General features: G+C 46.3%; 46 protein-coding genes (2 of these 46 running past the window's edge). 29 read left to right on the top strand and 17 right to left on the bottom strand.

Annotation, left to right across the window (positions count from 1 at the left end; all coding sequences use genetic code 11):
• Positions 1–2,938: the 3' portion of a multidrug efflux RND transporter permease subunit gene (locus RHEIN_RS00940; RefSeq protein ID WP_008897089.1), read on the top strand. Its footprint begins 167 nt before the window's first position; 2,938 of the gene's 3,105 nt are visible here — the last part of the coding sequence; its start codon lies off the left edge, out of view; it ends in the stop codon at positions 2,936–2,938.
• Positions 2,935–6,021, top strand: coding sequence for an efflux RND transporter permease subunit (locus tag RHEIN_RS00935; RefSeq protein ID WP_008897088.1), 3,087 nt, complete (start codon positions 2,935–2,937; stop codon positions 6,019–6,021). Before RHEIN_RS00940 ends, RHEIN_RS00935 begins: the two co-directional genes overlap by 4 nt.
• A 67-nt stretch (positions 6,022–6,088) precedes the next feature.
• Here RHEIN_RS00935 and RHEIN_RS00930 read toward each other — a convergent pair whose 3' ends face one another.
• Complete coding sequence (locus RHEIN_RS00930) at positions 6,089–7,312, bottom strand: sugar MFS transporter (RefSeq protein ID WP_008897087.1); 1,224 nt, start codon at positions 7,310–7,312, stop codon at positions 6,089–6,091.
• A 23-nt stretch (positions 7,313–7,335) separates the two neighbouring features.
• Complete coding sequence (locus RHEIN_RS00925; RefSeq protein WP_008897086.1) at positions 7,336–9,882, bottom strand: glycoside hydrolase family 3 protein; 2,547 nt, start codon at positions 9,880–9,882, stop codon at positions 7,336–7,338.
• A 520-nt stretch (positions 9,883–10,402) separates the two neighbouring features.
• Here RHEIN_RS00925 and RHEIN_RS00920 point away from each other — a divergent pair.
• The 8 genes from RHEIN_RS00920 to RHEIN_RS00885 all read left to right on the top strand — a co-directional run bounded on the left by RHEIN_RS00920 (position 10,403) and on the right by RHEIN_RS00885 (position 21,511).
• The gene (locus tag RHEIN_RS00920; protein ID WP_008897084.1) at positions 10,403–13,369 is read left to right on the top strand and encodes a TonB-dependent receptor; all 2,967 of its coding nucleotides are present in this window, start codon (positions 10,403–10,405) and stop codon (positions 13,367–13,369) included.
• Between the two features lie 180 nt (positions 13,370–13,549).
• Complete coding sequence (locus tag RHEIN_RS00915; RefSeq protein WP_008897083.1) at positions 13,550–14,275, top strand: SapC family protein; 726 nt, start codon at positions 13,550–13,552, stop codon at positions 14,273–14,275.
• Between the two features lie 6 nt (positions 14,276–14,281).
• Positions 14,282–15,310 (top strand): cupin-like domain-containing protein, encoded by a 1,029-nt coding sequence (locus RHEIN_RS00910; protein WP_008897082.1) that lies wholly within the window; start codon positions 14,282–14,284, stop codon positions 15,308–15,310.
• 39 nt (positions 15,311–15,349) lie between these two features.
• Positions 15,350–16,843: a tryptophan halogenase family protein gene (locus RHEIN_RS00905; RefSeq protein ID WP_008897081.1), complete on the top strand. Its 1,494-nt coding sequence runs from the start codon at positions 15,350–15,352 to the stop codon at positions 16,841–16,843.
• Positions 16,803–17,564, top strand: coding sequence for a DUF6445 family protein (locus RHEIN_RS00900; protein WP_202797754.1), 762 nt, complete (start codon positions 16,803–16,805; stop codon positions 17,562–17,564). Before RHEIN_RS00905 ends, RHEIN_RS00900 begins: the two co-directional genes overlap by 41 nt.
• Before the next feature lie 139 nt (positions 17,565–17,703).
• Entirely contained in the window at positions 17,704–19,032 is a 1,329-nt protein-coding gene (locus tag RHEIN_RS00895; RefSeq protein ID WP_008897079.1) for a GH1 family beta-glucosidase, read from the top strand.
• Positions 19,033–19,083: 51 nt separating this feature from the next.
• Positions 19,084–20,415: a glycoside-pentoside-hexuronide (GPH):cation symporter gene (locus RHEIN_RS00890; protein WP_008897078.1), complete on the top strand. Its 1,332-nt coding sequence runs from the start codon at positions 19,084–19,086 to the stop codon at positions 20,413–20,415.
• Between the two features lie 100 nt (positions 20,416–20,515).
• Positions 20,516–21,511, top strand: a complete 996-nt coding sequence (locus RHEIN_RS00885) for a LacI family DNA-binding transcriptional regulator (protein ID WP_008897077.1) — start codon at positions 20,516–20,518, stop codon at positions 21,509–21,511.
• Between the two features lie 51 nt (positions 21,512–21,562).
• On the opposite strand, the gene RHEIN_RS00880 is transcribed toward RHEIN_RS00885, so the two are convergent.
• Genes RHEIN_RS00880 through RHEIN_RS00870 form a run of 3 tightly spaced genes read right to left on the bottom strand, consistent with a single transcriptional unit; the run spans position 21,563 to position 23,485 of the window.
• Complete coding sequence (locus RHEIN_RS00880) at positions 21,563–22,366, bottom strand: DUF4198 domain-containing protein (RefSeq protein ID WP_008897076.1); 804 nt, start codon at positions 22,364–22,366, stop codon at positions 21,563–21,565.
• A 4-nt stretch (positions 22,367–22,370) separates the two neighbouring features.
• Positions 22,371–22,865 carry a DUF2271 domain-containing protein gene (locus RHEIN_RS00875; protein WP_008897075.1) on the bottom strand — a complete coding sequence of 165 codons (495 nt, stop codon included), beginning with the start codon at positions 22,863–22,865 and terminating at the stop codon, positions 22,371–22,373.
• An 11-nt stretch (positions 22,866–22,876) separates the two neighbouring features.
• A complete protein-coding gene (locus RHEIN_RS00870; protein ID WP_202797753.1) occupies positions 22,877–23,485 on the bottom strand; it encodes a PepSY-associated TM helix domain-containing protein in 609 nt (202 codons plus the stop codon).
• A gap of 274 nt (positions 23,486–23,759) precedes the next feature.
• Between RHEIN_RS00870 and RHEIN_RS00865 the strand changes: the two genes are divergently transcribed.
• Positions 23,760–26,186, top strand: coding sequence for a TonB-dependent receptor domain-containing protein (locus RHEIN_RS00865; RefSeq protein WP_008897073.1), 2,427 nt, complete (start codon positions 23,760–23,762; stop codon positions 26,184–26,186).
• Positions 26,187–26,421: 235 nt separating this feature from the next.
• On the top strand, positions 26,422–27,420 hold the full coding sequence (locus RHEIN_RS00860) for an SMP-30/gluconolactonase/LRE family protein (protein ID WP_008897072.1): 999 nt from the start codon (positions 26,422–26,424) through the stop codon (positions 27,418–27,420).
• Between the two features lie 231 nt (positions 27,421–27,651).
• Here RHEIN_RS00860 and RHEIN_RS00855 read toward each other — a convergent pair whose 3' ends face one another.
• Entirely contained in the window at positions 27,652–29,529 is a 1,878-nt protein-coding gene (locus RHEIN_RS00855; protein ID WP_008897071.1) for a hypothetical protein, read from the bottom strand.
• Between the two features lie 185 nt (positions 29,530–29,714).
• Here RHEIN_RS00855 and RHEIN_RS00850 point away from each other — a divergent pair, with 185 nt between their 5' ends.
• Positions 29,715–30,026 carry a DUF1840 domain-containing protein gene (locus RHEIN_RS00850; RefSeq protein WP_008897070.1) on the top strand — a complete coding sequence of 104 codons (312 nt, stop codon included), beginning with the start codon at positions 29,715–29,717 and terminating at the stop codon, positions 30,024–30,026.
• A gap of 134 nt (positions 30,027–30,160) precedes the next feature.
• Here RHEIN_RS00850 and RHEIN_RS20200 read toward each other — a convergent pair whose 3' ends face one another.
• The 4 genes from RHEIN_RS20200 to RHEIN_RS20195 all read right to left on the bottom strand — a co-directional run bounded on the left by RHEIN_RS20200 (position 30,161) and on the right by RHEIN_RS20195 (position 36,976).
• On the bottom strand, positions 30,161–31,702 hold the full coding sequence (locus RHEIN_RS20200; protein ID WP_008897069.1) for a KAP family P-loop NTPase fold protein: 1,542 nt from the start codon (positions 31,700–31,702) through the stop codon (positions 30,161–30,163).
• Between the two features lie 147 nt (positions 31,703–31,849).
• On the bottom strand, positions 31,850–32,254 hold the full coding sequence (locus RHEIN_RS00840; protein ID WP_008897068.1) for a VOC family protein: 405 nt from the start codon (positions 32,252–32,254) through the stop codon (positions 31,850–31,852).
• Between the two features lie 161 nt (positions 32,255–32,415).
• Complete coding sequence (locus tag RHEIN_RS00835) at positions 32,416–34,257, bottom strand: M2 family metallopeptidase (protein WP_008897067.1); 1,842 nt, start codon at positions 34,255–34,257, stop codon at positions 32,416–32,418.
• 61 nt (positions 34,258–34,318) lie between these two features.
• The gene (locus RHEIN_RS20195) at positions 34,319–36,976 is read right to left on the bottom strand and encodes a CHASE domain-containing protein (RefSeq protein WP_139056375.1); all 2,658 of its coding nucleotides are present in this window, start codon (positions 36,974–36,976) and stop codon (positions 34,319–34,321) included.
• 156 nt (positions 36,977–37,132) lie between these two features.
• Here RHEIN_RS20195 and RHEIN_RS00825 point away from each other — a divergent pair, with 156 nt between their 5' ends.
• Together RHEIN_RS00825 and RHEIN_RS00820 are read left to right on the top strand one after the other, a co-directional pair.
• Entirely contained in the window at positions 37,133–39,091 is a 1,959-nt protein-coding gene (locus RHEIN_RS00825) for a DNA topoisomerase III (protein ID WP_008897065.1), read from the top strand.
• A gap of 78 nt (positions 39,092–39,169) precedes the next feature.
• Positions 39,170–39,937 carry a peptidylprolyl isomerase gene (locus tag RHEIN_RS00820; protein WP_008897064.1) on the top strand — a complete coding sequence of 256 codons (768 nt, stop codon included), beginning with the start codon at positions 39,170–39,172 and terminating at the stop codon, positions 39,935–39,937.
• Between the two features lie 72 nt (positions 39,938–40,009).
• Here the strand turns inward: RHEIN_RS00820 and RHEIN_RS00815 are convergent, their stop codons facing one another.
• The 3 genes from RHEIN_RS00815 to RHEIN_RS21425 form a co-directional block, all read right to left on the bottom strand.
• A complete protein-coding gene (locus RHEIN_RS00815) occupies positions 40,010–40,645 on the bottom strand; it encodes a GntR family transcriptional regulator (RefSeq protein WP_008897063.1) in 636 nt (211 codons plus the stop codon).
• A 2-nt stretch (positions 40,646–40,647) separates the two neighbouring features.
• Positions 40,648–41,817, bottom strand: a complete 1,170-nt coding sequence (locus RHEIN_RS00810; protein WP_008897062.1) for a benzoate/H(+) symporter BenE family transporter — start codon at positions 41,815–41,817, stop codon at positions 40,648–40,650.
• Positions 41,818–41,996: 179 nt separating this feature from the next.
• Positions 41,997–42,194, bottom strand: coding sequence for a cysteine-rich CWC family protein (locus RHEIN_RS21425; RefSeq protein ID WP_040554224.1), 198 nt, complete (start codon positions 42,192–42,194; stop codon positions 41,997–41,999).
• Between the two features lie 120 nt (positions 42,195–42,314).
• On the opposite strand from RHEIN_RS21425, the gene purT reads away from it, so the two are divergent.
• The 8 genes from purT (at position 42,315) to RHEIN_RS00770 (ending at position 49,130) form a co-directional block, all read left to right on the top strand.
• Positions 42,315–43,499, top strand: a complete 1,185-nt coding sequence (gene purT / locus RHEIN_RS00800) for a formate-dependent phosphoribosylglycinamide formyltransferase (protein ID WP_008897061.1) — start codon at positions 42,315–42,317, stop codon at positions 43,497–43,499.
• 332 nt (positions 43,500–43,831) lie between these two features.
• Positions 43,832–45,079, top strand: coding sequence for an HlyD family secretion protein (locus tag RHEIN_RS00795; protein ID WP_008897060.1), 1,248 nt, complete (start codon positions 43,832–43,834; stop codon positions 45,077–45,079).
• A 27-nt stretch (positions 45,080–45,106) separates the two neighbouring features.
• Positions 45,107–45,343 carry a hypothetical protein gene (locus tag RHEIN_RS00790; protein ID WP_008897059.1) on the top strand — a complete coding sequence of 79 codons (237 nt, stop codon included), beginning with the start codon at positions 45,107–45,109 and terminating at the stop codon, positions 45,341–45,343.
• A 55-nt stretch (positions 45,344–45,398) separates the two neighbouring features.
• On the top strand, positions 45,399–45,587 hold the full coding sequence (locus RHEIN_RS00785) for a hypothetical protein (protein WP_008897058.1): 189 nt from the start codon (positions 45,399–45,401) through the stop codon (positions 45,585–45,587).
• A 169-nt stretch (positions 45,588–45,756) separates the two neighbouring features.
• Positions 45,757–46,059 (top strand): hypothetical protein, encoded by a 303-nt coding sequence (locus RHEIN_RS20860; protein ID WP_008897057.1) that lies wholly within the window; start codon positions 45,757–45,759, stop codon positions 46,057–46,059.
• 236 nt (positions 46,060–46,295) lie between these two features.
• Positions 46,296–48,386, top strand: coding sequence for a peptidase domain-containing ABC transporter (locus RHEIN_RS00780; RefSeq protein ID WP_008897055.1), 2,091 nt, complete (start codon positions 46,296–46,298; stop codon positions 48,384–48,386).
• Positions 48,387–48,459: 73 nt separating this feature from the next.
• Positions 48,460–48,843, top strand: a complete 384-nt coding sequence (locus RHEIN_RS00775; RefSeq protein ID WP_008897054.1) for a hypothetical protein — start codon at positions 48,460–48,462, stop codon at positions 48,841–48,843.
• A 62-nt stretch (positions 48,844–48,905) separates the two neighbouring features.
• Complete coding sequence (locus RHEIN_RS00770) at positions 48,906–49,130, top strand: hypothetical protein (protein ID WP_008897053.1); 225 nt, start codon at positions 48,906–48,908, stop codon at positions 49,128–49,130.
• 44 nt (positions 49,131–49,174) lie between these two features.
• Here RHEIN_RS00770 and RHEIN_RS00765 read toward each other — a convergent pair whose 3' ends face one another.
• Positions 49,175–49,546, bottom strand: coding sequence for a hypothetical protein (locus RHEIN_RS00765; protein WP_008897052.1), 372 nt, complete (start codon positions 49,544–49,546; stop codon positions 49,175–49,177).
• Between the two features lie 384 nt (positions 49,547–49,930).
• On the opposite strand from RHEIN_RS00765, the gene ccoG reads away from it, so the two are divergent.
• The 4 genes from ccoG (at position 49,931) to RHEIN_RS00745 (ending at position 53,750) form a co-directional block, all read left to right on the top strand.
• A complete protein-coding gene (gene ccoG, locus RHEIN_RS00760) occupies positions 49,931–51,349 on the top strand; it encodes a cytochrome c oxidase accessory protein CcoG (protein ID WP_008897051.1) in 1,419 nt (472 codons plus the stop codon).
• A gap of 74 nt (positions 51,350–51,423) precedes the next feature.
• A complete protein-coding gene (locus RHEIN_RS00755; RefSeq protein WP_008897050.1) occupies positions 51,424–52,404 on the top strand; it encodes a serine/threonine protein kinase in 981 nt (326 codons plus the stop codon).
• A 47-nt stretch (positions 52,405–52,451) separates the two neighbouring features.
• Positions 52,452–53,087 carry a thiol:disulfide interchange protein DsbA/DsbL gene (locus RHEIN_RS00750; protein ID WP_008897049.1) on the top strand — a complete coding sequence of 212 codons (636 nt, stop codon included), beginning with the start codon at positions 52,452–52,454 and terminating at the stop codon, positions 53,085–53,087.
• Positions 53,088–53,102: 15 nt separating this feature from the next.
• Positions 53,103–53,750 (top strand): thiol:disulfide interchange protein DsbA/DsbL, encoded by a 648-nt coding sequence (locus RHEIN_RS00745; RefSeq protein WP_008897048.1) that lies wholly within the window; start codon positions 53,103–53,105, stop codon positions 53,748–53,750.
• Between the two features lie 69 nt (positions 53,751–53,819).
• Here RHEIN_RS00745 and RHEIN_RS00740 read toward each other — a convergent pair whose 3' ends face one another.
• Positions 53,820–55,286 carry a pectate lyase family protein gene (locus RHEIN_RS00740; protein WP_008897047.1) on the bottom strand — a complete coding sequence of 489 codons (1,467 nt, stop codon included), beginning with the start codon at positions 55,284–55,286 and terminating at the stop codon, positions 53,820–53,822.
• 219 nt (positions 55,287–55,505) lie between these two features.
• On the opposite strand from RHEIN_RS00740, the gene RHEIN_RS00735 reads away from it, so the two are divergent.
• The gene (locus RHEIN_RS00735) at positions 55,506–55,940 is read left to right on the top strand and encodes a hypothetical protein (RefSeq protein ID WP_008897046.1); all 435 of its coding nucleotides are present in this window, start codon (positions 55,506–55,508) and stop codon (positions 55,938–55,940) included.
• 34 nt (positions 55,941–55,974) lie between these two features.
• On the opposite strand, the gene RHEIN_RS00730 is transcribed toward RHEIN_RS00735, so the two are convergent.
• Positions 55,975–56,640 (bottom strand): hypothetical protein, encoded by a 666-nt coding sequence (locus RHEIN_RS00730; protein ID WP_008897045.1) that lies wholly within the window; start codon positions 56,638–56,640, stop codon positions 55,975–55,977.
• 145 nt (positions 56,641–56,785) lie between these two features.
• Here RHEIN_RS00730 and RHEIN_RS00725 point away from each other — a divergent pair, with 145 nt between their 5' ends.
• Positions 56,786–57,475 carry an SDR family NAD(P)-dependent oxidoreductase gene (locus RHEIN_RS00725; protein ID WP_008897044.1) on the top strand — a complete coding sequence of 230 codons (690 nt, stop codon included), beginning with the start codon at positions 56,786–56,788 and terminating at the stop codon, positions 57,473–57,475.
• 12 nt (positions 57,476–57,487) lie between these two features.
• Here RHEIN_RS00725 and RHEIN_RS00720 read toward each other — a convergent pair whose 3' ends face one another.
• A protein-coding gene (locus RHEIN_RS00720) for a DUF817 domain-containing protein (protein ID WP_008897043.1) crosses the window boundary here: on the bottom strand, positions 57,488–57,671 show its final stretch. It continues 668 nt past the right edge of the window; only the last 184 of its 852 coding nucleotides appear in the window; its start codon lies off the right edge, out of view; its stop codon occupies positions 57,488–57,490.

Here is a 57,671-nt window from a genome sequence, read left to right as displayed (position 1 = left end):
CCCTGACATTATGGCGCGCACTGTCACTGCGCCTTTGGAGCGGCGTTTAGGCCAAATTCCCGGCTTAAAACAAATGTCGTCCAATAGCTCTGCAGGTGCTTCTGTGATTACCTTGCAGTTTGCCTTAGTGGTGGATATGGGTGTGGCTGAGCAGGAAGTGCAGGCTGCTATTAATACGGCTTCTTCGTTATTACCCAATGACTTACCTACGCCTCCTGTCTACCGCAAAGTGAATCCGGCCGATGCGCCAATTCTGACTTTAGCTGTCAGCTCCGATACTTTGCCTTTGCCTGCAGTGTACGATTTAGTCGACACCCGTATGGCACAAAAGTTAGCTCAGTTGACTGGGGTGGGTATGGTGAGTCTGGCTGGTGGTCAGCGCCCTGCTATTCGGGTTAAAGCCAATCCTGCTGCTTTAGCCAGTCTGGATTTAAGTGTGGAAAGTTTGCGTACTGCTATAGCTGCGGCTAATACCAATCAGCCAAAAGGCAGTTTTGATGGTGCTTTTCGCTCCACTATGCTCGAAGCCAATGATCAAATCCGCAGCACAGAGGAATACAAAGAGCTGATAGTTGCTTACCGTGAAGGATCACCTATCCGCTTAAAAGATGTGGCCAAAATTGAAGATGGCGCTGAAGACAGATTTCTTGCCGCCTGGGCCAATCAGCAAGCCGCTGTATTAGTTAATATTCAGCGCCAGCCCGGAGCCAATGTGATTGATGTAGCGGACAGGGTTCGGGAATTATTGCCTGCGCTTACCGCCACTATGCCTGCCGCAGTTAAAGTAGAAATATTAACAGACCGTACTCACAGTATTCGTGCTTCAGTGCGTGATGTGCAAAAAGAATTAGTTTTTGCCATAGTGCTGGTGGTACTGGTGACTTTTGCTTTTTTACGCAGCATTCCTGCCACTATTATTCCCAGTCTGGCTGTGCCTTTATCACTGATTGGTACTTTTGCTGTGATGGTGTTATTAGATTTTTCAGTCAATAACCTGACCTTAATGGCGCTGACCATAGCCACAGGTTTTGTGGTGGATGACGCCATAGTGATGCTGGAAAACGTAGCGCGGCACCGTGAACAGGGTGCATCGCCAATGGAAGCTGCACTCAAAGGCGCCAAAGAAATTGGTTTTACACTGATTTCACTGACCTTTTCGCTGATCGCAGTGCTGATCCCTCTGCTCTTTATGGCGGATGTAGTCGGCCGGTTGTTTTTTGAATTTGCCGTCACTTTGGCTGTGGCTATTTTAATTTCGCTGGTGGTGTCTTTAACGCTGACCCCTATGCTTTGTGCCCGCCTATTAAAAACCCTGCCAGAACATAAAAATAAAGATGGCCTGATGGACCGAATTATTGCTTCTTATGGCCGTGGTTTGCAGTGGGTGTTACGTCATCAAACCTTAGCTATGTTCAGCATGCTGGCGACTGTGGCCTTAACAGCATTGTTGTATCTGGCTGTGCCTAAAGGCTTTTTCCCTGTGCAGGACAGTGGTGTTATCCAGGTCGTGACTGAAGCGCCGCAGGATATTTCCTTCCAGGCAATGGCGTCACGCCAGCAGGAGTTGGCAGAAAATATTCTGCAGCATCCTGATGTCAGCAGTTTGTCGTCTTTTATTGGGGTGGATGGCAGCAATACCAGCATTAATAACGGCCGCATTCAGATCAACCTGAAACAACATGGCGAACGTGAGTTGTCGGCCATGGACGTGATCCGTCAACTGGAGCAACAAGTGCTGGCTGTGCCTGGCATTAAAGGCTGGTTCCAGCCTGTGCAGGAGTTGAGTATTGAAGACCGTGTCAGCCGTACTCAATATCAGTTCAGCTTAACCACACCGGATCAGGAGGTACTGAATCAGTGGTTACCGGATTTAGTGGAAGCTTTGCAACAACGACCAGAGTTGTCTGAAGTAGCACATGATTTACAACAACAGGGTTTGCAGGCTTATATCGACATAGACCGCACAGCAGCTGCCCGTTTGGGTATTAATGTGTCGCAAATCAGTACTGTGCTGCAAAGTGCTTACAGCCAGCGTCAGGTGACGACTTTATTTACTCAGTCCAATCAGTACCGGGTCATTCTTGAGGTTGACCCGGATCAGATTAACGGTGTTGATGCGCTGAATAAGCTCTATATCAGCTCTGGATCTGGTACTCCAGTGCCTTTATCCGCTGTGGCCAAAGTGACACAAAGACCAGCTAAGTTATTGATTAACCATCAGGGCCAGTTCCCATCCGTGACTTTGTCTTTTAATCTGGCAGAGGGTTATTCGCTGGGTGAAGCAGTGGCTGCTATTGAAGAAGTGCAGCAGCAATTACAACTGCCTGCTGAAGTGGAACTGACTTTCCAGGGTGCTGCTGAAGCCTTTAGGGCGTCCTTGAGTAATACACTTTGGCTGGTGCTGGCTGCTGTGGTCACTATGTATATAGTGCTGGGTATTTTATACGAAAGCTTAATTCACCCGGTCACCATATTGTCGACTTTACCTTCAGCCACAGTCGGCGCTTTATTGGCGCTGCTGATTGCCGATCAGCCGCTGGATTTAATAGCTGTCATTGGCATAGTGCTATTGATAGGTTTAGTGAAGAAAAACGGCATTATGATGGTCGACTTTGCCCTGGATGCGCAGCGCAATCAGGGCTTGTCGCCAACTGATGCTATTTATCAGGCGGCCTTAATGCGCTTCCGGCCTATTTTAATGACCACGCTGGCCGCGTTATTTGGCGCTGTGCCATTGCTGTTAGCCAGTGGCTCAGGTGCTGAACTGCGCCAGCCTTTAGGCTTGGTCATGGTAGGTGGTTTATTGGTGAGTCAGGTGCTGACACTTTTTACCACTCCTGTGGTGTATTTATGGTTTGATCGCCAATTTAGTCACAAGGAAAGTTCTAAAGAAGGGAGCGAAGAGGCGTTATCTGAAGCTGAGGCTAAAACGCTATGAACTTAGCTCAGCCTTTTATTCAGCGTCCTGTAGCCAGTGGCTTAATTGCCACTGCTATTTTGTTGCTTGGTTTCTTGTGCTGGCGTTTATTGCCGGTATCCCCTTTGCCTGCAGTCGATTTCCCTATGATAGTGGTCACGGCAAGTTTGCCAGGTGCCAGCCCCGAGAGTATGGCGGCTACCGTAGCTACACCTCTGGAACGGGCTTTAGGCAGCATTGCCGGTATCAACCGTATCAGTTCCAGCAGTAATCAGGGCTCAGCTCAGATCAGGCTGGAGTTTGATTTGGACCGTAATGTGGATGAAGCGGCTCGTGAAGTGCAGGCTGCTATTAATGCGGCCCGCAGCCAGCTGCCCTCCGGTATGCCACGTAATCCCAGTTATCGTAAATTTAACCCGTCACAAGCTCCTGTAATGGCATTAGCGTTAAGTTCTGAGCACCTCGCATCCAGCGCTTTATACGATGCAGCTTCTACTGTATTGGCGCAAAAACTGGCCGCTATTAATGGCGTAGGTGAAGTGGAAGTAACTGGCGCTTCGTTGCCAGCAGTGCGGGTGCAGCTCAATCCCGGCATGTTGACTCAATATGGTGTGGCCTTAGATGAAGTGCGTGCAGCCATCAGTGGTGCCAATGCTGCTGTACCTTTGGGTGTATTGGAAAGCAGCGATCAGCGCTGGCAACTGGCCACCAGTCAAACCTTGCGTCAGGCTTCGGATTATCAGTCTTTAGTAGTGAAGTATGTGAACGGTGCTCCTATTCGTTTATCGGATGTGGCTTTGGTGACAGACTCTACTGAAAACCGCTACAGCGCAGGTTTTCATAACGATAAAAACGCCGTGATTTTGTTAGTCAGCCGCCGTACCGGTGCCAATATTGTGGAAACCATAGATGCAATTTATCAGCAAATGCCGCTGTTGCAGGCGCTGATACCAGCAGACGCTGATTTAGCTGTGGTGATGGACCGCAGTCCGGTGATCCGCGCCACCTTAACTGAAGCTCAAATCAGTTTATTGATCGCAGTGGTGCTGGTGGTGCTGGTGGTTTGGGCTTTCTTAGGCAGCCTGCGCAGTGCTTTGATCCCCAGTCTGGCTATTCCTGTGTCTTTAGTTGGCTCATTTACCGTGATGTATCTTTGTGATTTTTCACTGAATAATTTGTCGGTAATGGCACTGATTGTAGCCACAGGTTTAGTGGTGGACGACGCCATAGTGGTGGTCGAAAATATTAAACGCCATATAGAACGTGGTTTAACGCCTTTGGCTGCTGCGCGGCAAGGGGCATCAGAGGTAGGTTTTACCTTGCTGGCAATGAACCTGGCTTTAGTGGTTATATTCCTGTCGATTTTATTTATGGGTGGTTTGGTTGAGCGCTTATTCCGCGAGTTTTCCATCACCCTGGCTGCTGCTATGACTATTAGTTTGGTGGTGTCTTTAACTCTGACTCCAAGTCTGTCGGCGCTGCTGCTCAAAGCTAAAAAGCCGGGGGAAGGGGAAGCCGGAGCTTTTCATAGATTTCAGCATAAGTACCACAACAGTGTGAATTGGAGTTTAAGTCATTACCGCTGGGTTCTGGCTGCTTTAGTGCTGCTGTTTGCGGCCAATGCCTGGTTGTACAAACAGGTTCCTACAGGCTTGCTACCGAATCAGGATACGGGGCAACTGAATGGTTTTGTCCGTGGTGATGATGGGTTTTCGTTTCAGATTATGCAGCCCAAAATTGAGGCCTTTCGTCAGCATATTTTAAAAGACCCGGCCATAGCAGACGTCACAGGCTCCAGCGGCGGTGATACAGGTATCAGCAACAGTTGGATGCGGGTACGATTAAAACCTTTAGCTGAACGTAAAGTTTCGGCGCAACAGGTAGTGGACAGGATCAGAGCCACAGCACCAAAAGTACCGGGTGGCATGCTGTTTTTAAATGTGGATCAGGATATTCGTTTGTCTTCACCTTTTGGCCGCAGTGATTACGAGCTGATGATGTTGTCTGGTGATCTGCAATTGCTGCGTAAATGGAGCAAACAGGTTGCGGAAAAAATGCAGGAACTGCCGGAGCTGGTGGATGTAGACACACCCAGTGGTGAAGATGCGCAGCAAATTTCGCTAACTATAGACAGGGAAGCGGCACAGCGTTTAGGCGTGGATATGCGTACTATTGCCACCTTGCTGAATAACTCTTTTTCACAGCGTCAGGTCGCTACTTTGTATGATGAAATGAATCAATACAGAGTGGTGATGGAATTGACGCCCGGATACACAGCTCAGCCGGAAGTTCTGAAGCAACTACAACTGGTGACGGCTGATGGTAACAGAGTGCCCTTGTCCAGTATCGCCAGTTATCAGTACAGTCTGGCTAATGATCGTATCCGCCACGATGATCAGTTTGCGTCCGTCGGTATAGGTTATAGTTTGGCGCCAGGCGTGACTTTGCAGCAAGCTTCTGCGGCTATCGATCAGGTGTTGGCTCGTTTGATGGTGCCTACTGGCATTCATACCATCAACGGTGAAGATCAGCGGAATGCTATGTTTAAAACAGGCGATCAGCTCTGGTTGATCATTGGTGTGATTTTAACTGTGTATCTGCTGCTGGGGGTGTTGTATGAAAGTACTATCCAGCCGATCACCATTTTATCTACTTTGCCTTGTGCTGGTTTAGGAGCTCTGCTGGCGCTTTATGTCAGCAATACCGACTTTAACCTGATCGCTCTGCTGGGGCTGTTTTTGCTGATCGGCATAGTGATGAAAAACGCCATCTTGCTGGTCGACTTTGCCTTACATGCTGAACGCGATCTCGGCTTATCCGCCAAAGAAGCAGTCGCTTTGGCGGCAGCACAACGTTTGCGGCCTATTTTAATGACCAACTTCGCTGCCTTATTAGGGGCAGTGCCTTTGCTTTTTGGTATGGGCGAAGGTTCAGAACTACGCCAGCCTTTAGGCATTACCATAGTAGGTGGTTTACTGGTTAGTCAGTTACTGACTCTTTACAGCACACCGGCTGTGTATCTGGCATTAAGTAAATTCCGTCGGAAAACAGCAGAAGACCAGTTGATGCCTGAGTATAGGAACGAAAAAAAGGCTGAGGTTTAGCTCAGCCTGAGGTATTAAAATAGGCAAGGCCAACCGGGAAAACAACTGCCTTGCCCCGGCTTGCGCCTTAACTGGTTACTTTGCGACTACGTAAACCGAAGTAGCAAATATAGATGTAACAAAACACCGGCAGTATAAAAGACAAAGCCAGACCAAAAGAGTCGGCCAGCATGCCCTGAGCGACAGGCACTAAAGCGCCGCCTACTATAGCCAGACACAATAAACCTGCGCCCTGACCTGTGTATTTTCCTAAGCCTTGTAATGCCAGACTAAAAATAGTCGGGAACATAATAGAGTTGGCAATACCTATAGCCAGCAGAGCCAATAATGCCAGTTGACCCTGACCTGTAATCACCAGTACCAGCAGCACAATAGCGGTTGCAGCGTGAACAGCCAGTAATAAACCTGCATTAATACGTTGCATCAGTAAGGCTCCAACAAAACGGCCTACCATAGCACCACCCCAATACCAGGCCACGTAATGTGCAGCTTCAGCTTCCGCCAGCCCTGTAATTTCAGGCAAGGCAATAAAGTTGACCATCACAGAGCCTATCGCCACTTCAGCGCCAACATACATAAAAATACCTAAAGCACCGAACCATAAGTGGGAATATGGCAGCAGGGCTTTAATGGAGATTTTTTCTGCTGCTGTAGTGTTTTCAACCACAGGTAATTTCAGGCGTGAAAAGATAAAAGCCACTGCAAATAAGGCTACTGTAAGGATCAGATAAGGCAGTTGCACCGCATCAGCGCCTTCAGTGCTGTCGAGCTGACTAAGGATCAAAGCAGCACCTGCTAAAGGTGCTACTGTAGTGCCCAGCGAGTTAAAAGCCTGTGTCATTGTCAGGCGGCTGGAGGCGGTTTTTGGATTGCCCAGCACAGTGACATAAGGGTTGGCTGCGACCTGTAAAATAGTGATACCGGATGCCAGCACAAAAAGTGCTGCTAAAAACCAGGGATAGCTGTGAAAACTGGCCGCCGGAATAAAATTCAGCGTACCAAAACCAGCTATAGCTAAGCCTGCAACTATGCCTTTTTGGTAACCCAGTTTGTTGATCAAGGCTCCTGCTGGTAAAGACACCACAAAATAAGCGCTAAAAAAGCAGAACTGGATCAGCATAGCCTGAGTGTAGGTCAGATCGAAAACTGCTTTTAAATGTGGAATTAAAATGTCATTCAGACAGGTAATAAAACCCCAGATAAAAAACAAAAAAGTAAGGGCAGGCAAAGCCCAGCTACTGACTGCTGTAGTGCTGTTCTGAGTTTCGGCCGATGGCATGGATTGCATCATGTTCTGTTCCTGTTATTAAAGTATTAAGTTGCTGGGCAACTCAGGTCGGCCTTTGTTGTGGCTGGAGTGAATCGGATATTGGCAATACTCAACTGATAAGCCGCTTCGCTGTGTAATACAAAAGGCTGCTGCAGATGATTTAACGCTGCGCCCTTGGCGGCAAAACAGCTTAAATCAATCACCATCTTGTGCCATTGGCCTGCGGTTTTGTTGTTCATCAGTTCTGCTAAATCCAAAGAACCACCACAACCTGAACCGCAAGACAAAGCTAAAGTCACAGCTGCTGTTGGCGCTGTATTCCATTTCATATCCACTACCAGTTGGCCATACCCACTGGCATTCAGCGGCACTGCGGCTTGCAATACCAGCCTGGATTTAGAATTGGCTGCCCAGTCGAGCGATAAGGCATCTTCCTGTTTTTGCCAGTTTACTGCGGCTAAGTTCAGGCTTTGATCGGCACTTTTGGCCTTATTGCCGGTCACGGTCACAACACCCTGTTCATCCTGCAAAATCAGGCTATAACCTGAAGCCGGACGGCGCTCAAATAAACTTAAGCTTTTGTTGCTGGCGCTGGTTGCACTGTTGATTTGTTCGATTAAGTCATTGGCGATAGTGGTGTTGTTCTGATAAGTCAGGCCATAACCAAAGGCAAAAAGCGGATCGTAGTTGCTATCACCCTGATTTAAAGGGGATTGACCGGCTGTTTTTGGCCAGGAGAATGGCAGTTTGCCTTTAAAATCATACTGAATTTCACCAGCTTGAGTTTTAAATAAAACGTCAGCCACTGCCTGACCTGCAGTGCCAGGTAACCAGGCCGCAACAAAAGCGTCTGACTGGTTCAGTTCAGGGTTTACCCATAAAGGCCGGCCTGTTAAAAATACAGTGACCACTGGAATGCCATCCGCTTTGAGTTTTTTCAGCAGGTCCAGATCGGTATTTTTACCGGCCTGATAATCCAAAGTACTGATATCACCATCAAATTCGGCGTATGGGTTTTCACCTATGACCACAATAGCGACATCAGGTTTTTGCTGATAACTGCCATCGGCGCTCAATTCAACAGAGCCCTGGGCTGCTTCAACCTGCTGTTGTATGCCTGAATAAATGGATCGCCCATTCGGGAAGTCGGCATTAGTGTTGCCCGTACCTTGCCAGGTTAAAGTCCAGCCGCCACTTTGTTTACCAATGTTGTCAGCACCGTCACCTGCCACCAGTACTTTTTGCTTAGGTGCTAAAGGCAGTAATTGATCATTGTTTTTCAACAGCACTAAAGATTCACGCACAGCCTGAGCGGCAAGGGCCTGATGATCCGCATGGCCGATCAGCTCTGTTTTACCCGCAAATTCAGACTGAGCCGGATTGCCGCGTTCAAATAAACCTGCACGGATTTTCACTCTTAAAATACGACTGACCGCATCGTCTAACCGTGCTGCTGATATTTCACCGGCTTTGGCCTGAGCCAGAGTATTTTGATACAACAGCTTCCAGTCTTCCGGCGCCATTAAAATATCTACACCTGCATTAATGGCTGCGGCGCAATTAGTGTTGGTGCAGCCCGGAATTTGGCCATGGCCGTTCCAGTCTCCTACCACTAAGCCATCAAAGCCCATACGTTCTTTTAGAACAGTAGTGAGCAGGTAGTGACTGCCATGTATTTTTTCGCCATGCCAGCTGTTAAAAGTTGCCATCACTGTTTGTACGCCTGCATTCAGGCTGCTGATATAACCCTGAGCATGTAAGCGGACTAAATCGGCTTCGTTATCCAGATTGTTCCCCTGGTCTTTGCCGTTTTCAGTGCCACCATCGCCCAGATAATGTTTAGCTGTGGCAATTAAACGGCCACTTTGCATAAAATCAGCGCCAACATTGCCCTGAATACCTTTGACCAAGGCTGCGCCCAGCTCTTTCACAATAGTGGGGTCTTCGGAATAACTTTCATAAGTGCGGCCCCAGCGGTCATCGCGGGCTACTGCTACTGTGGGGGCAAATATCCAGTTGATGCCAGTGGCTGCCACTTCAACAGCTGTTGTTCTGCCTATGGCTTCAACTAACTGTGCATTGTTGGCCGCACCTAAACCTATATTGTGTGGAAATACAGTAGCGCCAACCACATTGTTGTGACCATGCACAGCATCTGTGCCCCAAATTGGCGGAATGCTGCTGCCATCTATGCTTGTATCGACACCAGCGTCGTAATAAGCCTGAGCTAAAGCCAGCCAATCCGCCGCTGTGGAGTTTTTATTGTCGTTAGGATAAGAACCACCGCCATTTAAAAAAGAACCAAAACCATACTGACGCATATCTTTGACTGTCATCCAACGGATATCAGGCTGGATCAACTGAGCTACTTTTTGCTCTATGGCCATAGTGGCCAGCAATTGCTGTACTGCTTTTTCTGTGTCGCTGTTCGCTAAAGGGCTTTTTAATTCAGGCCACAGAGCAAGGCTGTCGGCTCCTGTTGTTTTAACTTCTGCCGCTGTTTCAGTGCTGGTGTTTTGTTGGCCGCAACCAGACAAAGTGGTGATAAGAGCAGCACTGCACAACAACGCCAATGGTTTAGATCGAAACATAATTTTAATCCTGTTGAGCTCTGTCTGCCTTGGTGTCCGCTTCCGATGGAAAGTCGGATAGTTGCAAGAGGTCAGCAGAGTTTTGATCGGCGGGGCTGGCAGGCAAATCAGCATTTTTGTTATGCAAATGCATACAAAAGCTCTGATGGGTGCTTGGTGTTCTGTCCCCGTGTCCTCCGGGCTTATTAAAAACTCCGGAATGCAAATCTTTGATTTGCTTATTATTGTTCTAAAGTTACATCGCATTATTTCAGCAAAGGACAACACAACACCTTGATTTGCTGAATCAGAATGAGATTGTAAGCGGTTTCATTTTTAACTGATAAAGGCAGTATTGCCAACTGTTTTTTAACCAAAATGTAAGAATTAGTTTTTCTGTATTGACGAGTTAAAAAAAATCACCTAAGTTTGTGAAAGCGCTTACAGTTAGCTTTGGGGAGTAGTTCAGCTATCTGTCCGGCGTCACAATAATTTTCTTATAAAAGTAAAAAGCCAAAAAAACAGTCGACAGGGAACTAAGATGAAATCCAAAACATTCAAAAAGACCAGACTCGCCACCAGTCTGTCATTAGTGCTCGGAGTAGGCGTTGTTATGCCTGCTTTTGCGGATGACGCACAGGAGCAAAACGCTAAAGCTGAAGAAAAAATTGAAGTAATCAGCGTCACAGGTATTCGCGGTAGTCTGATTAAGTCCATGGATACCAAACGTTCGTCTACTGGTATTGTGGATGCGATTTCCGCCGAAGATATAGGTAAATTCCCTGATACCAATCTGGCAGAATCTCTGCAGCGTATCAGCGGTGTGTCCATTGACCGTGTCAACGGTGAAGGCAGTAAAGTATCGGTCCGTGGTTTTGGTCCGGACTATAACTTAGTGACGCTGAACGGTCGCCAAATGCCTGTGACTACAGGTTCACGTTCTTTTGATTTCGCTAATATTTCTGCTGACACCATCAGCGGTGTTGAAGTAAACAAAACCAGTTTTGCTGCAAACCCAACAGGTGGTATCGGCTCAGTTATTGATGTTCAAACCTTAAAACCTTTAAATGCCGGCGGCGACAAAGCTGTGTTTAGTGCTGCAGTTGTAGACGATCGTTCTACTGAAGAAGGTTCGGCCACTCCAGAAATTGCCGGGCTTTATTCAACCACTTTTAATGATGATAAATTTGGTGTTTTAGTCTCTGCCAGTTATCAGGAGCGTGAAAGTGGTACCCAGCAAGCCAACGTAGGCACTGGCTGGCGCAGTTTCCCAGGTACAGTGGATATCACTTCGGGGCAATGGGGAAGTGTTCCACTAGATAATCAGGTAAACCGCCCTGGTGCTGATGATGTGTATTCTGTGCCACAAACCACCATTTACAAATTTGAAGAACAGCAACGTGCCCGCACTAACGGCCAGTTAGTGCTGCAATATGCTCCTACTGATAATTTGACAGCATCCTTAGACTATACCTACATGCGCAATGATATCGACACTCAATACAACGATGTGTCTGCCTGGTATACCTATGTTCCTTCACAAAGTGTCTGGACTGATGGCCCTGTCTCTTCACCGCTGATTTATTCAGAAGACTATGGGAATAGCTTTGCCGATTTGTCTATGGGCGCAGGTGACTATGGCGTGCGCAACCAAAGTGGTTCTTTGGGTTTGAATCTGGAATGGCAAGCCACAGACAAGTTAAAACTGAGTTTTGATGCGCATCAATCTGATGCTGAATTCAAGCCAAATCATGTGTTGGGTTCAAACAATACTTTAAGTACAGCCGCTTTTGTTCGCCAAAGTGCTGCGACAGATTTTACCGGAGAAATGCCGTTATTAGCGGTCGAAGGCGGTAATGCAGTTCGCCCTTCCGACATGATAGTGACAGGCAGCGTATTTGGTAATTCGACCAACAAGTCTGAAATTGATCAGTACCAGTTTGATGGCGAATACGTGTTTGAAAGCGCTGGCAGTATAGATTTTGGTATTGCTATCACGGACGTCGACAACCACTCAAAATCAGTCAACGTGCAACGTAACGATTGGGGCGGTGTAGGTCAGGCCGGTGATTTTGATGACTCCTATTTCCCTGCTGGTACTATCCATGACAAATTTAACGCGGGCAAAGGTGATTTTTCCTTAATGCCGGATCGTAACTTTGAAGTTCTGGACACTATTTTCTTCTGGGATTTCAACACAGTACGTGCCCGTGCTGAACAGTTGTACACCCCAGCTGGTTTTGTTGGCGCTGGTGATTGTGGTACCAACTTCTGCCCATCTACTGATTACAACAGTGATGTGAACCGTTACACCAAAGAAGAATCGCGTTCTGCTTATGTGCAGTACAATTATGAAAATGAAATCTCTGGTATGCCATACGATGTGCATGTCGGTGTGCGTTATGAGCAAACAGACGTCACTTCAACCTCTGCAGTTGCTGCCTACAATGGCGCACGTTGGGTTGCCGATACTGAAGTGGTATTACAAGCCAGTGGTCAGCGTGAATTCCAGACGAAAACAGGTGATTACGACTATCTATTGCCTAGCCTGAACTTCAACATCGAGGTCGTTGACGATGTGATGTTACGTGCCGCTTACAGTGAAACTATAGGTCGTCCGGATTATGTGTCGATTCAGGGCGGTACTGTTGTCGCAACTATAGCCAACCGTGCCGGTGGTGGTGGTAATGCTGGTAACCCAAGTCTGTTGCCTTTGGAATCAAAAAATATCGATCTTTCGGCTGAATGGTACTACGCACCTGCAAGTTATGCTTCTATCGGTTATTTCCGTAAAGATACCAGCAACTTTATCAGTAATTCTATTGTTGAATCCTCTATCTACAGTATTCCAAATCCGGTAGATGGCAAAAAATATGATGAAGCTGTAGCCGCTGTAGGTAATGACGCCGGCGCTATTCGTAACTGGATTTTTGCTAACTATCCAAATGCACCTGGCGTAGATGTTGCGAACCGCACTATAGATGGTGTGGCTGGCGAAGATGAAATTTTGTTGTTCAAAATTAATACCCCTTCTAACGGTACAGACTCTGACGTTATAGATGGTTGGGAATTTGCGGTTCAGCACGCTTTTGGTGAAACAGGTTTTGGTGCTATTGCTAACTACACCATGGTTGACAGTGACGTTTCCTATAACAACTTCCTGTTGCAGGATCAGCCTGCCATCGAAGGTTTAAGTGACACAGCCAACGCCATTTTATTTTATGAAATGGATGGTTTCCAGGCTCGTATTGCTTACAACTGGCGTGATCAGTTCCTGAACTCCAAAAGCCATGACACAGGGGCTCATCCAAAATACACTGAGGCTTATCACCAAATTGATATGTCAGTCAGTTATGACTTACCTCAAGTGGAAGGCTTAACTATTTTTGTCGAAGCTCTGAACATTACGGATGAACATATTCGTGTTCATGGTCGTGCCAAAGAGCAGGTATTAAGCCTGGTTGAATCCGGTGCCCGTTACAGCATTGGTGCCCGCTACAGCTTCTAAGCTGGATCAGGGCCATAAGGACATGGCCCAATCTATACTGGCATCTTCAATCCGGAATGAAGATGCTATATCTTGATAAATTCTGCCCTATAAAGAAGCAATAAACAGCAGCCTTAATTGCAGCTCACAAACTTCAAACAAACTATAACTAAAAATACAGATAACAGACCGGGATACAGTATGAGTAACAATGTTTTACTGAACAGTGTTGAACACCGAGACCTGAAAGTGATTACGGCCAGAGGCGCACAATACGGTGATGCAGTGTGGTTTGCTATCACTTTTCCTCAGGAATTTCGTACGGCCCAGGCCCACTACCCGATTTTTTTTCACAAAGACAGCCAAAGCAATCAGTTTTTTGCCGTCACCCTTTTTGGTTTTCAGGATCAGGAAAATCTGTTTTTACAGCAGGATAACTGGCGTGGTTGTTATGTGCCGCTGATGCTCAGACGGCAGCCCTTTCTAATTGGTCAGCAAATGGTGCGTGAAGACGGTATTGAAACCGCTCAGCGTGTGATCCATATCGACTTAAACAATCCTCGTGTCAGCAGCATAGAAGGCGAGAGCTTATTTTTGCCTTTTGGTGGTAACAGCACCTATCTGGATCAAGTCGCCGGGATGCTGGAAACCATTCATTTTGGCATGCTCGACAGCAAGATTTTTGTTGATCTGCTGCTTGAACATCATTTGTTGGAGTCTTTTACTTTGGATCTGACCTTCAGTAATGGCCAAAAACAGCAGCTGGCGGGTTTTTATACTATTCATGAAGAAAACCTTGCCGCTTTATCGCCAGAGACTTTGGCGCAGCTGCATCAAAAAGGTTATTTGCAGGCGATTTATATGGCGATAGCTTCTCAGTCCAATATTCGTCATTTGTTGCATTTAAAAAATAAGCAGTTTGAGTAAAGCCTGATGAGCCAGTTAATAAATAAGCCATTAGCACAAGTAAAAACGCTGGAAGGATGCGACCTGGCTGATGCCCTTGCGTTGATCACTAACACCAGCCAACCCCTGGTTTTTAAAGGCTTGTGCAAAGAATGGCCTTTAGTTCAGGCTGGTTTGGTTTCTGCCTCTGCGGCGGCCGATTATATCCGGCAGTTTTATCAGGGAAATCCTGTCAGTGCCTGTTATATAGAGCCCGATCAGCAAGGCCGGGTGTTTTATAACGCCAAACAAGATGGCTTTAATTATCAGGGCGGAAAAATTGATTTTAATCAGCTGATTGAGCGTTTGTTTGCTTTGAATGGTCAACAAGAAGTGCCGACTTATTACATGGGCTCTACTGAAATCAACCAGTGGTTTCCAGGTTTAGCAGCACAAAACAGTCTTGCTTTGGATGGCATCAACCCGTTAACCAGTGTCTGGTTAGGTAATCAATCCAGAATAGCAGCTCATTATGATTTTCCGCAGAATCTGGCTTGTAATGCGGTAGGACACCGTACTTTTACTTTGTTCCCACCAGAGCAAATCGCCAATTTGTATCCGGGCCCTATGGAATTTGCTCCTGGCGGCCAGGATGTCAGTATGGTGGATTTTGCAGCGCCTGACTTTGAGCGTTTCCCTCAATTTGCCGAAGCTTTGCAGCATGCGCAGGTTGCCCATCTTGAACCTGGTGATCTGTTATTTATTCCCAGTATGTGGTGGCACCATGTGGAAGCACTGGATGCCTTTAATGTGCTGATCAGTCACTGGTGGCGTGACACTCCAGCTTATTTAGGCCGGCCAAATAATGCCTTGTCTATGGCGGTATTGAGTTTGCGTAGTTTGCCTAAAGCGCAGCGTCAGGCCTGGAAAGCTATTTTTGATTACTACATTTTTGAGCACGACTATGTATCCCAGGATCATATACAGCCAGAGGCACTAAAGATGCTGACTAAACCGCTGGATGAGCTGAATGCACGTCAGATCAGAGCTGACTTACAGAACAAACTAAAGCGTTGATCATTCACCACAACAATACCAATCAACAAAGGTGAGGCTATGAATAACGAACAAAACAGAATTAAAAAAGTAGTGATAGCAGGGGGCGGCACAGCAGGTTGGATGACAGCGGCTGGCCTGACCAAGTTGCTGGGTAAAAATCTTGAAGTGGTATTAGTTGAATCGGACGATATTGGTACTGTGGGAGTCGGCGAAGCCACTATCCCAACTATGCACATCTTCCACCGCTTATTGAATATTAAAGAATCTGAAGTGATGGCCGCCACCAATGCCACTTTTAAACTGGGTATTCAGTTTGAAAACTGGAAAACTCAAGGCGAAAACTATATTCACTCCTTCGGTTTTTTAGGCAAAGACTGCTGGGCCTGTGGTTTCCAGCATTTTTGGGTCAAAGGTAAACAAAAAGGCATAGCCAGTGAAATTGGTGACTATTGCGTCGAGCACTTGGGCGCACGCCAGGGCCGTTTTGCGGTGACGCCTAATCAGGATCTGAATCACGCTTATCATATGGATGCCTCTTTATACGCTAAGTTTTTGCGCCGTTTATCTGAGCAGCACGGCATCAAACGTATTGAAGGCAAAATTAGCGAAGTGCAGCAGCATATGGACGGCAGTATCAGCGCTTTATTGTTGGAATCCGGCGAGCTGATTGAAGGTGATTTATTTATCGATTGCACAGGCTTCCGCGCTTTATTAATAGAGCAAACGCTGAATACCGGCTTTGAAGACTGGAGCCACTGGTTACCTTGCGACAGTGCTTATGCGGTGCAAACCAAAACCACACAGGAACCTGTGGCTTACACTCGCGCTATAGCCCGTGATGCTGGCTGGCAATGGAAAATTCCACTGCAAAGCCGGGTTGGCAATGGTCTGGTGTTCTGCAGCAAATTTATAACAGAAGCAGAAGCCAAACAAACTTTGATCGACAATGTCGAAGGAGAAATGTTATTTGAGCCCCGGCTGATTAAATTTAAAACCGGTACCCGTCGTCAGCACTGGAACAAAAACTGTGTCGCCATTGGCTTATCCAGCGGTTTTCTGGAGCCGCTGGAGTCGACCAGTATTCATTTGATTCAGCGCAGCATTATTCGCCTGCTGCAGGCGTTCCCATCCGACGGCATTCTGGCTGCAGAAGTCGCTGAGTTTAATCGTCAGACCAAAATTGAAATGGACAATATCCGCGACTTTATCATTCTGCATTACAAAGCCACAGAGCGTACCGATACGAAGTTCTGGCGTTACTGCAAAGCGATGGATATCCCGGAAACGCTGTCTCATCGTATGGAATTGTTTAAACAGTCCGGCAAAGTTTATAAGTTTGCTCAGGAACTATTTGGCGAAAGCTCCTGGTTGCAGGTGCTGATTGGTCAGGGCTTAATGCCGCAGCAGTATCATCCAATAGTGGATTTAATGCCGGATTCAGAGCTGAATGATTTCCTGATGAGCATTAAACACAATGTGAAACGCACTGTGAGTCAGTTCCCGACTCACCATGAGTTTATTCAGCATTATTGCAAGTCGTCTTTGGTCTGAGCAGACTATGATGGAAGCGCTGAATTATCAGGTGAATGACGCCATCCGGCCCGAAATTATTTATCTTGGGCTGGAAAAAACGCCATTAATTATGATTGATAACTTTGCTGTGGATTTGTCAGCTCTCTGCCAGCATGCACAGAAAAGCAACTTCATGCGGGAAAACCAGACTTATTATCCGGGTCAGCGTGCTCTTTTACCAAAAGACTATGTGGCGGCCAGTTTAAATGCCTTGTATCAGCTGATTTATAAAGTCTATCAGGTGCCGGAAACACTCAGATTAAAGCCACAGATGCTGTTTTATGCGCTGATCACTCAGGCCGAAAACAGCCTGCACCCGCTGCAATGCATGCCACATTTTGATACCAGCGCCCCTTATTATTTTGCACTTCTGCATTATCTCAATGACAGTCCTCATGGCAGCACAGGTTTTTTCCGGCATAAACCTACAGGTTTTGAACGGGTAAGCGACCAAAGGCGAGCAGAGTATTTCCAGTCAGCTCAAAAGTTTATTGATGAGCATGGGGCGCCACCCCAGCGTTATCAGGTGCAAAGCAACGGGCATTATGAGCTGTACCACCAAGTCCCTTACCAGGCCAACAGATTGATTATTTACCCCAGCAATTTGTTGCACTCTTCACTGGTAGACAACACAACAGACATAGATGGCTCGCCTGTCACTGGTCGTTTAACCGCCAATATGTTTATTGATTTCGTATAAACCCAAACAGCCCTAAACAACAAACAAGGATTTGAGTATGGCCTGCACAACACAAAAAATGGAAGCGATTACAAGTTTGGGCCAGTTTTGAACAAGCCACTTTTACCCTCTAATTTTTAAAGATGAAAAGAAGATAACGATGAATTATGAACTGCCGAAAGGCTCGAGACTGCTGAAAAAAGAATTTACTTATGGCGTTGCCACCTCCTCCTTTCAGATTGAAGGTGGTATAGAGCAGCGCTTGCCTTGTATCTGGGATACGTTTTGCGCCACACCGGGTAAAGTGAAAGATGGCTCAAACGGCGCTTTAGCTTGTGATCACTATCATCTATGGCGTGACGATATAGCACTGATCAGCTCCCTGGGCGTAGATGCCTATCGTTTTTCTATCGCCTGGGCCAGAGTGATGAATAAAGACGGCAGCCTGAATCAGCAAGGAGTTGATTTTTATATCAATATTCTTGATGAATTAAAGGCAAAAAATATTAAGTCTTTTGTCACCTTGTATCACTGGGATTTGCCTCAGCATATTGAAGATCAGGGCGGCTGGCTGAACCGCAACACTGCCTATCTGTTCCAGGATTATGCTGACAAGTTAAGCAAAGCTTTTGGTGACAGAGTCTATTCTTATGCCACTCTAAATGAACCCTTTTGTAGCTCCTACTTAGGCTACGAAGCCGGTATTCATGCGCCAGGACTGACCAAAAAAGCCTATGGCCGTCAGTCGGCACATCATTTATTGTTGGCGCACGGTCTGGCTATGCAGGTACTGCAGAAAAATAGCCCAAACAGCTTAAATGGTTTAGTGCTGAACTTCACTCCGGCTTATCCATTAACCGACAGTGTGGCAGATAAAAGAGCGGCAGAGCTTGCCGACGACTACTTTAACCAGTGGTATATCAAACCTGTGTTTGATGGTGCCTACCCGGACTCTTTTGCTTTATTGGCAGATGAAGACAAGCCGCAAATTGAAGCTGGTGATTTTGACATTATCAAAGCGCCACTGGATTTCTTAGGTGTGAACTTCTACACCCGCACTGTGTATAAAGCCACAGAAGGCCGGGATTTTATCGAAGTAGATATGACCGATGCGCCTAAAACAGATATTGGCTGGGAAATTTATCCACAGGCCTTTACCGATCTGTTAGTGTCTTTGCATCAGAAATACAAGCTGCCTCCGGTTTACATTACGGAAAACGGCGCTGCGACGGCCGATCAGCTTCAGCATGGCGAAGTCGATGATCAACTGCGCTTGTCTTACTATCAGTTGCATTTAAATGCTGTGCATCAGGCGGTTGAGCTGGGTGTGGATATTCAGGGTTATTTTGCCTGGAGTTTAATGGACAACTTTGAGTGGGCCGAAGGTTACTTAAAGCGTTTTGGTATTGTGTATGTCGACTACGACAGCCAGCAAAGAACTGTGAAAAACAGCGGTCTGGCTTACAAAAAATTGATCAGTAATCGTTAATTAATAAAAAAATAATAATTTCAAATCAACAATTTATAGGATGCGCCTGACATGGTTAGTGTAAAGGAAAAAATTGCTTATGGCCTGGGGGATACGGCAAGCAATATAGTGTTCCAGACCGTCATGTTATTTCTGACGTTTTTTTATACCGACATTTATGGCATATCGCCGGCCTTCGTCGGCACCATGTTTCTGGTGGTGCGAATTTTGGACGCAGTCACAGATCCGCTGATGGGCGCTCTTGCCGATCGTACTGAAAGCAAATACGGCAAATTCCGGCCTTATTTACTTTGGTTTGCCTTGCCTTTTGGTTTGATCAGCGTATTGGCATTTACCACGCCGGACTTAGGTGAAGAAGGCAAAATGATTTATGCCTTTGTCACTTATACCTTGCTGATGCTGGTCTACACCGCCATTAATATTCCATATTGTGCTTTGGGTGCAGTATTAACAGCTGATCCAAAAGAGCGGGTGTCAGTGCAGTCTTACCGTTTTGTGTTTGCCATGCTGGGTGGCCTGATGGTGACAGCTTTAACTTTGCCTCTGGTCGAGTTTTTTGGTCAGGGCGACAGAGCCAAAGGTTATCAGCTGACCATTATGGCAATGAGTGTACTTGGTGTACTTATGTTTCTGGCCTGTTTTTATGGCACTAAAGAGCGGATTAACCCACCCAAAGAAAGCTTTAGCCGAAGCTATGTGGACAACTTCCGTCAGTTGTGGAAAAACGATCAGTGGCGGGTATTAGCACTGGTGGCTTTATGCCTGATGAGCGGTTATGTACTGCGTACTACACTGGCAATTTATTATGTGAAGTATTATCTGGAGCTGCCGGACAGCATCACCTTGTTTATCACTTTAGGTATGCTTGGCAGTATGGTCGGCTGCATTATTGCCCAGCCTCTGGCGAAACGGTATTGCAAAGTGAAGCTTTATATCGGCATTCAGATTTTGGCTGCTGTGCTTTGTGCCAGCAGTTATTTTGTTGCAGCAGATAATGTCAGCCTTGCCATTGCTTTATATGTGTTATGGAACCTGGTGTTTAACACCGGCACTCCGCTGCTTTGGGCAAAAATGGCCGATGCAGTAGATTACGGCCAGTGGCGCACTGGTATCCGTACCACAGGCATGGTGTATTCATCGATCATTTTCTTTATCAAACTGGGCATAGCTGTAGGTGGTGCTTTAGGTGGCTGGTTATTGGCTGGTATGGGATATCAGGCTGATGTCAGTCAAACTGAAGAAACCAAAGCAGGTTTATTGCTGGCTTTTAGTTTGTATCCGGCCATAGGTTCTTTGATTGTGGCCTTTGTCATGAGTGCTTATAAACTAAACACGCAAAAAGTTGATGAAATCACCCTGGAATTGAAGAGAGCTGCAGAATAAAAGCTGATAATATGACGGACTTCAGAGCAAATCAGTCTTTGCTGAATTACTCTGAAGTTCCCGATTTTCTTAGACTTAACAAGAAGTGACAGCACTATTTATGGCGACTATCTACGACGTTTCTCAGCTTGCGGGTGTATCTCTGGCGACTGTATCCAGAGTGATGAATAAAAACACCAATGTCAGTGAAAAGACCAAACAAAAAGTGCTGGCCGCTATGGCTGAACTGGGCTATAGGCCTAACACTTTTGCTCAGTCTTTGGCGTCAAATTGCTCGAATAGTGTCGGGGTTTTGGTTTCTCAGCTGGATGGTCCTTATTACGGCCCTATGATGGCGGAAATAGAAGCTGCACTGCGTGCCGATAACCGTCACGTCATTATTGCTGTAGGTCACAGCGACGCCGCTCAGGAGATCGACAGCGTAGAGTTTTTGCTGAGTAAAGGCTGTGATGCTTTGATCCTGGATGTGGAAGCTATCTCAGATGAATACCTGATTAAACTCAGTCAAAGCTCTACTCCTATAGTGCTGATCAACAGATACATAGCACAAATCAGCGACTGCTGTATTTACTTGAATAATGAGCTGGGGGGTTATATGGCCACCCGGCATTTGCTTGATTTAGGTCACAGAGATATTGCCTATATTTCAGGCCCATCAAAAAAACACGATGCCATAGAGCGGCTTGAAGGTCATAAACGGGCTTTGGCCGAAGTGGGCATTTCTTATGATCCGGCTTTGTGTTTTGAAGGTGATTATAAAGAAGACAGTGGCGTCGATGGTATGAACTACCTGTTCAGCCAAAACAAAACATTTACTGCTGTGGTCTGTGCTAACGATCAGATGGTGTCAGGTGCTATTTCGGTTTGTCTGGAACGGGGTATGCAAATTCCGCAGGATTTATCTTTTGTCGGCTATGACAATATTCCTTTTGCCCGTTATGTGTCACCTAAGCTGACTACAGTGAATAACCCTATCCATGAAATGGGCAAGATGGCCGCTTTGTGGTTACTGAAACATCTTTATAAAAAGGATGTTGAAGTGGCAAATGTATTTGAACCTGAACTGGTGGTGCGTAATTCCGCTATCCGGATTTAGCTGTTGAGGAAACCCAACCTCTGTGTCAAAACACAGAGGTTGGTAGCAAGTTTAAGGTAAAGCCGCTTCTAAAGTCACAGTTAAACCTTCACGGATTTGATCCGCTAATTCAGAGTCAGCTTTCGCAGAATACGAAGCCTCAATTAAAAATACGCCCGCTTCAACAGGGGTGTAAGTAAACTGGCCAGTGGCATCTGTTTTATGTTGCACACGACCTGCTTCGTCACGGTAACGTTCACCTTCATAGGACACTTCCAGTTCAACTCCGGCCAGGGCTTTACCATTCACTAAAAAGGTAAAAGTCACAGGTTCTCCTGCCACTATGTCAGCTGGGTGAACTGAACTTTTAAACTCTAAACCTTCATTTTTCAGTGCTAACACTTCAGAGGTTGGTTTATTGACTGTGATAAAGGCCACAGAGCGGCTGCGGCTTTGACTGGTTACTACGTCCGTTGCATTGGCCGGTAACTCTTTAGCACGGCTCTTTTTATCTGCCATCAGACGTTTACGTTCATCACCTACTTTGTACATAGTGCCAAAACGTACAGGGCCACCTAACTCCAGCTTGTAAGTGCCTTCAGCATTCAGTTCTGCGTCGACCTGAGATTTACGTTTGCCCTGGTATTTATGTTCAATCGCCTGTTTTTTGCCGTCTGGCGTATACAAAACCACATTGTCTACCGGAATACCTTTGTCAGCCACAAAAGTCATATTGGCAGCACTGATATCAGCAGACACCCAGCTCCCTGTTTTAGATAATACAAAGTGACTTGGTACTACCCATAAGGTATGAGCTAAAGCCGGAGCGCTGACCGCTGTGGCAAGCAGTAATGAAGCCAGAATGGATTTTTTCATTGGACTATTTTCCCTGTACTGAAGTAAGTTGAATTTTGCCCAGCTCGGTGCTGGCTTTGATTTCTATTTGAACGGCACTGCCATCCCATTTAAATGCTTGTTTGGCGAGGTTACGTCCGCCTTGTTCGCGGGCTGCTTCAACAAAAAGTACGTAGTTACCTGCAGCCACTGCTTTGCCTTGTTCGTCTTTACCATCCCAGCGCACTTTATAGTTGCCAGGACCTTTGGTGGCACCGGTTTTTGCATCCACCAACTGCGGCTCACTGCGGCCCAATTTGCGCCAGAAACGGCGTAAGTCTTTAATCCAGTCCGGCTTATCTAACCAGGCTTCCACCAAGCGCACAGGTTGCTGTTGTTCATCTTCGATCCAAACCGCGACATAAGGTCTGTGGTAAGTGCCAGTCTCAATTTTTGGCAGTTCAACCTGAACTTCCAGTTCTGGCTGAGCCATGGCCGTGCCGCAAAAAAATACCAACACGGCGACTAAATACTTGTGCATAAATTTCCCTCTTAATGAAACGAAGCTATATAAGCTAATAAAGCCAACACCACACCAGCGACTGCTGTGGCATTGCCAAAATCTCTTCTGTTGGGCTGACGCCACAATAGATAAAAACCAGATAACGAAAACAGCACACAAAACACGGCTGTAATATCAATCAGCCATTTCCAGCTGCTGCCGGCGTAACGGCCTTTATGTAAATCGTTGGCCAAAGCCAGATAACCACCAAACTCAGCGTCAAGCTCTGCGGTGCGCTCTGCTAAATCAATGACCACTGAGGCGTAACCGGCAGGGCGCTTAAAATCAACTTCCAATAGCTCATCTTCTGGCGAAAAACTCAGGTTGTAGCCACCCTGCAACTGGTGCTCTTGTTTTAACCAGTCGACATACAAGGCCATAGCGGCTTGTTGCTGACCTTCAGGAAGATCCAACAAATCAGGTAACTGCTCAGGCAGTTCCAACTGCAATTGCTGACTGGTTTTCCCCAGACTGCTGCTGAGTTCGGGATGGTTTAAGGTGATACCCGTGATGGCAAAAAATAACAGCAGCAACAATACCAACATAGCGCTGTAGGTATGTAACCAACGCATCCAACGAGCTAAAGCTGAACTCTTCACAGCACCCCCATAAAAAACTGCAGCCATGCTACTGAGAATTGTTCTTGTTTGCAAGTGATCCGCAAGTGGTTGATTTTGCTGTTCGTCGCAAAAACTCTTTTACAGAACCCAACACGACAACTGCAATTGCAAATAGTTCGCAATTGCTATTGATATTTTAATGAGAATCACTATCATTGGCGGCCATTAGCGTTTCGTTACTTTTCTTTACATAGATCGGGCTTTGGTTTTATCCGCTTTTTTGCGGTGAGCTACCCGAATAACAGGAGTTTTTATGTTCAAGTCCCGTCCGGCAAAACTGGTATTAGCCACTCAGCTTGCTTTAGGTCTGATTGCTACAGTACAGGCAGAAGACGCAGCTGTAGCCAGAGATAACAATATTGAACGCATTGTCATCACGGCTTCAGGTTTTGAACAAAAGCTGGTGGATGCACCTGCCAGTATTTCAGTTATTACGGCAGAAGAGCTGCGCTCTCGTCCTTACACTACATTACTGGATGCGGTACGGGATCTGGAAGGTGTTGATATTGGCGAAACCCGCGATAAAACCGGTCAGGGTACTATCAGTATGCGCGGCATGGGCTCGGACTACACCCTCATTCTGGTGGATGGCAAGCGTCAGAACAATCATGGTGATATTTATCCAAATAACTTTGGTGGCAACCAGTTTGGCCATATGCCACCACTGGACACCATAGAGCGAATCGAAGTGGTTCGTGGCCCTGCTTCTACTTTGTATGGCGCCGACGCTTTAGGTGGTGTGATCAACATCATTACCAAAAAAGTCACTAATGAGTGGTTGGGTTCAGTCAGTCATAGCCGCACTGCACAAACAGATGACAGATTTGGTGAAGAGGTCACTACAGACTTCAACGTGATGGGGCCGTTAATCCCTAATGTACTGGGCATGTCTGTTCGTGGCAGTGCTTATGACCGTATGGCCTCTACTCCAACTTTTGCACCTGTGGTTTATCCCAATGGCCAAGTGCTGAATCGCTCTTTAGGCTTTGGTTCTGGCGGTAAAACAGTAGACAATAAAAGTTCTGTATTAGGGGGGCGTCTGAGCTGGACTCCGGTTGAAAATCAGGCGATTTGGTTTGATATAGAAACTTCCACTCAGGAATACGATAACAGCCCTGTTATCAATGACGATGGCAGCCGTGAATATCCTGTAGGCACAGTCGACAATATCCAGAGTATCTGGGCAGCAGGTAACTTCTGTAAAGGCGCCACAGGCACTAATGCCAATGCCTGCCGAACCAATGGCGGAACCTGGACCCGCCGAGCCAACCCGCGGGTGGGTTATAGCCCAACTCAGGAATTTAGCCGTGATACCTGGTCTTTAAGTCATGAAGGTAAATGGGATCTGGGTAATAGTTTTATGTCTTTGTCTTATGTAGATACACAAAACCATGGCCGCACTTTACCTTTTACTTTGGCTGAACGTGCCCAGTTATTGACGATGATCGATGGTACCGGCGCTTATGCTGATATGACTGAAGAAGAGCGTGTACAGTTGGCTCAAGATACCTTCCTGCCAAGAGCCAAACGTAAAATGGCCAGCAATCAATATACTTTTGACGCCAAAATGGATATGCCATTTGAACTGGCGGGCCAACACACCGCCATAGTGGGTACGCAAGTGATCCGTGGTGAACTGGAAGATGGCGTCTTTGGTATGGAAAGCGGCACTCCAGGTGAAGTGCAGGAACACAATATGTGGTCCATTTTTGCTGAAGATACCTGGGACGCCACTCAGGCATTTGCTTTAACCGCTGGTTTACGTCGTGACGACCACGAAGTCTTTGGCAGTGAGATGAGCCCACGTTTATATGGTGTTTATACCTTAAGCCCGGAATGGACTATCAAAGGTGGTGTCAGTACTGGTTATAAAACGCCAAAAACCACTCAGCTGTATGACGGCGTAGTTGGTTTTGGTGGTCAGGGCACATCACCTATGTTTGGTAACCCGGATCTGAAACCAGAAACCAGTACGTCCACTGAAATTGCGGCCTATTGGGAACACCCGGATAACCATAACTTCAACATCACTATTTTCAATAATAAATTTGAAGACAAGATCGCCTCTCAGCCTTGTGGTACAGGCACAACGTTGGTCTGTACTGAAACAGGTGAATATGCTGAATTGGGTTATGCCGCCAGCAGCAAAACGGTCAATATAGACAAAGTGACGATACAAGGCGCTGAGCTGGCAGGACGCTGGCAGATTATCGACAATGTCGCTTTCCGTGCTAACTACACTTACACCGACAGTGAGCAAAAAAGTGGTGCTAATGCAGGACAACCCCTGACCAACACTGCCAAACATATGGCAAACCTGACACTGGACTGGGCTGCGACTGACGATTTAAAACTGTTTCTGACCTCAGAAATCCGTACTAAACGCTACCGCACCTGGGACACTATTAAAGACGAAGCTCTGTACTTTAAAGCCTATGAAGTGCTGCACTTAGGTGCCAGCTATGAAGCCAGTGACACAGTTACCTTCACTGCTCGAATCAATAACTTAATGGATAAAGACTTCACCACCTACGACCTGCACTTTGTTGAATGTGACAGCGGTACCAACTGTGTCTTTGATGCCAATGGCGAAAATGGCTACATAGGCAGCTACACTGACCATTACAACAACAAAGACAAAGCCCGTAACTTATGGGTGAGTGTAAACGTTCGCTTCTAAGCTTGTCCGCAGGCTAACCACGGAAAACCGCAGATGATCTCTGCGGTTTTTTTTGCCTGCATAAATGGTGGATGCTGATTTGATTCGTGGTGTGCAGACCCTGCAGCACAATCTCAGAAAAAAAGTAAAACTGAAACTAAGTTTATCTGTCATCTGCAGTGCTTTGGTTGCGCTAACAATGCTACATTGTTGCTTTTCCAACCAAACCCTTTCCAACCAAACAAAGGTGACAAGGATGCGACATAGTTTAACGCTGCTTTTTTTTACATCTTCACTGGCTTTTGCCAATCCATCCCCTATTCCAGCCAACCCGGTACAACAACTAAAACTAGAGCTTGCTCAGGTGATTGCTGCAGATGCACAACTGGAAATACTGGCTGAAGGTTTTCGCTGGTCTGAAGGCCCTGTAGCTGAACCAAAAACCGGTGATATTTTATTCTCTGATGTACCGGACAATAAAGTCTGGCGCTGGAATGCAAAAGACGGCTTAACTTTGTATCTCAGCCCGTCAGGCCATACAGGTTATGTTGACGAACCTTCTATCAAAGAAGGTTCTAATGGCTTGATTTTTAATCAGAACAATCAGTTGGTGCTGGCACAGCATGGTGACAGAAGGCTGGCAGTACTGACATCAGTCGACACTAAAGGCCCGGTTTACCAAAGCCTGATCAGCAGTTATCAGGGTAAATTATTGAATAGCCCAAATGATCTGATACAACACAGCAATGGCAGCTATCTGTTTACCGACCCACCTTATGGTCTAAAAGATGGGGATGATTCCAAACAAAAGCAGCTGACTTTTAATGGGGTGTACTGGCTTAAAGGCAGCGACCTAAGCCTGATCACCGACCAACTGAGCCGTCCTAACGGTTTGGCGTTATCGCCGGATGAACAATGGCTTTATGTTGCCAACTCAGATCCACAAGCTGCACAGTGGTGGAAATACCCTATTGCCGCCGATGGTACTGTGGGGGAAGGTCAGCTGTTTTTTGATGCTACAGCCTGGGTAAAAAGCAAACCCGGCTTACCAGATGGTTTAAAAGTGTTGCCCTCTGGTCACTTGCTGGCGACTGGCCCCGGTGGTGTGTTGGTGTTTAACGCCAAAGGCGACCATCTGGGTACTATCCAAACCGGAGTTGCAGCCGCCAATGTGGCGCTAAGTTTGGATCAACAGTATTTGTACATTACCGCTTCCAACTATTTATTACGCATTAAGCTAAAAATGCAGCTTTAAGCTAAGGGCCGTTAACAGTAAGAAGGGAATAGAAATGTAAAGCTGCTCTGATACTGAGCAGCTTAAAGGGTAAACTGGTCTCACAGCTTTACTATGTTCCAGGGGGCTCACTGGCTTATCGCCTGGCTGCAACTTCAAGTCACTTGGTATAGTGTGTGGTTTTCAGGCGGTGATTAACTTGCCGCTGGAGTAACAGATAAAAAAGCCTGCGCAAGGCAGTCTAATTCAAACTTAAGGTACAGTGACATTGATTGCCAGTGTATTGCCCCCTGATGTGCTTAAAGAGACAGTTGCTGTATCGTCGCTATTGCCCCCTGAAACAGTGATTGGCAGACTGCACACACCGTTGGTGTTTGTTCTATTGTTTGTTCCTGAATTGCAGCTTCCTACAGTCACTAAAAGACCACCTGTATTGGCTGAACCATAACTGACGCTGGTTGATATATTCAAAAAAGGTAAGTGTATGGAAGAGGCGTCTTCAACCTCAAGCTGTAATACCGCAGAGCCTCTAATTGCACTTTGCCCTGTAGTCTCAGTGATAGTTGCAGGGGCCATATAATCGAAACATTCCTGATTATCTATGGTCGTTGCGCTGCTACCGCTTGCTTCCGCCACTACCCAGACCTGTGCCGATCCTTGTGGTAAAAAACGCGTCTCAACGGATGGATCAACACAGCCCGCTCTGATGGTGTTTTGATTGGCTGGATAAGTCAGATAAAAAGTGGCAGCGCCGTCAGTAGTTACCGCCTGACCACTGACTAATTCTTCTTTTGCAGGGTCCACGCCTGAAATCTGAGCACCCAGCAAAGAGGCCCCTACCATATATTCCAGTTGGCTTGCCGTATTCACATAAGCTTTGTTGGTTGTCAGACTGATATCTTGTTCAGGTAGTGCCGCAACAAAGCGGCTCTTATCCGCAGCCTGAGCATTTAGGATGAGCACCCTGTCCTGAGCTTCAATAAAGCGACTGGTGTTATTTCTGGTAAGCACCGCGCTTTTAAACAGAGCATTACTCAAATCCGTTAACAAAGCAGAGTTTGCTGTGGTGGTGGCATTGCCATCTATGACAGTACTGCTGAAACCATAGTTAATTTGTGGTGCGCGGTTGGATAACAACACACTGTCGATCACCCCCAGATTGACTACAGTGCCATCTGCCACCGGGTTACCGTATCTGTCTGTTGCCAGCAAGCCGCCAATTCGTCTGTAGATACCATTTCCCATATCTTCAATGGCATTTTCTCTTGGGTAGCTCAGCACAATAGAATGAGTAGGTCCAGACGCTATACTTAAGGCTGAAATTGTGGCCTGAATGACTGGGTTGTAACTGGTTCCGTCGTTCGTTAAAGCCTCAGCTTTTAACTCAACTACACCGGGTAATTGACCTGAACTTAAAGTTAAGGTGGCAACCCCATTGCTGGTGGCTACATCGACCGTTTTATCATGCTGAACCAATTGACCTGAAGCCTGGGTGCCAAACAACAGTTCACCACCATTTGGCTGGGTGGCAAAACTAACCCGCACATTATTGACCCCTGCAGGAGCATCTTGTGCTGCGCCACCTGTAGATGTAAGCAAACGTACTGTAATAGTGCTGCTTTCCATCTGGCCTACACCAGCAACAAAAATGGCGCGCTCACTTGCTGTAATGCTAATACTGGCAGGTACTGGCCGTTCAGGTTCTGGAGCTGTACCAGCAACTGTTATCGTCGTAGAAGTCTGAACACCATTTACATAAGCAGTAACAGTGGCTGTACCTCCACTTTGGCCTGGATATAAGCGAACTGCTGCTACACCTTCCCCTGCGTCATTAGAGCCGCCACGGCCTGTTTCAGCTGTTGTGCGTGTCACCACTTCTGTGGCACTGAAACTGCCCAAATTTGTACTGAATTGAACTGTAGCGTTACGTAGCAGTACGCCATCTGTATCCCGGACTGTGGCGGATACAGTGGTAAAACGATCAGGGAAACCAATATCCAGATTGGCTGTGCTTGCACTGACTGTCACTGCAGTAGCATCTTCGGTTTTATCAGAACCACCACAGGCGGCTAATAGCAGCAGAGGTAAGACTAAAAACAGACTATGAAAAAAACGCGGCAACACTGTCATACTTCTTCCTTGTAACCAGATCGTTAGCTTATGTAAAATTTTGCAGATTTTACTGAATTCTAAAGAGGTATATCACTTTTGTATAGACGTTAGTTCAGTTCTGAGGCTGCAGAATGCAGTTTGCTTGTGGTTTACCACAGAACGGCGCATGCTGAAGCTTCATTCATCCGGAATATCAGATTGTTATGCTAATTACATTTAAATCCATAGCCGCAGCGCCGGTACAGATGTTCGGCAATGTCGCTTTGCAGTTACTGGAACTGATGGGGCGTTTACCTAAAGCACCAGGTGCTTTATTTGCAGAAGACGTGACCGAAGCTTTAGCTTTACTGCAACAAGGCTTATCAGAACTGGAAGCCAGGGAGCAGGCAGAATTACCACAAGATTCAGCAGATAAAGAGAAACCTGCGGTTATTCCACTGAAACACCGTGCTGTGCCTTTAATTGCATTATTACAGGCGGCTATACGTGAGCAAAAAGGTGTAAGCTGGGAGTAACCTTTTCCCCGTCGTACTTGAAACTGCAGCTTTGTTGTCCAGACTCTTTCACCCCAATCACATAGGTAAACTATGTATGTTGGGGATTCTTTCGCTGGCCGTCGCGCTGCAGCTCTTAAGTTTGGAGTGAGGGTCTAGTTATTTATATGCAGTTGGCCTGATAGCTCAAGCAAAGAGTTAATGTTGTTCAATATGCTGCCTTTAGGAGAGTAGAGTGTTTTATATTCCTGGCTAATCAGAGTCCTATTATTGGCTACGTTAGTTGGATTGTTTCTTGAGCTAACTGCTACAAACAAGTCAGAAACTACTCCAATAAAGTGGTGTTGGATGACTTGTTTGATCTCAGTACTCTGCTTCGAATATCGCAAAAAAGTTTCTTCTGTTAACTTGAGTAAGGCCGTATTTGCCTTGTCATTGCTCACGAAAATAGGTCTCAGCGAAGTAACAACTTGGCTTGAGTCATAATTTGAAGTTGGCAATGTCGCATAAAGGATATTACTTTTTTCCTTAATTGCTGATAGAGCTAGTAGCCCTATAAATGGAACTAGCTTTAACCTCTCTCCCGAAAGTTTTACAATTAACTCAAGTCTGGAAAGCCACTGTTTTGTAGTTCTTAGATCAAAAGACAAGTCAGCAGCGAGCCCAGAGATGAATTTACAAAAATCTTCTCTGTTTTGTTTTTCGAATATGTCTGACTGCTCGGATTCATAATAAGTAAAAACAGTATCCAACTCACTTTGGGTTGAAACGTAATTTTGTAATGTTGGTGTTTCTAACTGAAAACTGGCATCAAAAAAGCGTTTTAAGTAGTTATAGCTGCCAAACTTTTCACCGTAGACAGCATTAATCGAATGCTGTAGTTGTTCTGAGTCTGTTGCAATCACAAAGAATATCTGAGGAATGCCAAATACATGTTTTATGGCCTCGAGCATTTCGATAGCAAAGGTCGGACGACAACGGTCTAACTCATCAACAAAGACAAACAACGGGTAATTCAAATTAGTTTTTGCTTTTTGCCCTATGATGCTGTCCAGCAGTTTGGCTATAGCCATTTTAAGATCGTCGACAGCCTCTGTTTCTTTGCTGACATTATCGAGCAGCAATGCTGTAGTTTTTGAGGCTAAATCAGCTATAGCTGATGCGGATTTTTTTGCTTCAAAGTCTGCACTATTCATCACTTTTTCTAAGTCTATGCGAAACATGGCTTTAACCAGTTCTGGCCCTAATACTTTTGCTGTCGCAAACCCTTTGGATGTTTTTATTCTGTCGCCAAGCCTTTTAGCTTGTGGTGACTGTTCCTGTAAGGTTTTGATTATATGCTGCAAAATAATCAATAAAGGACTGTCGTTGTGGTCGTATTTCCAGGCGTCTATATAAACTACTGGGTGCTGGTTTTGCAGCGTTAAAAGCCAACGTTTTAAAAACCAGGTTTTGCCTGTACCCCAAGGACAGTTCAGGTTTAGCACGTACCCAGCCTTTTTGAGTTTGGCCAGCTCAGTTAGAAACTTAGCTGTATCAGCCCTATTCAATTGATCAATGGGTAAAACTTCTGGTTCAGTTAATCCAGCAACTGCTGGTGTTGGGCCACTCAGGTCGAAGCTTTGCTCTGGCTCGTTTCCTTTCGGCCAAGATACTGCTTTTGACCAATCAAAATTTAACTCTGTATTTTCTGCCATCGTCTGTCCCTGATTTGCTTTTCCTCAGTGTGCCATGGCCATAGCTTGCTCTACAACTTACTGTTTGGATACTGGTGTTCTCCAATAATAATGTCTATTGGTGGCGGGTAAACCTGAAGCCAAGCCATCGGTTTACCCCTGGTCGAATTAGCCAGCCACTGCAGCAGGGTCCATCCAGAAAAACTCCCAGATATGACCATCTAAATCCAGCATGGAGCGGCCATACATAAAGCCTAAATCCTGCTTTGCATTGATGTCGGCTGTACCACCAGCTTTAGCCGCTGCATCGCACACCTGATCCACTGCTTCTTTGTTATCACAACTTAAAGCCAGCATCACTTCACTGCTGCCCTGGTCCGGTATTGGCCTTTGGGTAAAGCTCTGCCATTTGGAATGGGTTAACAGCATGACAAAAATATGCTCACTCCAGACCATACAAGAGGCTGTGTCGTCACTAAATTGCAGGTTCTGTTGAAATCCCAAAGCCTGATAAAATTCGATAGCAGCGCTTAAGTTGCTGCAGGGTAAATTCACAAAAAGCATCTTGGCCATGAGGCCCTCCTGTTGGCTGTTTACTGACAATGGGTGTCACTGTCTCTCACCTTAGTCGGCTCAGGCCCTACAAATTCGACAGAGGCAGAGAGTTTTTTTAAACTGCTGATGCAACGACAAAAAAGGCAGCCTGGGCTGCCTTTAACTCATTCAATTTGCTATTACCAGCCGCATTGTCTGTCTTTGTTTTGCTCATCCAGCCAGGTTTTTAACGGCGCAAAATAAGCCAGAATGGCACTTGAATCCATATCTGGTTTGCCTGTTAATTTGGCTAAAGCTTCCTGCCATGGCCGGCTGGAACCCATTTCCAGCATGTCGTTTAATGCCGCCCCAGCTTCTTTGCTGTTGTAGATTGAACAGCGGTGAATAGCGCCTGAGTCACCGGCTTTTTCACATAAAGCTTTGTGGAACTGGAACTGCAGAATATGAGCCAGGAAATAACGGGTATAAGGCGTATTACCCGGCACATGGTATTTAGCACCTGCGTCAAAATCGGCTTCAGTGCGGGCTGTAGGCGCAGCCACGCCCTGATATTGTTCACGTAATTTCCACCAGGCTGCGTTGTATTGCTCTGGTGTCACCTGACCTGAAAATACCTGCCAACGCCATTGGTCGACTAATAAACCAAAAGGCAGGAAGGCCACTTTATCCAGCGCCATTTTCAGCAATAAGCCAATGTCTTTTGACTCGTCCGGAATCTGCTCCAGTAAACCAATTTGTTGCAAATACTTTGGGGTAACAGATAACGCTATGGTGTCACCAATGGCTTCATGGAAACCATCATTGGCACTTTCCTGATAAAACACCGGCTGATCTTTGTACGCACGTTGGTAGAAGTTATGCCCCAGTTCGTGGTGGATCACTGAAAACTCTTCGCCTGTGCGCTGAATACACATTTTAATGCGTAAATCGTCTTTGGCGTCTAAATCCCAGGCTGACGCATGGCATACCACATCTCTGTCTCTGGGTTTCACAAATAAAGAACGGGTCCAGAAGGTTTCAGGTAAAGGTGCAAAACCTAATGAAGTAAAAAAGCCTTCAGCACCTTTGACCATTTTAATTTCGTCGTAGCCTTTATCGGCTAGCAGTTGAGTCACGTCATAACCCGGATCGGCATCTTCTGGCGCTACTAAGTCATAAATATTGCCCCAGGTCTGAGCCCACATATTGCCGAGTAAATGTGCCGGAATAGGTTTGTCTAGCGGTACTTTGTCGGCACCGTATTTTTCCGATAACTTAGCCCGCACATGGCAATGCAAAGCATCGTACAAAGGCTTAACTGCGCCCCACTGTTTATCCAGTTCCAGCGCAAAAGCATTGGGTTCCATATCGTATTTAGAACGCCACAACACGCCGGTATCGGCATAACCCAGCTCTTTAGCGCCTTCATTGGCCAGTTCTACCTGACGTGCATAAATAGGTTTCATAGGCGCTGCGGTATTGTGCCAGCCAGTCCACATTTCCAGTTGTTCGTCGTAGTTGCGGGATGTCGCCATAGTGCTGGACATCTGGCCTAAATCCAGACAGTTGTCCGGTGTTTTACAGTATTTGCCTTTACCATACATGGCATTCAGCTTGGCCACTATGCCGGATAACTCTTCAGTTTTTGCTTTGTCAGCAGGTGCAGCTAAGGTCAGAGCTTGTTTGAGTTTTTCCAGTTGGCGGCGGGTGTCGTAATCAACATCAACGTCATTAAAACGGGCGGCTTTATTGGCTAAACGCACCACAGTTTCCGTCAGCTCCTGGCCTGCTGCTGCAGATAAAGCTTCGGTATCTTCGGTGATGAAGTTCGATGCGATCCAGTCGGCGCGATTGACTTCCAGCAATAAAGTACTGAGTTCATCCCCTGCCGTTTTGACAAAAGCTTTGGCTTGCTCTGCATTCACCTCTGCGGAGACCGAAGTTGATTCTGTAACAGTCACCACTTTTTCGCCACAGGCGCCCAGCAGCAAAGCCGAACTGACCAAGGCCGCGGTCAGACTGAGTTTGTATAAATCTTTCATGGATTTACCTTTTAGTTATGTTTTTACATGGGTACGGCGGCTTTGAGTATAAACAACCTTTTTAATCCTGCACCGAGCTTTTACCATGACGATTTAATGGCTGATAACAGGGAAATGTCAGGCTAAAACAGGTGCCTTTGCCCAGCTCCGATTCGAAGTCTATGTTGCCCTGCATCATTTCAACCAGAGTTTTACTGATATTTAAACCTAAACCAGATCCCTGATTACTGCGGCTGTCTGAGCTGTCGGCCTGAGCAAATTTCTGGAAAATTTTGCTGCGAAAGGATTCGGCTATACCAGTGCCCTGATCTTTCACTTTAATCACAAGGTAGTGATCATGCTGCTGATAACTTAACTTCACGACGGAGTGGCTGGGTGAAAACTTAATGGCATTAGAGATTAAATTCGACAAAATTTGCAGCAGGCGGAATTTATCCTGATACAGATAAACTGCTGTGTGGTCAGTGGGAACCACTAAATCCAGACGTACTGAGTATTTGTCGGCATAGGCCTGATTTTGTTGTTTGGCTTCTTGCAGCAACTGCAATACGTCCACTTCTGTTGGTTGCAGCTTTAACTGGCCAAACTCCAGTTTTTCAATGTCCAGAATATCGTTGACCAGCCGCGCCAGTCTGTCAGTGTTGGTTTTAGCAATTTGCACCAGTTGCTGGGCTTGTGGCGGTAATTCACCTGTCACACCTCCAGCCAATAAACCCAAGGAGCCGTTAATAGAGGTCAGAGGCGTGCGTAATTCATGGCTGACAGTGGATATAAACTCACTTTTCATCCGATCGATTTTTTTGCGTTCACGTAAATCGTGCAGCATCAGGGTATACAAATGTTTATCTGCAATATCCACCCGGCTTAAGCCCATTTCCAGCGGAATTTGCTGGCCGTCTTCACTTAAACCTGTCACTTCTACCGTATGGCCCACCCATAAGTTCAGTTGCTCCACTGTTAAAGGTTGCAACAATTGATGGTTTTTATGTTCAGGTAAGCAAGCTAATAACTTACTGACAGGCTGGCGTAGCAGGGATGGCATAGCATAACCAAAGAGCAAAGAGGTTTCTTTATTCACCCGCTCAATTAAACCCTGCTGGTCCACTATCACAATAGATTCAATGGCATTGTCCAGAATAGAACTCAGCTCTTTGGTGCGCTGGGTAATTAAATGCTCAATGCGGGCTGATCGCCCAGTTAAAACCAGCAGGAAAATACCAAGCAGGCTGCATAACACCAGGCCACCGGTTAACACATACCAGCTTTGTTGACCTGAGTTGAGATTCAGCAGGGTTTTGCTGGGAACCAGCTGCAGCTCCAGCGAACGTCCTGCATGCGACCACTGGCGGGTCCAGGTCAGATAACTGGTCTGAGCTGCTGGTTCAGGCAATGAGCTGTAATAGGGTAACCCTGTGCCTAAATCTCTGATATGTAAATGAAACTCTGAGGTATCGTATTGGCTTAAACTGGTTTGCACTAAGAGTTCAGTTTCAAAGATGCCGCAGATAAAACCACGAATTTTTTGGCGTTTTTCATCAAGGCTTTTTGGGATCACACCCTGCTGATACACAGGAATAAAAAACACTAAAGCAGCATTGCCACTCACCAACCGTACAGGGGCTGTGATACTGATACTGCCCGAATCCATCGCATAGTCCATGGCTTCTTTTCGCACAGGATCTGCAGCTAAATCCAAACCTGCAAAAGATGTATCACCAGAGGCTGAAGCCAGATACCGAATGACACTATAATGGGAACGCACTGCTGCAGATTTTACTCCGGGGTTGGCATACTCTTTAAAACCAGTCTGCAACTGAGCTTCTACTGCCGAACGCCGGGAATGAGGCACTAGTTCAACCCAATCAAAAAACAATACGCCAGCTTCATTCCAGGGGTAGTGCTGCAAGAACTGCCGAAACATCGGCTCTGTCACTTCAGGTTGAACGGCAAAGAGCCGCTCCAGCATCTGCATCTGTTGCAGCACTTTGCTTACTCTGAACTGAAAAGTGGCACTGATTTGTTCTGACTGATCAAAAAACTTTTGCTGCATGCTTTGGTGGTGTTGAAAGCGAGCCAGCACAAATAAAGCCACAACCAAAGCAGTGCAGACCAATAAAGGCAAACCCACAGTCAACCAGCGTGTGCGCCATAAAGGGCGAGGCTTGGCAAACAGCATAAACACCAGAGGAATAGCGATCATCACGCCAATCATGTCGCCAACCCACCAGGTGAACCAGTTGAGTCCGGCATGATCAGGGGTCACTAAACCAAACTGCTCTAACACCAAAGTAGATAAACCAGAACTGATTAAACAGGCAAAAGGACCTGCTAAAACAAAAAGCCAGAGTATGCTTTTTTCAAACGTCAGGGCACTGTGAAAGTGAGCAAAACGACGCACCGCACCTAAGGCAAAAGCTACTGTTAATGCTGTTATGCCAGCCATGCTTAAGCTGTAAACCACTTTATCTGACCAGGTTAAATCTTGTGGCCAGTCGGGTTGAACCAGTTTAAACATCAGCGAACCTAAAAATGCGCCTGCCAGCATGGGGTAACCCCACAATAATGCAGCGGCAATAGCTATGCCTAAAGAGGGAAATACAGAAGTCGCCATGCCAGGTGCTATTGCCAGCAGCATAGCCAATTGGCCGAAAACAAAATAGGCGATAGCCAGCAGAAGGATCCGCAACAAGGTCAAACCTGTAGTTGAAAATTTAATCAATGCTGACACTTCACCAAAGCAGGCACCGGTTTATCCCGGCAAAACCTTAGCTTACTCTGAGCCCGGCAGAAAACAAATGCTCTGGCCTTTGCTTTTTTGGGAAAACTACGGTTAAATTAACTGTTTTTTCATACAGTGCTTCATTGGGCTTCTATTATGCGTCTATTTATCGCCGAAAAACCCAGTATGGCCCGCGCTATTGCCGACGCCTTTGGGCCACACCAAAAGCAGCAGGGTTATCTGCAACTGACCAATGGCGATAAAGTCAGCTGGTGTCTTGGTCATTTATTAGAGCAGGCTGAACCCGAAGCTTATGATGCTGTGTTTAAAAGCTGGCGGCTGGAGCATTTGCCCATTGTGCCGCAGGAGTGGAAGCTGGTGCCTAAAACACAAAGCAAAGCTCAGCTGAAAATACTGACCCAACTGATCAAAGAGGCCACAGAACTGGTGCATGCAGGTGACCCGGATCGGGAAGGCCAACTGCTGGTGGATGAAGTATTGCAGCACAGCAAAGTCAGTCAAACCAAACTGAAGCAAACCAAAAGACTGTTGCTGAATGATTTAACACCAACAGCAGTGCGTTTGGCTTTACAGCAGTTAAAGCTGAATTCTGAATTTTCGCCTTTATCTCAAAGTGCCCTGGCGCGCAGCAGAGCTGACTGGTTATACGGCATTAATTTAACCCGCGCTTATACCTTACATGGCCAGAGGCTGGGGTATCAGGGCGTATTGTCCGTAGGCCGGGTGCAAACTCCGGTGCTGGGCCTCGTAGTGCAGCGCGATTTACTGATAGAAAACTTTGTCAGCCGTGACTTTTATCAGGTCAAAGCGCATTTAACCGGGGCTGACTGGCCTTTTAGCGCCATCTGGCAACCCAGCGAAGCCTGCGAGCCTTATCAGGACGAAGAAGGCCGGGTACTGAACCGTGAGTTGGCCGAACTGGTGCAGCGCAAAACCAGTTTTCAGCCCGCTGTGGTAGAGCAAGTGCAGCAACAACCGAAAAAACAGTATGCGCCTTTGCCTTTTAGTTTGTCGGCTTTGCAAATTGAGGCGGCAAAACTTTATGGCATGACAGCCCAACAAGTGCTGGATACTTGTCAGCAATTGTATGAACGTCATCAGCTTATTACCTATCCACGTTCAGATTGCAGGCATTTACCAGAGCAGCAATTTGGCCAGTCTGCTGCGGTTTGCCGCGCTATAGTTGCGAACAGCCCTGAACATGCAGAGATGCAACAACAGGCGAATTTAAGCTTACGCAGCAAAGCCTGGGATGACAGTAAAATTACTGCGCACCACGCCATTATTCCTACCGACAAAGCCTTGAAGTCAGCCAGTTTGAATACCTTTGAAGCCAAACTCTATTGGCTGATAGCGCGGCAGTTTTTATGGCAGTTTTTCCCGCCTTATTGTTATCTGGAACAACAAGCGCTGATTAAAATTGCCGGAGGTTTATTTAAGGCTCAGGCGCGGCAGCTGCAGTCTTTGGGCTGGAAAGCTTTTTATAAAACCAGTCAAAAAGAAGATCAGGACGAAGATGCGGATGAATCGCAGAGGCTGCCTCCTTTAACCAAAGGCCAGCAATTGCAGTCGGGCCAGTCGGAATTGCTGTCAAAACAAACCCAGCCACCGGCTTATTTTACCGATGCCACTTTATTGGCTGCTATGACAGGCATCAGTCGTTTTGTCACCGATCCAGAACTGAAACGTATCTTAAAAGAAACCGCAGGTTTGGGCACAGAAGCCACCCGGGCCGGTATTCTGGAGCTGTTATTTAAACGTGGTTATTTGCAGCGCCGGGGCAAACAAATTCGGGCCAGCCAGTTAGGCCGGGTTTTTATTCAAAGTTTGCCACAACGTATCACAGCACCGGATTTAACGGCCTTGTGGGAAGCCCAGTTAGAGCAGATTTGCCACCAGCAACAAGATTATCCGCAGTTTATGTCGCAATTAGAACCAGAAATTACCAGGCTGGTGCAACAGGCAAAGGTGTCTGCAGAGATAGCTAAAACAGGTTCAACACAAAAAACGGCCTATAAAAATACCAGACGCAAAACAACGCAGAGCAAAGCTGCTTCCTCTGCAAAACGCTCAAAGGTTAACAAAGTTGTTTAGTTCGTAACTAAGTGTAATGCCTCTGGATTGCTGCGCCCGACTGAATTAAAGTCGGGGCACTTTGTTTCAGGGATCTTTATGATGTTTAAAAAAACTATAGTAACAACCACTTTAGCCGCCGCTTTAGCTTTCACCAGTCAACAGGCTGAAGCCACCATAGTATTGGTTGAAACCAATATGGGTGATTTTGAAATTAACCTGTTTGACCAAACCACACCAAAAACTGTGACTAATTTTCTGACTTATGTAAAAGATGGCACTTTTGACAATTCGGTGTTCCACAGGTCATTAAAAGACTTTGTAATACAAGGTGGTGGCCAACGCTACAGCGGTAATAACGCAGCGCCTTTTGTTGAGATTCCACCACGAGGCCCGGTTGATAACGAGCCAAAACTGTCGAATGTGCGTGGTACTGTGGCTATGGCAAAAAAAGCCAGCCCAAACAGCGCAACTACTCATTGGTTTGTGAATATCAAAGATAACTCCAGCCATCTGGACAAAGACAATGCGGGCTATACAGTCTTTGGGGTAGTCACAGGCATGTCTGTTGTTGACAGTATTAATAATCTGTATGTACCAGGAGGAGCAGGGGTTTTCAGAGAAGCACCACTGCGCAACTACAGCGCAACAGATTTGGCGAATAATGTGCCGGTTACAGCAGCCAATATAGTCACCATTGAACGCATTACCATTATTAACGACAGCCCTACCACAGCCGCTAACCTGAATCCGAAGCCAAATACTCTGGCAGGCCAGGAGACTGACAGCAGCTCAGGCGGCTCTATGGGTTCAGCTTTACTGCTGGCTTTGGCTGGTCTGGCGTTTTGGCGTCGTCGTAAAGTTTAAACTGAATAGGTTGGTAATTCTGTTGGATTAAAGACGGGCGCGGATAAACCGTGCCCCTACAGTTTTGTCGAATCAGGCTGGCTGTTGTCGTAAGTGGCTGGTTAATAACTCCCCAGCTTGCTGAATATGCTGTTGTAGCAAAGCTACAGCAGCATCCAATTGCTGTGCTCGTAGTAACTCCAACAACAGCCAGTGTTCCTGATGGCTGGTATTAGCATAATTCAGACTGATTTCCTGAAAGCCTAAATAGCGCTCCACTTGCTGATGCAGGCTATGCAGCAAACGCAACAAATGTGGGCAATTACTTGGCTGATACAAGATCAAATGAAACTGCCAGTTCAAGGCGCCTCTGTCGGCGGCGGATAAATGTTGATCCTGTTCAAGCTGCTGTAATAAATCTTCAGCCTGGCCAAGTACACTAAAAGTGAGCTGGGGAAAAGCGCGGCGCAACGCCATAGGTTCCAGTTGCAAACGAATTTGGTATAACTCTTCAGCTTCTGCTGCGGTTAAAGGCGGCACCATTAAGCTGGCCTTGCCTGCCATCATCAGTAAAGCTTCAGCTTTGAGTTGTTGCAAAGCATCCCGCACCGGAATACGACTGACCTGATAATAATCCGATAACTTCTGTTGATTCAGTACTGCACCTGCAGGCCAGACTCCCTGCCGAATATCCTGCTTTAATTGCTGATATAAGCTGGCTTTGGTCATATTTAACTGGCCTTTTTCTGTGGCAGTTTCAGCACCAGGGTACAAACCAGGCCAGCCACTAAACCCCAAAAAGCTGAGGCTATACCAAAAAAGCTGACGCCTGAAACTGTCACCAGCAAAGTAACGACAGCGGCTTCCCGGTGCGGCCCGGCTTGTGTGGTTAAGGCCAAATTGGTGCCTATAGTGCCAAGCAAAGCCAAACCGGCCAAAGCTGTGACTAAAGTGGCAGGGAAAGCGGCAAATACAGCCACCACCGCTGCGCCAGCCAAGCCTGTCAGTAAGTAAAAAATACCAGCGGCCACGCCAGCACTGTATCTTTTGGCCGGATCTGCATGAGCTTCAGGGCTGGCACAAATAGCAGCAGTTATAGCTGCTAAATTAATAGAAAAAGCGCCTAAAGGCGCCAGCACTATAGTAGTCAAGGCGCTGGCGTTAATCAGTGGTGATACCGGCAACTGGTAACCGCTGCTTTTAAACACAGCTAAACCCGGAATATTTTGTGAGGTTAAAGTCACAATAAAAAGTGGTAAACCTACGCCCAATAAAGCACTGACAGACCACTGTGGCCAAATCCAGACTGGCGCTGGCCAGTCAAACTGCACCTGAGCAAGATCCAACTGACCTTGCTGGCTGACATAAAGCACAGCCACCAGCAGCACCAATGGAATAGCGTAACGGGGTTGATACTGTTTGCTAACCAGATATGTAGCGCACATCAGCCCCACCAGCCATAAATCCTGCTGCAGCGAGGTAAAAATCGACAAACCAAAGTTAAATAAAATACCGGCCAGCATAGCGGAGGCTATTTGCAGCGGAATTTTATTGCTGAGTTTTTCAAACCAGCCGGTCAGGCCCAGTAATAAACTTAAAGCAGCAGCGAAGATAAAGACCCCCACAGCTTCAGCTAAACTCAGGCCCTGTAAACTACTGACCAAAAGCGCGGCTCCAGGCGTGGACCAGGCTGTAAGTACAGGCGCTTTAAAATACAAGGACAAACCAATACAGGTGAAGCCCATGCCAAGGCCCAGGGCTAAAATCCAGGACGCCATAACCGCCTGATCGGCGCCGGCAGCTGCTGCAGCCTGAAATACAATAGCCACTGAACTGGCAAAACCAACCAATACAGCCACAAAACCAGCAGCTATGGCTGATAAGCTAAAGTCGCGCCACATAAAATTTCACCCAAGAGATTTTTGGATACATTAATTTAATTTGTATACAAATTTCAAGCGAAGTGATAAATAAATCCGCAGGGGCGGGTCTTGTACCCGCCCGTCTTGAATTCCAAACACATCTCTATCGGGGCTTGCCCCCGCACATCAATAATTGCAATCCGATATTTGATGTTTTGTCAGACAGGATAGAAGAGGGTTGTTTGATCATTGAATTTTTTCAGGCATTCACTGCATATACAGCTGCTTTGATCCGGCGCTTTTGCCAGCAGTTCAGCCGGAAACTGCTGCTGTATGCACCAACACTGGTTTTGTTCTGTTGTACCTGCTTTGCATGAATTAGCTTGCTGGCATAAAGGGCAAAGTTGCTCGGACATAAAAATGCTCTGTTTGGGTTTCACTTTACTATACCTCAGCAAGCCAGATGCAGCTGAAATCATTAAGTGTTGGCGGATGATTTTTGTTATGCTCTTGCACATTAAATTAAGGAGCTGCAGATGAGCCAGATAGGAACCCCGGGTGCTGCCAATGCCACCAAAGTGCTGTTATTAGGTAGCGGAGAACTGGGCAAAGAAGTATGTATTGAACTCAAACGTTTAGGCTGTGAAGTGATAGCGGTTGACCGTTACGCCAATGCGCCTGCTATGCAGGTGGCCGACCGTAACTATGTTATTTCCATGCTGGACGGTGCAACCTTACGCCAGATTGTGATCAAAGAAAAACCTGCACTGATAGTACCTGAACTGGAAGCCATAGCCACCAGCACGCTGGTAGAGCTGGAGCAACAAGGTTTTACTGTGATCCCAAGCGCTAAAGCGGCCAACCTGACGATGAACCGCGAAGGTATTCGCCGTTTAGCGGCAGAAGAGTTACAACTGCCTACCTCACCTTTCCGTTTTGCGGATGACAAAGCCAGTTACTTAGCTGCTGTGGCCCATATTGGTTACCCTTGTGTGGTGAAACCTATTATGTCGTCTTCCGGCAAAGGCCAGTCTGTGCTGAAATCCGACGCTGATGTAGAAGCCGCCTGGGCTTATGCACAGGAAGGTGGCCGTGCCGGTAAAGGCCGGGTCATAGTTGAAGGTTTTATCGACTTCGATTACGAAATCACGCTGCTGACGGTACGTTCAATTTCCGGCACTCAATACTGTGAACCTGTAGGCCATCGTCAGGAAAAAGGCGACTACCGCGAGTCATGGCAACCTGCGGCTATGTCGGCTGCTGCATTGGAGAAAGCCCAAAGTTACGCCGCTGTAGTGACTGAAGCTTTAGGTGGTTTTGGTTTATTTGGTGTGGAGTTGTTCGTGAAGGGCGACCAGGTGTGGTTTAGCGAAGTATCACCCCGACCACACGACACTGGCATGGTGACTTTAATTTCGCAAAACTATTCCGAATTTGCCCTGCATGCCCGCGCCATTTTAGGTTTGCCTATTCCGGTTATTCGCCAATACGGCCCGGCGGCTTCAGCTGTGTTGCTGGTTCCTGGCAATTCACAACAAATTGGTTATGGCAACCTGGCTCAGGCCTTAATGCAACCCGACACCGACCTGCGTATTTTTGGCAAACCCGAAGTACAAGGCGAACGCCGTATGGGCGTGGCTTTAGCATTAGGCGACAGCGTAGAACAGGCCAAACAAAAAGCACTGGATGTAATAGCAAAAATTAAGGTGGATGTGCTTTAGGTTTTTGCCATTTCAAACTTTCACTGATCAAAAAATGGGCCTGCGGGCCCATTTTTTATTGTTCGACATATATAAATCAGAGGTTTAGCTCCATTTCTGTACGAAAACCACACAATGCCTTGTTTGCGGGGCGCAGTTGTATAAATTAAAGGCTGTTGCTCACCTCTGTAAATTTATTGATCAGTTAAAAAGGCTTTAATTTCACTTATTTATGTTTTTTTAATCTGTTTTAGGTAAAAAGGTGCTTGAAGTGTTTTTTTTGTTAATGTAACTTAGTGTTAAGCAACTTATTTACCTATATTGGTTTGTTTTTTTGTTGCATTGGAGTTGTTGTGTCACAAGGATTGTTTCGTCAGTCAGCTATTCAGCGTCAATCTGCCCGCCTCGATGGCGAAGTGGTGATTGCCCAACCTGTATCGTCCAGTGTATTAACTGCTGCTTTGGTACTGGTGGTGGCTGCGTTGGTTATCTTTTTAGTCTGGGCCTCCTTCGACCGCAAAGAAACTGTGTCTGGTTATTTAAAACCCAACCGTGGTTTAGCCAAAATTACCGCTCCCCGTGCTGGTGTGGTCAGTGAAATTTATATTGAAGATGGTCAGCAAGTGGCTGCTGGTCAAAAGCTGCTAAAAATCTCAGTACAAGACCAACTGGCTCAGGGCCAAAGCTTAACTTTAAGTTTAACTGAAGCCCTGGATACACAAGCTCTGTTGCTTGAACAACGGCTGCAGCAAAGCAATCAGCAGTATCGGCAACAGCAGCTTGAGCTGAATTCCCGTTTAGTGTCCAGCCAACAACTGATCAACGAAATCACCCAACAACAGCAGATGTTGCAACAGCGGTTGGAACTGAATCAAAAACGCTATGCCGATTATCAGGCACTCAGCCAACAAGGTGCTGTCACTCAGGACGAGCTGGATAAGCAAAAAGAGCTGCTACTCAACCTGCAACAACTGCTGGCCGAGCAAAAAGCCAGTGAACAGGCGCAACTGAATCAGGTGCAACAAATTCAGGGCCAGTTAGCGCGTTTACCTATGGAGCAGCAACAGCAGCAAGCCATTCTGGCCACTGAGTTATCGCAGTTACAACAGCAAAAAACTGAATTGCAGGGCCGTGGAGAGCTGGTGTTAACAGCTCCAGTGGCGGGGCGTGTGACTAACTTAGTGGCTGAGCTAGGTAATAGCATAGCGGCGGCTTTGCCACTTTTGACCATAATGCCGGAACAAGCTGAATTGCTGGCGGTGTTATTAGTGCCCACCCGTGCTTATGGTTTTGTCCAGCCGGGGCAACAGGCACGTTTACGTTTTGATGCCTTTCCGTACCAGCGTTTTGGCAGTTACCAGGGGCAAGTAATAAAAACGGCGCAGGCTATAGTACTTCCCAACGAAGTAGATATGCCTGTCGCCGTGCAGGAGCCAGTGTACCGCGTTGAGGTGCAACTGGAATCGCAACAAATCCGCGCTTTTAACAACAATGTTCCGCTGCAATCGGGCATGTTGTTAAGCGCAGATATAGTGCTGGAACAACGCAGCCTGATGGCCTGGTTGTTTGAGCCGATCTTAAGCCTGAAAGGCAGGCTGTAATCTTTAATCATCTCAAGGAGAGATAATATGCAAGAGTTAACATTTGAGCAAGTGGAAGAAGTGAGTGGTGCAAGTTGTGCTGCCTCTGAACTTACAGGTAATTTTATCGTTGGTGCATTTAGTTTTGCTGGCGGGGTAATTGGTGGTGCGACTACTTTTGGAATAGGTGGCTATGCGGGCGGTTTTGCTGGTGGAATGTTAGGCTCCTTAGCTTGGCAAGCTAGCAAGCGTGATATTGAAGCAGCTTTTTGCTCTACTTATTAGGCTATTTTAGAGGTGGATGGGTAACCATCCATCTTTTTATTTTAGGAGGGGTATCATGCGTTTTATTTTAAATGTATTAATTTTTTTCTTTATAATTCTTATTGTTAAGTATTTTGGTGCATATATTTATCAGGACGTTGTTCAATACACATGGCTGGGAGTCAGCATGCAAATTGTATTTTCTTTAGCATTTGCAGGTTTTATGGAATATAGGCTACGGCGCTTAGATAAGCTTAAACAATGATAGGGTCTATCGATGTGAAGTGGAGTGCCTGTATTTGGTAGCACGGCCAATGGGGTCAGGCCAATGGGGTCAAGTCTTGCCCTTTGCCCCGAATGAGTATGAGTGCTTATTCATAGCGTTTATATGATTTTCTGAAATAGGATTATTTTCGTCATATTTTGGAGGATAAATGTTTAAAAATAAATGTGAACATTGTCATAGTGCCCCAGATAAAAATGTGCGTAGAGAACTTATTTTATTTGCTGAGGCAAGATGCCGCAGGTGTGGTTACATGTTAGTACCTAAAATATTTTCATTAACACTTCTGAAAATAGTTTGTTGTCTTGGTGCTGCTATTTGTTGTGGCTTCATTGTGAGGTTGATATTGCCAGATCTAAGAGGGATACCATTTCAAATTATGATGGCTATTCCAATGATTATTGTTCATCGGATTATTAGTACTTTTTCTGAGTTGAAATCTTTTGATATTTAGCTTTGTGCAAGGCTTGATCCTCAGGCCATGTTTTATCTTCCAGAGCCCAGTGGAGTTTAACTAAATGATGAATGTAACTCGCTCAAAAATTAAAAGCGAATGGGTTTTTATTGCCGTATTTTTTCTGATTTTCCTTTTTTATATCGCAGGTAAATCGTTGGGCAGCGATTTTATAATTTTTATGCGTAGCCAGGGGCTTTGAGTACAATTTCCATGTTAAATTTTTCCAGAAAATCATGATCTACCAATCTGAAGCCGCTGAATGTGGTTTAGCCTGTGTGGCTATGGTGGCCAACTATCATGGTCACCAGCTTGATCTCACCACTTTGCGTAACCGCTATAGCGTATCGCTAAAAGGCGCTAACTTGCAGCAGTTAATGCAACTTGCTGGTCAGTTGGGTATGGCACCCCGTGCCTTAAAACTGGATTTAGCTGATTTAAAAAACCTGCGCCTGCCCTGCATTTTGCATTGGGATATGAACCATTTTGTGGTGCTGAAAAAAGTTGGCAGCAAAGCTATTACTATTCTTGACCCTGCTCTGGGTGAACGTGTTGTGGCATTTACTGATGTGGATAAATCTTTTACTGGCGTGGCACTGGAGCTTAGCCCCACTACTGAATTTCAGAAAATTGATGAAAGAGTCAAGCTGGGCCTTACCGCCTTTTGGAGCAAGGTGCAGGGACTGGTGCCGTCCCTTGTTAAGCTGTTTATTTTGTCTTTGTTGTTACAGCTCTTTGTACTGGCTGCACCTTATTACACTCAACTGGTGGTGGATGAAGTTTTAGTCAGCCACGACACGCCGCTGTTGGTGGTGTTGGCTTTGGGGTTTGGTTTATTGATGCTGGTACAAACCCTGACTCAAACCTTAAGAGGTTGGGTGGTATTGCATTTAGGTTCTGTGATGAGCCTGCAAATGGCCACTAACTTATTCCGCCATTTATTGCATTTACCCCTGAGCTTTTTTGAAAAACGCCATATGGGCGATATTGTCTCGCGTTTTGGTTCACTCAATTCAGTGCGCGAGCTGTTAACCACCAGCCTGGTGGAAGGTGTGATTGATGGCGTCATGGCCATTACCGTTTTGGTAATGATGTATTTATACAGCCCGCAGTTGAGTATGGTGGTGCTGGCCGCAGTGGTGATTTATGCCCTTATTCGCGCCATTTTGTACCGGCCTTTGCAGCAGCGCACCGAAGCCAGCATAGTAGCCAGCGCCAAAGAGCAAAGCAACTTTATGGAAACAGTGCGGGGCATGCAAAGCATTAAGTTGTTTGGCCAGCAAAGCCAGCGCTTAAATATCTGGCAAAACCGTTATGCCGATGCAGTAAACCAAAACTACAGGCTGGGCAAATGGCAAATTTCTTATAGCACAATCAATCAGTTATTGTTTGGTATTGAAAACACCCTGGTGGTGTATTTGGCGGCATGGGCTGTGCTGGATGGCAATATCAGTGTAGGTATGTTGTTTGCGTTTATGGCCTATAAAAACCAGTTCACCACTCGGATGGCCGCGCTTATTGATAAAGTGATCGAAATTAAAATGACGCGGCTGCACTTAGACAGGTTGGCGGATATTGCGCTGACCGAAAAAGAGCAGGAAGGTGAAACTGCGCAGCAACGTGAGATCAGCGGTGCTTTTAGTTTAAAAGAGGTGGCCTTTCGTTATGCCAGTAACGACCCTTTATTATTTAACGGCTTAAACCTCGAAGTTAAAGCGGGCGAAAGCCTGGCTATTATTGGCCCTTCTGGTACTGGCAAAACCACTTTGTTAAAACTGATGTTGGGTTTATTGCCATTAGAGGCAGGCAAAGTAGAAGCAGATGGGGTGGATATAAAGCATTTGGGTTTACGGCATTATCGTCAGCAAATAGCAGCAGTCATGCAGGAAGATGCTTTGATGTCGGGCACGCTGGCGGAAAATATCAGCTTTTTTGACAGCCACATGGATATGCAAAAAGTGATGGCCTGCGCTCAATTGGCTGGTATTCATCAGGATATAGCCGCTATGCAAATGGGCTACAACGCCTTAATTGGTGATATGGGCAGCAGTTTATCCGGCGGCCAGAAGCAGCGGGTATTATTAGCCCGGGCTTTATACCGCCAGCCCAAAATTCTGTTTATGGACGAAGCCACCAGCCATTTAGATATTCAGCTGGAGCATTATGTCAACGAAGCCATTAGTCAACTGCCGATGACCCGCATTATTATTGCCCACAGGCCACAAACCATTTTAAATGCCGACCGCATTATTCAGCTGCATCAGGGCCAGTTAACGGATGTAACAGAAGCCTATAAACAGCAAATGACGCCAGCCAGGACGGCCTGATGGTACAAGCCAGGCATCTGAGAATGGACAGGCCTTGTGGATTTATGGGTTTTATTTAATTCAGGATAACTTTATGTCGCAGGAAGCCACTGTGGTTATGGATAAATCACAGAAAATTCAGGACCTTTGCATAGCTATCGCTGCTTTTTGTCTGATGTTGCATCTGGATGGATGGGTGGCGGAATTAAGGCAAACTCAGGTGTCAGCTTTGTTGGGTTTTGTGCTGAGTTGGGCGCCAAATCTGATAGCCGCTGCTTTAGGCCCTTTTGTGTTTTTGTTGTTTTCCGCTCGCCGTGAATTAGTTAGCACCAGTCTGGGTTTTGGACTGGGCCTGATGTTGTACGAGTGTGGCCAGCTGTTTATTTCCTGGGCGGTGTTTGACTGGTGGGATCTGGCTGCAACCCTGGTGGGTACTTTATTGTCTTTGGCTTTAATGCGCCTGTTGTCGCGCAGTTAGCAATCCGGCATAAAGCGCTGGGCAATGGCAAAGTTACTTCATTCTTTAAAGGCAGGTTTTTTATGAGAGAACTGGCAACTACAGGCTGGCTGGAACTATCGCTGGTACTGCTGTTTGTGCTTTTGGCTGCGGCGGCTGTGTTATTTGTTTTTCTCAGGTTTAAACGTAACTACTGGCCACTGAAAAAAGCCCCCTTCTGGTTTGAGGCATTGCAGCTGGGTGCAGTGATCAATGCCGGATTTTTTAGCGCCAGACTGGTGCAGATTTATTTGCTGCCATTATTCTGATCAGTGCCTGAGATGAACCCACACTGCAACAAAGGCGCAGGCCCTTAATCTTTTTTAAATTCTTCCAGCTTCGGATATTGCCTTAATACATCACAAGCTCTTTGCATGGCGTCGCCAAATAAGGCCGGGTGAAAATCACCGTTTTGGCAGTAGTCGCGGCGAAACTGCAATAAGTTATCTATAGTGCGCGCTGCTTTGGCTAATGCTTCCTGCTGGCCTGTGCCGTAATCCTGGCCTATAGCATAAAAGGCTTTCTGAATTTTGCGGGTAACCATTGAATCGGATTGAGCACCTGGCAACGAGATGTGCTCAGCCAACCAGTCCAGCACAGGTTCTGAGTAAGGCAGCATTTTGGGATGGTCATAAAATGTCAGGGTGCTGACAATCAGCAAACACAACAGCAAAAAATTGCGCATAACTTGTTACCCCATTTATAACTCTATTGTTTATAACACAGCAATAGCAACATAACACTGTCAATCTGGCTGCCAAATACCCTTGTGCTGTCAACAAAGTTGACAGGTGAAAACTAAGGGAAATATAAAAACCCAATATGGATCATGGTGTTATATAATTGCGGTCTTTGGTTCGATTATTGCATTCTCTATTGCAGAGAATCACTCTGGTGACAACATAAAGCAGTACAGGTCAGGCTTCAGCACGCTTGCTCACAATGCCGGAATGCAGACAGGCACTGTGAACATTGGTTCGTAAGAACAAAGCTTGGCTTGTCCTGCATCAACAAGCTGCACTAAACAGCCTGCTACACTGAATACCGGGTAGCAGCACGAGGTATGGGCGTGGATAACAAGATAGATATCAAAAATATCCCGGTGGAGGTGCATAAACCCGATCCGGACAAAAAAGCCAATTACAACCCAAGAGATCGAATTTACATTCGGGCTGTGAAGGGTTTGCATCAAAGCTTAAGGCGTAATATCGGCTTTGTGTTTATGGGCCTGTTTATGCTGCTGCCATGGCTGGAATTTAATGGCCAGCAGGCTATTTTGCTCGATATTGTTGAGCAGAAATTTTATATCTTCGGTATGACCTTATGGCCACAGGATTTCACTATTCTGGCCTGGATTTTTGTCATCAGCGCTTTTGCTCTGTTTTTTGTCACCACCTTTTATGGCCGGGTCTGGTGTGGTTATCTTTGTCCACAAACCGTCTGGACCTTTATTTTTATGTGGTTTGAAGAAAAAATTCAGGGCACCCGTAATCAGCGCATGAAGTTAGATCAGGACCCCTGGAGCTTCAGTAAAGTATTCAAAAAAGCCTTAACCCACTTTAGCTGGCTGGCGTTTTCTGTGTTAACAGCCCTGATTTTTGTTGGCTACTTTACGCCGGTAGACCAATTGTTTATCGAGTTTTTTACCTTTGAAGCCAGCTTTTGGGCTGCGGTTTCCGTCTGGTTTTTTGCCTTTTGTACTTACGGCAATGCAGGCTGGATGCGCGAAATTATGTGTACTCACATTTGCCCTTACGCTCGTTTCCAGTCTGCCATGTTTGATAAAGACACCTTTACAGTAACCTACGATGCGAAACGGGGTGAAAACCGTGGGCCACGAGCCCGTAAAGACACAGACTACAAAGCCAAAGGCTTAGGCGATTGTATCGACTGTAATTTATGTGTGCATGTCTGTCCTACCGGCATAGATATTCGTAATGGCCTGCAGTACGAGTGCATTAACTGTGGCGCCTGTATAGACGCTTGTGACGACACTATGGATAAAATGGGTTATGCCAAAGGCTTAATCAGCTACACCACAGAACATAGTCTGGAGGGGAAAACCACTAAAGTAGTACGTGGCAAGTTAGTGGGTTATTTTATGGTGCTGGTGGCTGTGTGCGCGGCCTTTGCCTGGACTTTAGTGGTGCGTAAACCTGTGGTGATGGACATAGTGCGCGACCGTGGTGCTTTGTACCGTGAAACCGACGAAGGTTTAATTGAAAACACCTACACCTTAAAAGTTATTAACAAATCGCAGCTGGAACAAACTTACCAGTTGTCTGTGCAAGGCCTCGATGACGCACAGTGGTTGGGTGAAAAAGAGCTGACCATCAAAGGTGGTGAAACTGCTAACCTGCCGATCAGTTTGTCTTTGGATCCGGTGGATGCGAAAAAACCTGTGCTGGATATTGAGTTTGTATTGCAGGACAGCGACGAGCCTGACATTCGCTTAACTCAGGGCAGTAAGTTCTTTTCCGCCCGTTAAATCAGTAAAAGCGTTAGACTAGGGAGCCTCGGCTCCCTATTTTTTTGGCAGCAGCATCGACTAAACGGAATTCCATGAGCACTTTTGACTTTTCTACTTTAAGTCCGGATTTAATGCTGGATGCCTTATTTCATTATGGCTTTGATGTCAGCTCAGGCTTATTGCAACTCAACAGTTTTGAAAACAGGGTCTGTCAATTCAGAGATGACGACCGAAAAAGCTGGGTGGTGAAATTTTACCGGCCAGAACGCTGGAGCTTGGATCAACTGAATGAAGAGCATCAGTTTGTTGCTGAACTGGCAGAAATTGAAGTGCCGGTTGCTGAAGCTGTGGCGCGGGATGGTCAGCAGGTGTTGTCTTATGGTGGCTTTTATTTATCTGTGTTTCCCAGCCGTGGTGGCCGTACTTTAGAGCCGGACAACGACAATCAAATGCTGCAACTGGGGCGTTTTTTAGGCATGGTGCATCAGGTCGGCGCGGCGCGGCCTTTTGTGCACAGGCCAACCATTAACCATCAAACTTTTTTGCTCGACAGCCAGCAAAGCTTGTTGCAGTCGGGCTTGATTCCGCCTTCGCTGCAAAACGATTATCAGGCCATGATGCAGCAACTGTGCGATAAGGTCGGTCCTTTATATAAGCCGGAAAAAATCCGCCGGGTACATGGCGACTGCCATATTGGTAATTTGTTATGGCACGACGACAGGCCTTTGCTGCTGGATTTTGACGACAGCCGTAATGGCCCTGCGGTGCAGGATTTGTGGTTATTGCTGAACGGTGACAGAGCAGAGCAAACTTATCAGTTGTCGTTATTGCTGGAAGAATATGAACAGTACTGCGATTTTGACCATAAAGAGCTGCGTTTAATTGAGCCGTTACGCGCCATGCGCATTTTGTCTTATATGGCCTGGATAGCAAAAAGATGGAGCGATCCGGCGTTTCCGAAGAACTTTCCATGGTTCAGTACAGACCAATACTGGCAGCAACAATTAAGGGCCCTGGATGAACAGCTTAAATTCTGTGACCAGAGCCCACTTTCTTTGATGCCTCAGTGGTAAGTTTTTGTTAGAGTAGTGGCAGTTTTATTCCAAGGAACATTCGAATAATGAAAAAGTTAACAGCGTTGTTAGTAGGTGCTTTGTTATTACCAGTTGCAGTTTTTGCTGCTCAGTTTGAAGAAGGTAAACACTACGAAGTCATTTCTGAACAGGCCACAGCCAAACCTGAAGTAAAAGAGTACTTCTCTTATTATTGTCCAGCTTGTTTTGGTTTTGAGCCAAAAGTACAAGCCCTGGCCAAACAGTTACCAGCAGGCGCTGAACTGAAAAAGGTGCATGTCGATTTTTTACAACAAGCTAAACCTGAAATTCAGGCCACTTTAGCCAAAGCTTATCTGGTAGGTAAAAACCTGGGTAAAGGCGACGAGATCTCCGGCGCATTTTTTAAACATATTCATGTGGATCGTAAAACTTTTGCCAGCGACGACGATATTAAAGCTGTAGTGGTTGCCAACGGCGTGGACGCTGAAACCTACGATAAAGCCATCAAAAGCTTTACTGTAGCTGGTGCTGCTAAACAAATGAAAAAAGAGCAGGATGCTTTATCTGCCCGCCGGGTGTTAACCAGCGTGCCAACCTTTATCGTCAACGGTAAATACAAAATTCTTACTCAAGGCCTGAGCCGCGACAATCAGGATGAAGAGTTTAAGCAACTGGTTAATTTTTTACTGACTCAATCTTAATAAAAGGCGTTCTTTATGTTGAAACAATTATTGGCCGCTTTGCTGTTTGCTCCTGTCATGGCTTTCGCTTCTGCAGCTTCCCCAGTGCAGTATCAGCAAGGTGTGCATTACGACGTGGTTGCGGAAAAAGCGACTGAAGCGCCAGAAGTACTGGAGTTTTTTTCGTTTTATTGTCCACACTGTAAGGCCTTTGAGCCTTTTGCTCAGGCGTTGGATAAGAACCTGCCAGAAGGTATTAGCCTGATTAAAAACCATGTTGATTTTTTAAGGGTGGCTCCGCCGGAATTACAGCAGTCTTTAGCTAAGGCTTATGTGGTGGCAAAAAATGCCGGTCAGGGTGACCGTATTTCGAACGCAATTTTTGATTATTTACACAATCAGCGCGGCAGTTTCACTACTGAACAGGACATTCGTAGCTTATTGGTCGCAAACGATATTCCTGCCATGTTAGTAGACTCAGGTATGGTTAATACGGCAGTTATGGACGAAGTGGCTGCCATGAAAAAGAGCCAGGATCACTACTCTGAAGCAAAAATACTGCAAGGTGTGCCTACATTGCTGGTCAATGGCAAATACCAGGTGAAGTTTTCGGGTTTAAGCCAGGAAAATTTCCAACAGGATTTAAATGCTCTGGTCACTTATCTGCTGGCGAAAAAAGACTGATTAAGTCTATTTAATGCGACATAAAAAACCGGCTCAAGACAGCCGGTTTTTTACTTTTTCAGCTCTGGATCAAAAACTACATTTATTCACGCCAGCATTGGCTATCACATGAGCTTTCACTTCATTGGTGGGCAATAAAGCGAAGCTGTATGGCAGGTTCAATACTGCGTTAGGCTGTACATTGGGTCCTGCAATCACTCCTTCAGATGGCATTGCTTGCCAGTTGGTATTGCTGAACTGATTACCTCTGGTATCCCAGTAGCCCAAAGTGCTGGAATAAAAGGACACTATAGGGTTAGTGGTATTTTCAAACACATTGTTTTCAATGCGGATCACCGCGCCCATTCTGCTGTTAATGCCAGTGTCCTGCACTTCTGTATAGTAGTTGTTGTAAATATGACCCTGACCAAAACGGAATAATGGCAGGCGTGAATTGACTCTTTGCCAGTAGTTGTGATGAAAGGTAATACGACGGTTGAAGTTGTCTGAATCGCTGTTGCCCCATAACGAGGTTTTCCAGCTGTCGTGCAAATAGTTGTATGAAATCGTTACTTTATCTACGTCTTTTTTTCCGCTGACTAACTCGTCGTAATAGTCTTTACCCACATCCAGGCTATTGTAAATTTCGTTGTGATCGATCCAGATATTGCTGGCCGGGCCTTCCAGCGTAATAGCGTCTTTATCCCCTGTGTTGACATAACGCAGTTTCAAATTACGAATGATAACGTTGTTAGCGCGAAATACTTTAATGCCTATGCCATCAAATAAGGCGTTGTTGCTCACCCCAATAATACTGACGTTATTCATATCTTTAATATCAAACTTACTGACACCACCAGAGTTGGCTGTGGTAATAGTGCCATTGACTCTGATGGTTAAAGGGCGGTTTAAATCTCTGTTGGCCAAAGCGGCCTGAATTTCTGCTCCTGTGGTTGCTGTGACAGTCACCGCATTGGCACCTGCACCTCCTGTGGTGCCTCCATCCAGCGAAGCAAAACCTTGTGGGCTGGCACTGCAGGCCGTCACTTCACCTGTTGGTGGCGGGTTAACTGGCTCTGTTGGATCCGTAGGGTCCGGATCTGTGCCGCCTTCTGTATTCAGATAGACTTCAAATTCGGCTATACGGGGTGCTGAGCTGGCGCTGATAATTTCCAGATTTAGTTTTTTGCTGCTGATGGTGCTTAAGTTCAGCACTTTATTGCTGCCAATACTGCCGCCGCTGGCCAGCTCAGTACCATTGTCGTTATTGACTAAGCGCCAGCTGGTGACTGCGGAGCCAGATTCTTTCAGCACCACCTGATTTAATTGAATGGCCGAGCTCCATTTCACTGAAACCCGTTGATTTGAGTTACTTGAGGGTTGCCAGTAACTTTGCAAATCGTTGTCTCTGACATCTGAATAACTGATACCGCTGGCTTTGCTGGAGCCATCAGCTCCGGCTCCCGGGCCTGTGATCGCAAGATTATTGGCATGCACCGCAGCACTGACGGCGCAGCTTAAAGCCAGAAGTGGGAATAGCAGGTTTTTATGTTGCATCTATTTGTCCTCAAATTGCTGTTAGTTTTTTATAAGTGATCCGGTCCTGATTCAGGTCCTGACCGGCACAGCAGAGTGTGGACTAACATTTTAGGGACAGCTATTTCACATCTGGAATTACAGTCTGATTATGGATTTGACAAATTTCATTGACATTGTTGCGAACCATTCGCAATTGAAATAGTCTAGATGACATCAATTCTCAATTGGAACCACGGCATGGATAATTGGCAACAGATCATTGCTCAGGGCAATCAGGCATTTACCGAACGGCATTTAGCGGTAGCGGCCAGCTTTTATCGCCAGGCTATTTCTGATGTCTGGCCTGTCTGGTATCACTGTGCTTTTGTTTGCTGTCCGCCAGAATTGAGTCGGGAAGAAGCTTCATTACCCACTTTCTGTTTGTCGATTTCCATTCAGAATCTGGCAGAAACTTATGCACAGCAGCAAAGATGGCGGCGTTGTCAGACAACGCTGAGGCACGGCTTAAATTGGTTTGAACAAATGCTGCAGCGTTTGGATGGCGACCATCCGGCCAGTATTGCGGTGTTACAGGAATCCGCCAAACTCAGAGCTGAATATAAGGCGGTTTGTCAAAGGTACAAAATCTGGCAGTTATCGCGTTTACCTGCCAGCCGCCAGTATTTGCACTAAAACGAAAGGGGTTCCGGCCAGGAGTTAGGAGGGGCTACAGCAGTTGCCAAGTCCCTTGTTGCAGTTCCAGGCTCTGGAGTTTTTGTTCTTCCTGGCCATTGTGATGATGCAGCCGGATAAACTCGACTTTATCCGGACTCACCCAACGCACATCCAGTGGGTTCCAGGGTTGTATTCTATTGTCGTCACCGCTGAGTACCAATTCGGCCTGTAGCTTGTGGTTACGGATCCGGTAAATCACTACCAGATTGGCGTTTTCTTTATCTGAAAGGCCCTCGGAGTAAACCAGCAGGCGTTTATTGTCCGGAGATAACAAAGGAAAGCCATTCACCTGGGTTTGCAAGCCGGTTCTGGTATTGACCAGATACACACTGCGGCCACGGTATTCAAAAACCCAAATTACAGCCAACTGCACTGCTGCTAAATAAGACACCAGATAAGGTTGGGTGTCTTCGTCGGTTCTTTCTTTAAACACAGGAAAAGACAAAGCTCCGGCCTGAGTTTGCAGATGCAAAAAATTGCTGTTGCGCTGCACCTGAAATGGGACTTTGGGCAGCAGATCTTCCTCCAGCTCTTCAGCACAAGAGCGTTTAAGTTTCACTTCAAACTCACATGCCATTGCAGTCGTCGCAAGAGCACTGCAAAATAGCCAAAAAAGGAACGACAGAGCTGTTTTTTGCAGTAAGCTGATGTTGGGCATCAGAAGTTTTCCTCGGCTGAGTGAGATCTTCGGGTTGTCATTTGGTTTAGTGTAGGTAAATTTGCACTGCGCTTGGTAGTATTTCATCTGAAAGTGTTAAAAAGCAGGATGAATAAACAAAGCGTCAGTTATCAGGGAGCGGAATATGACACAGCAACAAAAAACAGTGCTGATCACAGGAGCAAACCGGGGCATTGGTTTTGCTATTGCCAAAACTCTGATCCAACAGGGCGGCTTTCAGCTGCTGCTGGCGGCCAGACATCAAAAAGATGCGGAAGAGGCGGTGTCTTTGTTGGGATCTGGTATAGCGCTGCGGCTTGATTTAACGGACCCTTTATTGCTGGAACAAAAAGCGCTGCAAATAGAGCACCAATATGGTCCTGTTGATGTGCTGATCAATAACGCTGCCATGCTGCATTCCACTGATGTACCGCATACTCAGGCTGAAGATTTAATCCACAGCTTGTCGGTCAATACAGTAGCGCCTTTTGTTCTTTGCAAAGTTTTTGGCCAATTGATGAAACAAAGGGGGTATGGCCGTATTGTGAATCTGTCTTCCGGTTGGGGCAGTTTTTCTGAAGGTTTGGAAGGGCCTGCTTGTTATGCCATCAGTAAAGCCGCGCTGAATGCCGTTACTGTCAGTTGCGCCCGTGAGTTAATGCCGGAAGTGAAAGTGAATGCCGTTTGCCCAGGTTGGGTTCGTACCCGTATGGGTGGAGAAGCCGCCGATTTAAGTCCGGAGCAAGGGGCAGAAACACCAGTCTGGCTGGCCACTTTAGCTGACGATGGCCCGACTGGTGCATTTTTCCGCAATAAAACTCAGATTGACTGGTAATCTGTCTTGGCTCTAGTCGGGCACATGAATTCGTGCTTTCACGTACTTCAGCTGAGCCACTATGGTGAAGGTCATAATAACCAGTAGGGACCAGGAACTCCATTTGCCAACATGCACCACAGACCAGGCGCCAAGTTGGTTCGGATAACTCCACAAGCCCATAAAAGTACTTATGTTTTCTGCCAGCCAGATAAAA

The organism is Rheinheimera sp. A13L (assembly GCF_000217935.1).
Classification (GTDB): domain Bacteria; phylum Pseudomonadota; class Gammaproteobacteria; order Enterobacterales; family Alteromonadaceae; genus Pararheinheimera.
The sequence above is the reverse complement of the archived record's forward strand: the minus strand, read 5'-3'. Positions and strand labels throughout refer to the sequence as shown.

Bases quoted from the DNA above. Each gene is read 5' to 3' on its own strand.
- RHEIN_RS00785 (WP_008897058.1), top strand. From the start codon at position 45,399: ATGCGTTTTATTTTAAATGTATTAATTTTTTTCTTTATAATTCTTATT.
- RHEIN_RS00860 (WP_008897072.1), top strand. From the start codon at position 26,422: ATGCGACATAGTTTAACGCTGCTTTTTTTTACATCTTCACTGGCTTTT.
- RHEIN_RS00780 (WP_008897055.1), top strand. From the start codon at position 46,296: ATGATCTACCAATCTGAAGCCGCTGAATGTGGTTTAGCCTGTGTGGCT.
- RHEIN_RS00930 (WP_008897087.1), bottom strand. From the start codon at position 7,312: ATGATGCAATCCATGCCATCGGCCGAAACTCAGAACAGCACTACAGCA.
- RHEIN_RS20200 (WP_008897069.1), bottom strand. From the start codon at position 31,702: ATGGCAGAAAATACAGAGTTAAATTTTGATTGGTCAAAAGCAGTATCT.
- RHEIN_RS00820 (WP_008897064.1), top strand. From the start codon at position 39,170: ATGATGTTTAAAAAAACTATAGTAACAACCACTTTAGCCGCCGCTTTA.
- RHEIN_RS00740 (WP_008897047.1), bottom strand. From the start codon at position 55,286: ATGCAACATAAAAACCTGCTATTCCCACTTCTGGCTTTAAGCTGCGCC.
- RHEIN_RS00750 (WP_008897049.1), top strand. From the start codon at position 52,452: ATGAAAAAGTTAACAGCGTTGTTAGTAGGTGCTTTGTTATTACCAGTT.
- RHEIN_RS00900 (WP_202797754.1), top strand. From the start codon at position 16,803: ATGAGTTTATTCAGCATTATTGCAAGTCGTCTTTGGTCTGAGCAGACT.
- RHEIN_RS00835 (WP_008897067.1), bottom strand. From the start codon at position 34,257: ATGAAAGATTTATACAAACTCAGTCTGACCGCGGCCTTGGTCAGTTCG.
- RHEIN_RS21425 (WP_040554224.1), bottom strand. From the start codon at position 42,194: ATGTCCGAGCAACTTTGCCCTTTATGCCAGCAAGCTAATTCATGCAAA.
- RHEIN_RS00875 (WP_008897075.1), bottom strand. From the start codon at position 22,865: ATGCACAAGTATTTAGTCGCCGTGTTGGTATTTTTTTGCGGCACGGCC.
- purT (WP_008897061.1), top strand. From the start codon at position 42,315: ATGAGCCAGATAGGAACCCCGGGTGCTGCCAATGCCACCAAAGTGCTG.
- RHEIN_RS00825 (WP_008897065.1), top strand. From the start codon at position 37,133: ATGCGTCTATTTATCGCCGAAAAACCCAGTATGGCCCGCGCTATTGCC.
- RHEIN_RS00755 (WP_008897050.1), top strand. From the start codon at position 51,424: ATGAGCACTTTTGACTTTTCTACTTTAAGTCCGGATTTAATGCTGGAT.
- RHEIN_RS00905 (WP_008897081.1), top strand. From the start codon at position 15,350: ATGAATAACGAACAAAACAGAATTAAAAAAGTAGTGATAGCAGGGGGC.
- RHEIN_RS00925 (WP_008897086.1), bottom strand. From the start codon at position 9,882: ATGTTTCGATCTAAACCATTGGCGTTGTTGTGCAGTGCTGCTCTTATC.
- RHEIN_RS00850 (WP_008897070.1), top strand. From the start codon at position 29,715: ATGCTAATTACATTTAAATCCATAGCCGCAGCGCCGGTACAGATGTTC.
- RHEIN_RS00895 (WP_008897079.1), top strand. From the start codon at position 17,704: ATGAATTATGAACTGCCGAAAGGCTCGAGACTGCTGAAAAAAGAATTT.
- RHEIN_RS00745 (WP_008897048.1), top strand. From the start codon at position 53,103: ATGTTGAAACAATTATTGGCCGCTTTGCTGTTTGCTCCTGTCATGGCT.
- RHEIN_RS00735 (WP_008897046.1), top strand. From the start codon at position 55,506: ATGGATAATTGGCAACAGATCATTGCTCAGGGCAATCAGGCATTTACC.
- RHEIN_RS00725 (WP_008897044.1), top strand. From the start codon at position 56,786: ATGACACAGCAACAAAAAACAGTGCTGATCACAGGAGCAAACCGGGGC.
- RHEIN_RS00815 (WP_008897063.1), bottom strand. From the start codon at position 40,645: ATGACCAAAGCCAGCTTATATCAGCAATTAAAGCAGGATATTCGGCAG.
- RHEIN_RS00770 (WP_008897053.1), top strand. From the start codon at position 48,906: ATGAGAGAACTGGCAACTACAGGCTGGCTGGAACTATCGCTGGTACTG.
- RHEIN_RS00790 (WP_008897059.1), top strand. From the start codon at position 45,107: ATGCAAGAGTTAACATTTGAGCAAGTGGAAGAAGTGAGTGGTGCAAGT.
- RHEIN_RS00765 (WP_008897052.1), bottom strand. From the start codon at position 49,546: ATGCGCAATTTTTTGCTGTTGTGTTTGCTGATTGTCAGCACCCTGACA.
- RHEIN_RS00810 (WP_008897062.1), bottom strand. From the start codon at position 41,817: ATGTGGCGCGACTTTAGCTTATCAGCCATAGCTGCTGGTTTTGTGGCT.
- RHEIN_RS00775 (WP_008897054.1), top strand. From the start codon at position 48,460: ATGTCGCAGGAAGCCACTGTGGTTATGGATAAATCACAGAAAATTCAG.
- RHEIN_RS00865 (WP_008897073.1), top strand. From the start codon at position 23,760: ATGTTCAAGTCCCGTCCGGCAAAACTGGTATTAGCCACTCAGCTTGCT.
- RHEIN_RS00855 (WP_008897071.1), bottom strand. From the start codon at position 29,529: ATGACAGTGTTGCCGCGTTTTTTTCATAGTCTGTTTTTAGTCTTACCT.
- RHEIN_RS00880 (WP_008897076.1), bottom strand. From the start codon at position 22,366: ATGAAAAAATCCATTCTGGCTTCATTACTGCTTGCCACAGCGGTCAGC.
- RHEIN_RS00885 (WP_008897077.1), top strand. From the start codon at position 20,516: ATGGCGACTATCTACGACGTTTCTCAGCTTGCGGGTGTATCTCTGGCG.
- RHEIN_RS00910 (WP_008897082.1), top strand. From the start codon at position 14,282: ATGAGCCAGTTAATAAATAAGCCATTAGCACAAGTAAAAACGCTGGAA.
- RHEIN_RS00935 (WP_008897088.1), top strand. From the start codon at position 2,935: ATGAACTTAGCTCAGCCTTTTATTCAGCGTCCTGTAGCCAGTGGCTTA.
- RHEIN_RS00920 (WP_008897084.1), top strand. From the start codon at position 10,403: ATGAAATCCAAAACATTCAAAAAGACCAGACTCGCCACCAGTCTGTCA.
- RHEIN_RS00915 (WP_008897083.1), top strand. From the start codon at position 13,550: ATGAGTAACAATGTTTTACTGAACAGTGTTGAACACCGAGACCTGAAA.
- RHEIN_RS00890 (WP_008897078.1), top strand. From the start codon at position 19,084: ATGGTTAGTGTAAAGGAAAAAATTGCTTATGGCCTGGGGGATACGGCA.
- RHEIN_RS20860 (WP_008897057.1), top strand. From the start codon at position 45,757: ATGTTTAAAAATAAATGTGAACATTGTCATAGTGCCCCAGATAAAAAT.
- RHEIN_RS00840 (WP_008897068.1), bottom strand. From the start codon at position 32,254: ATGGCCAAGATGCTTTTTGTGAATTTACCCTGCAGCAACTTAAGCGCT.
- RHEIN_RS00730 (WP_008897045.1), bottom strand. From the start codon at position 56,640: ATGCCCAACATCAGCTTACTGCAAAAAACAGCTCTGTCGTTCCTTTTT.